Origin of the sequence: Haloprofundus halophilus (assembly GCF_003439925.1) — an archaeon.
Classification (GTDB): domain Archaea; phylum Halobacteriota; class Halobacteria; order Halobacteriales; family Haloferacaceae; genus Haloprofundus; species Haloprofundus halophilus.
Map to the genome: position 1 here is coordinate 553,469 of NZ_QQRR01000002.1, position 56,538 is coordinate 610,006.

The window sequence follows — 56,538 nt, forward strand, 5'->3', positions numbered from 1 at the left end:
ACGTCGGGGCGAAGTTCCGACGGCGGCCCGCTCGCTCACTTCGTTCGCTCGCGGTAGAACAGTTGGGCTCCCTCGAAACCCTCAATTGGTAACAGAAACGCCGTGATGGATACAGAGGGTGTATTCAGTACCCGGTACGAGTTGGGACCAAAATTTATTCGAGAACAGTACATGTAGCGAATCGGAATCAAGTAGAACACCAAATGAGCTCGAAATTCGAACCTGCTGATGAACCCTACGACACCGGAGATGTCGTTCATATTCATGCGCCAGACCCCGAGTACGAGCACCGTTTCGGATGCGAAGTAATCGAGATACACTGCGATAGTAAACCGACTGCAACGGTCGAAGACCACTCATACACTCTGTATGCGTACGGTGTCGAGTGCGAGCTAGATTCGAAATACCCTCACAAGCACCTAATCCCGTCACCACGCGGATACCCAAACATCAACGACCTACTCGGTGAAACACCAATTAACGGGGAGGAGTTTTTTGGGAAGTTCAGACGCCCCGATCTTCAGCTAATAAACAAGTACCTCACGTTAGTGGACGTTGAATCAGACCCGACGTTGGATTGGTTAAACGAAATCAGGAAGGGTGACGTGGACCGAATTAATTCCGTATTCGCTGAACTGTATCTTCTGTACTACCTGCGGGAAGTGTATGGTACGGAGCAGGTATCGATGAACGCGGCGCTTTCTGACGGCAGTGACTCGAAGGATTTTGACCTTCGGCTCACCACTGACGATCAGGATATCTGGATTGAGGTCACGAAACCCGATCATGCCTCGGTATTAGAAGGAGGGTTTGGAATGGGAACAAGGACAACGAACTCGATTGATAGGAAACTCAAAAACAAGTTCGGGCCCGCCCGTGACGCGGTTAACGACGACGCGGTCTTGGTGCTCGCGGTTTATCAGGAGGAGCAGATAACACAAAGTCTCGAAATCAAAAGGTGGTTTGAGGAGGATTACTACGATGTCGGCGATTTCTCAGACGGGTGGATAACGTTCACGTATATTGGCGACCCGGATTTCGAGTACCACGCATTCACTGAGAACGGTGCGTGTTGCAACGACGTAGTAAAGGCGTTAACCGAGGTTGAGGAACCTCGATAATACTTCCTATCAATCCTTCACGGACCCCTCTGATATTTGGTTTGGTCGGTGTGATGGATATGCGCCTTCTGTTCAGCACGACCGTCGAAACCTATCGTTGGGGGTTTTGACAAAAGACCAAACAGCACCGCTCCGCCGCTTCAGAACTCTTCGGTCGCTTCCAGTCCCGACCCCGTAATCCGGAACGTCACGCTCTCCCCGGCGGCTTTCGCTCGGTGTTTCTCCAGCGTCGCCCGGCGGTTGCCGCCGCGGAAGCGGTCGAGTCGGACGACGACGCCGGTCCAGTGTTCGAGCGTGTTGCCGCCGAGCGCCCGCGTCCGGTCGGTGTCGGGGTCGGTGAACACCTGGTTCGTCAGCACGACGGCGATGTCGTGTTTTCGTGCCAGAGAGAGCAGATGCGTCACCTGTCGGGCGACGCGACGGAGCGATTCGCCGCTCTCTCCGCCCTCGATAGTACGTTCGAGGCGGTAGAACCCGGTGGCGCTGTCGAGGACGACGAGGTCGGCTCTGTCGGCGAACTCCTCGGCGTCGCGGACGGCCTCCTCCTGTTCGGCGAAGTCGTACGCCTCGGTGACGATGACGCGGGAGGCGACGTCCTCGAACGCCTGCTCGTCGTCCGTTCGGGCCTCGACTAACTGGCGAAACCGGTCGATGGAGAGCCCCTCGGTGTCGATGTAGACGACGGTGCCGCCGGCGGCGGCGACGTCGACGGCCGCCGACAGGGCGACGTTCGTCTTCCCCGCCGCCGGTGCGCCGTACACCTGCGTCACGGTCCCGCGTTCGAGACCGCCCCCGAGCAGGTCGTCGAGCGGCGCACACCCCGTCGAGAGTGTTTCGGTCACACTCGGCGTTGGCGCGGTCCCCGGAAAAAGACCCCGGTCCGGCCCCGAGACACGCGATATACGGTGTCCGACGAGGCGACCGACTGGGGCGAACCGCGTTCTCCAGAGCGCCTCGGTGCAGATCCGGAACTGCACTTTTTACTCCCTCGCGGTCCAACGAGACCCGTGATAGTCGTCGCGACGGAGGATTTCGAGCTGTACCACGAGGCGGTCTCCGCGCTGCGCGAGCGCGGCGTGACGTTCACCACGGTCCGACCGGGCGAGGAACTCCCGGGCGCCGCGAACGTCCTCGTCACAGCGTCGGATGACGCCGTCGGCGAGCTCCCGGCCGAGGTGACCCACATTCGGACGACCGCCGACGACGTCCGGAAAGCCGTCGAAGAGGCGCTCGCCGTCCTCCGCGGCGGCGACCGACGGACGGTCATCGGCGTCGACCCCGGCACGCGGCCCGGAATCGCCGTCCTCTCCGGCGGGATGGTCGTCGCGGCGTTTCAGGTCCCGCTCTCGGAGGCGGTGGAGGCGATTCGCCGCGAGGCCGACGACGCCGTCGACCCGCTCGTCCGCGTCGGCGACGGGGCGCGCCTCCAGAGCGCCCAGATCGTCAACGACCTCGAAGACGTGCCGGTGGAACTCGTCGACGAGACGGGGACGACGCCGTACCTCGGGTCGGGCGCTCGCGGCATGGGCGACGTGCTCGCGGCGGTCAACATCGCCCATCTGGAGGGCGAACGCGTCGACTCCCGAGAGATAGAGCCGACGGCCGGCGAACTGCAGATCATCAAGGACCGCTCGCGCGAACAGTCGCCCGAGAACCGGAGCATCGACGAGTCGCTGGCGCGCCGCGTCGCGGCCGGCGAACTGAGCGTCGAGGAGGCGTTAGAGGAGCATCGAACCGGCGGAACCGACGACGCCGAATCGGTCGCCGACGACGAGAACTGACTACTCCTCGGACCGTTCGGACACCGCGTTCTCCGCGCGCCGCATCACCTCTCGAACGGCCAAATCCGTCTCTCGCGCCACCGCCAGCGCGTCGTCGAACTCGGTGCTCCGGTCGTAGACGACGCCGTCGGCGTCGCTTGCGACTTTCACGCTCACCTCGTACGCCTCGCCGCCGATCTCGAGCGTCGCCGTCTCGAATGCTCTGGAAGCGACCCAGCGGTGACCCGCGCCGTGTTCGCGCACGCCGAGCGTCCCCGTCTCTTCAGCCAATTTACGGGCGACGCGCTCGGCGTCGGCGGGACGAACGATGACCTTCACCAGATGTCCGGGACGCGACTTCTTCATCGTCGCCGGGAGGATGGAAACGTCGCGTGCGCCCGCGTCGGCGAGCGTCTCCTGCAGACCGCCCAGAACTTCGGGCGGCGCGTCGTCGAGATTCGTCTCCAAGACGGTGATCTCCTCGCGCGTGAGTCGGCCGCCGCCGTCGCCGACGAGCGCGCGGAGTACGTTCGGGTGCTCCGGGAAGTCGTATCCGCCCGCCCCGTAGCCCGACGCTCGAACCCGAATCGGCGGCAAGTGGTCGACGCCCTCGGCGTAGTGGGCGAGAATCGCCGCCCCCGTCGGCGTCAGCAGTTCGGCCTCGACGGGGCCGCCCTTCAGCGACCAGTCGGCGCGCTCGGCGATTTCGACCACGGCGGGCGTCGGCACGGGGTAGACACCGTGGCTCATCGACGCCTCGCCGCCGCCGGTCGAAAGCGGCGTCGTGACCGCCCGTTCGACGCCCAAATCGTGTATCAACAGACACGCGCCGACGATGTCGGCGATGGCGTCGTCGGCGCCGACCTCGTGGAAGTGCGTCTCGCCGAGGTCGGTGTCGTGAACCGCTGCCTCCGCCTCGCCGAGGATGCGGAAGACCGCCAACGCGTCGGCTTCCACGTCGCTCGGGAGGTCCATCGACTCCACGATGTCGACGACTTCGGTGTACTTTCGGTGCGGTCCCGAGCCCTCGGCGTGGGTGTGTTCGTGGTCGTGGTGATGTCCGTCGCTGTGGTCGTGTTCGTGGTCGTGGTGATGTCCGTCGCTGTGGTCGTGTTCGTGGTCGTGGTGATGTCCGCCGTGTCCGTCATCGTGTTCGTGGTGATGGTGGTCGTCGTGGTGGTGGTGGTGGTCGCCGTCGTGGTGAGGACCCTCAGTCGCGTGGGAATCGCCATCGCCCCGGTCTGCGTCCCCGTTCTCGCTGTCGCCGACGAGCAACACGTCGACCGTGGTCGAACTGATGCCGTTTTTCACCGTCTCCCCGATTTCGTACCGAACGTCCAGCGCCGCCTCAACCGGCGACAGCGCCGCGGGATCTGCGCCAGCGGCTACCAACGCGGCGAGAATCATGTCGCCGCTGGCACCCATCCGGCCGTCGAACGCGAGTGTGTCCATGCAGAGTGAGCCTCTCGGAGAGAGAAAAACCTCCCGTCGTCCGGCGGCTCGCTCGCCGCCTCCGAGTCGACAGACGACCTGTTCAGGCGGTAGCGATTTGTACGACGACGTAGTACCGTGACACACAATGACATTGGTACGTTCGGTTCGGCTGAGTACGGCCGAAACCCCCGGGAGCAAAGAACTTATCCCGTGTGACCGCCGAATTGCACGTATCCCCGCGAGTACATTATGAACGAAGTCCAACTCGAAGTGGCGAAAGCGTACCCGAACGACTCGGGGCGCGGCATCGCCCGTCTCGACCCGGACACGCTTCTCCACCTGAAGCTCTCACCGGGCGACATCATCGAAATCGAAGGAGGTGAGACGACCGCCGCGAAGGTCTGGCGCGCCGACCGCCAGGACTGGAACACCGACACCGTCCGCATCGACGGTTTCACCCGACAGAACGCCGATGTCGGTATCGGCGAACGCGTGACGATCCGGAAAGCCGAAGCCAAGAAGGCGAACAAACTGGTACTCGCACCGCCCGAAGAGGCGAGCGTCCAGTTCGGTTCCGACGCCGCCGGGATGGTCAAACGCCAGATTCTGAAACGGCCGGTCGTCGAACGCGACATCGTCCCCGTGATGTCGAGTACGAACCACCCGTTCATGCGTTCGCCCGGACAGGCGATCCCGCTCATCGCCGTCGAGACCGACCCGTCTGGCGTCTGTCTCATCACCGAGGACACCGAGGTCGAACTCCGCGAGGAGCCGATTTCGGGCTTCGAGCGCGCCCAGGGCGGCATCACCTACGAGGATATCGGCGGCCTCCAGGGCGAGATTCAGCGCGTCCGCGAGATGGTCGAACTGCCGATGAAGCACCCGCAGATCTTCAAGAAACTCGGCATCGAACCGCCGCAAGGGGTGCTCCTGCACGGTCCGCCGGGGACGGGGAAGACCCTGCTAGCGAAGGCAGTCGCCAACGAGACCTCCGCGAGTTTCTTCTCTATCGCCGGTCCCGAGATTATCTCGAAGTACTACGGCGAAAGCGAACAACAGCTCCGCGAGATCTTCGAGGACGCCAAAGAGGAGTCGCCGGCCATCATCTTCATCGACGAACTCGACTCCATCGCGCCCAAACGCGAGGACGTCACCGGCGAAGTCGAACGCCGCGTCGTCGCCCAACTGCTGACGATGATGGACGGCCTCGAAGCGCGGGGTCAGGTCATCGTCATCGCGGCGACGAACCGCGTCGACTCCGTCGACCCGGCGCTTCGCCGCCCCGGCCGGTTCGACCGCGAAATCGAAATCGGCGTGCCGGACGAAGTCGGCCGCAAGGAGATACTCCAGATTCACACGCGCGGCATGCCGCTGTCCGACGACGTGAACCTCGACCACCTCGCCGACGAGACCCACGGCTTCGTCGGCGCGGACATCGAGAGCCTCACGAAGGAGGCGGCGATGAAAGCCCTCCGCAGATACCTCCCCGAGATCGACCTCGACGAGGAGGACATCCCGCCGAGTCTCATCGACCGGATGATCGTCAAGCGCCAGGACTTCGGCGGCGCGCTCGGCGAAGTCGAACCGAGTGCGATGCGCGAGGTGCTCGTCGAACTGCCCAAGATATCGTGGGACGACGTCGGCGGCCTCTCCGACGCCAAGCAGTCGGTCAAGGAGTCCGTCGAGTGGCCGCTGACGACGCCCGAGAAGTTCGACCGGATGGGCATCGAAGCGCCGAAAGGCGTGCTGCTGTACGGCCCGCCCGGGACCGGAAAGACGCTGATGGCGAAAGCGGTCGCCAACGAGACGAACGCGAACTTCATCTCGGTGCGCGGCCCGCAGCTGCTGTCGAAGTGGGTCGGCGAGTCCGAGAAAGCCATCCGCCAGACCTTCCGCAAGGCGCGGCAGGTGAACCCGACGGTCATCTTCTTCGACGAGCTCGACAGCCTCGCGCCCAGCAGAGGGCAGGAGATGGGCAACAACGTCTCCGAGCGCGTCGTCAACCAGCTCCTGACGGAGCTCGACGGCCTCGAAGAGATGGGCGACGTGATGGTCATCGGCGCGACGAACCGGCCGGACATGATCGACCCGGCGCTCATCCGCTCGGGGCGGTTCGACCGCCTCGTGCTCATCGGCGAACCGGACGAGGAGGGCCGCGAGCAGATTCTGAAGATTCACACGCAGAACAGCCCGCTCGCGCCCGACGTGAGCCTCCGCGAGATCGCCGAGATAACCGACGGCTACGTCGGCTCCGACCTCGAGAGCATCGCCCGCGAGGCGGCTATCGAGGCGCTCCGCGAGGACGACGACGCCGACGAGATCGAGATGCGGCACTTCCGCAAGGCGATGGAGAACGTTCGCCCGACCATCACCGACGACCTGATGGACTACTACGAGCAGATGCAGGACCAGTTCAAGGGCGGCGGCCGCGGCGACCAGTTCGCCGAACGCGGCGGCGGTCGTATCGGCTTCCAATGAACCTTTTGCCGAGGGTGCGCGCCTACGGCGCGCGCCCGTAGCGCAAAAGGTTCACCAAAAGCACTCGTCGCTCATTTCGCTCGTTTCACTCGCTCCATTCTCTCCTCGGCCCGCTCGCTCACTGCGTTCGCTCGCGGTACAACAGCTTGTAACAGCGCTAACGCCGCTACTCTTCGACGATCTCGACGTGCTCGCGGAGCCACGTCACCGCCGCGTCGACGGCCCCGGGGTCCTGGCTCGTGACTTTGATTCGGTTGTACTCCTCGCCGCGAGAGGGGTAGCTGCCGACGGCGACGTCGTACTGGTCGCGGACCTGCGCGAGCTGTGAGGTCACCGCGCCCTCGGGGGCGGGTGTCCGGAGCGTCTCGGAGGTGACGTCGCCGCCGAACTCGTCGGCGACGCGGTCGAACATCGCGCGCATCTCGTCCGGGATACCGGGGAGGACGTAGACGTTCTCCATCACGCAGCCCGGCGAGAGCCCGGCGGGGTTGAGAAGCGGTCGCGCGCCGTCGGGAATCGACGCCTGCGCGTCGGCGTCTATCCGGAGGTCGTAGTTCTCGGCGAGTTCCGGATTCGCCTCGCGGAACGCGGCGACGGTCTCTAAGATATCCTCTCTCGCCTCCTCGTCGACGACGAGCGAGACACCGAACGCCTCGGCGACGCCGTCCATCGTCAAATCGTCGTGGGTGCCGCCGAGGCCGCCGGTTACGACGACGGCGTCGTAGTCGTCGCTCCACCTCCTGACGGCGTCGGCGATGACCGACTCAACGTCGGGGACGGTGAGAATGCGCGTCACCGTCGCGCCTCGCTCGGTCAACTGCCGCGCTAACCACGTCGCGTTCGTGTTCTCCGTATCTCCGGCCAGCAGTTCGTCGCCGACCGTGAGAATCGCCACGTCCATGTCCGTACTGTGGGCTACGGCCGATTAAGCGTTGGTCCGGCGGCAGGCGGGGTAGTGCAGTCGCGGGGCGGTGCTGTACGGTGCGCATGTGTTCACTGTACCGCGAGTGAGCGAAGCGAACGAGCGGACCGACGACCGAGCGGAGGCCAAAGGCCGAAGCGAGGAAGGAGTGTTTTTGATGAACCTTTTGCCGAGTGAGGGCGGCGCAGCCGCCCGAACGCAGTGTAAAAGGTTCTAGTAGATGAGCGCGTCGTCGTTTTCGATCATGTAGAGCGTGCGCGCGGCGATGTTGACCGTGTGGTCGCCGACGCGTTCGAGGTCGCGGACCGTGAGCAGGAGCCGAGAGACGTCCTGCATCCGACTCTCGATGTTTCCGCTGTCGGTGGTGTCGGCTTCGATGAGGTCGCGGACGACGATTTCGCTCGCGGCCTCGCACATCGCGTCGAGGTCGTCGTCTCGGTCGGCGATGTCGTAACAGGCGTCGGGGTCGTCGCGGTCGTACGCGTCCATCGCCGCGCTGAGCATCTCCAGCGTGAGGTCGCCGATCCGTTGGATGTCGACGTCCGGGAACACGTCGCGCTCGGCGCTCTTGGCGTAGCCGCCGAGGTTCGTCGCCAGGTCGGCGATGCGTTCGAGGTCGGTGATGATTTTGAACGACGCCGCGATGAAGCGGAGGTCGCCCGCGACCGGCTGTTGGAGGGCGATGAGGTCGATACACTGCTGTTCGAGGTCGAGGTACATCCGGTTTATCTCGGCGTCGCCCTCGATGATCTCCTCGGCGAGCTGTTCGTCCTTCTGTTCGAGCGCGTCCATTCCCATCCGCAGGCGTTCGCTGACCACTTCGCTCATGTAGAGAACGTCCTCGCGGAGAGATTCGAGTTGAGATTGGTATTCGTTTCGCGGCATACCTCCGACATGCGTCGGTCGGTGTAATGTATGTTGTGCCTGAGTCGGTCACCGCGGCCCGTTTGTTTCGACCGTGGGCGGTTCTGCGGGGACCGAGCGGTGGGTGGACGAGCGATGAGTGGACGAGCGGTGAGTGTTCGGACCCTCGTACCGCGAGCGAACGAGCGGCGCGAGTGAGCGAGCGGCCCTTTTTGGCCGAGCTTTTTGCAAGGCGCGGTGTGTGAGCGAAGCGAGACCAGAGGTCTCGCAGGCCGTGCGGGCGACTCGTAGGTCGCCCGCAGACGGAGCGAACACACCCGACGCAGTACAAAGGTCGAGGTTTAGTAGATGAGCGCGTCGTCGCTTTCGACCATGTAGAGCGTGCGGGCGGCGATGTTGACCGCGTGGTCGCCGACGCGCTCGATGTCGCGGACCGTGAGCAGGAATCGGTTCACTTCGCCGAACAGCGACCCGCTTCGGTCGTCGGGGGCGGATTCGACGAGGTCGCGGACGACGAGTTCGCCGACGCGTTCGCAGAGGCCGTCGAGTTCGTCGTCGCGGTCGGCGACCGCGTAGCAGGCGTCGGCGTCGGCGCCTGCGTACGCCGCCAGTGCGTCCTCGACCATCTCCGCGGCGATGTCTCCGAGGTCCTGGAGATTCACCTCCGGGAACAGTTCGCGCTCCCGCGAGAGGTGGTACCCGCAGATGTTCGTCACCAGGTCGGCGATGCGTTCGAGGTCGGTGATGATCTTGAACGAAGCGACGACGAGACGGAGATCGCCCGCGACGGGTTGCTGGAGCGCGAGGAGGTCGACACAGCGGCTCTCGAGTCGGAGATACCACTCGTTGATCTCGTGGTCACGCTCCGCGAGCGACCGCGCTCTCTCGGAGTCGCGGGCTTCGAGCGCCGAAAGCGCCTTTCGAAGGCGGGAGACGACGGCCTCACCCATGGTGAGCACCTCGTCGCGCAGGTCGTCGAGTTCGCGCTGGAACTGCTCGCGCGGCACGGTCGGTTACCCGAACTTGCCGGTGATGTAATCTTCGACGCGCTGGCTGTCCGGGTTCTCGAATATCCGCTGAGTGTCGCCGAACTCGACGAGTTCGCCGCCGGTGAGGAACACCGCGGTCTTGTCGGAGATGCGCGCCGCCTGCTGCATGTTGTGTGTGACGATGACGACGGTGTAGTCCTCCGCGAGGTCGGCGATGAGGTCTTCGACCTGCGAGGTGGCGACCGGGTCGAGCGCCGAGGCCGGCTCGTCCATCAGGATGACGTCGGGGTCGACGGCGATGGCGCGGGCGATGCAGAGTCGCTGCTGTTGACCGCCCGAGAGGTCGAGACCGGACTCGTCGAGGCGGTCCTTCACCTCGTCCCACAGCGCCGCCGACTTGAGGGCGTTCTCGACCTTCTCGTCCAAGTTCTCGGTCTTGCCCTGTATCTTGAGGCCGTAAGCGACGTTCTCGTAGATGCTCTTCGGGAACGGGTTCGGCGACTGGAACACCATCCCGATACGGCGGCGAAGCGCGACGGGGTCGACGTCGTCGTCGTAGACGTTCTTGCCCTCGAACCGTAGCTCGCCGTCGATACGACAGGATTCGATGAGGTCGTTCATCCGGTTGATACACCGGAGGAACGTCGACTTCCCGCAGCCGGACGGACCGATCATCGCGGTCACCTGTCGCTTCGGGATTTCGATGTCGATGCCCTGTAGCGCCTGCGTGTCGCCGTAGAACACGTCGAGGTCCTTGGACGAGACGACCGTCTCGGCGCGCTGGGAACGGTTCTGCTCGGTGCTGTCGACTACCCCCGAACCGGGACGCGGCGACGTTTGCGATTCGACGCTACTGCCGCTCTCGGTGTCTTGTTCGGACGTAGTCATAGTATCCTTACTCATTGTTCACGACCTCCGCTCATATTTGTTGCGGATAAGTATCGCTGCGGCGTTCATAGACAACATGACGACGAGAAGCGTGACGACGCCCGCCGCCATCACGCCGTACTGGAACTCCTGGGACGGCTGACCGACCCAGGCGTAGATCTGACGCGGCATCGCGCTGAAGATGTCGAAGAAGCCGCCCGGTGGTTGGAACACCGACGCGGCGGCACCGATCATCAGAAGCGGTGCCGTCTCCCCGATGGCGCGACCGAACGCGAGGATACTCCCCGTGAGGATGCCCGGCAGCGCCTCGGGAAGGACGACCCGACGAATCGTCTGCCAGCGGGTCGCACCCATCCCGTAGGACGCCTGTCTGAGCGACCCCGGAACCGCTCGGATCGCCTCCTGCGCCGAGATGATGATGATGGGCAGGATGAGCAGTCCGACGGTCATCCCGCCGACGACGACGATACCGCTGGCGAAGTTGAGCCAGTTGACGAACAGCGCCAACCCCAGCAACCCGTAGACGACCGACGGGACGCCCGCGAGGTTCGCGATGTTTATCTCGATGAACTTCACGACGACGCCGAGTGGGCCGTCGCTCGGCGCGTACTCTTCGAGGTACAGCGCCGCGCCGACGCCGATGGGGAACGACGAAACGGCGACGACGACCATCATCATCACCGACCCGATGAGCGCCGGATAGATGCCCGCCTCCTCGGGGAACCGCGAGTTCGCGCTGGTGAGGAACTGGAGATCGAGCCACGCTTCCGGCCCGGCGAATCCGAGCATCTCGACCAGTACCGCACCGAGGAGTATCCCGGCGATGGCGACCAGCGGGAACGCGAGGCCGACGGGACGGTGGTCCCGACGGCGGACGACGCCCTCGACGTACAGCGCCGTCGGCACCCCCGCGAACGTGAAGAGGATGACCCACACCGGCGGTGTGATTCCGGTCGAGGGGTCGATGAACACGCCGGCGGTGACCGTCGCCAGTAGCGCGCCCCCGGCGACGAGGCCGGCGCGCTGGTCGTTTCGCCGCCGGGCGACGATCAGCCCACCGACGACCGCTCCGCCGAGACCGAACGTGAGCAGGTAGATGAGCCACGCTTGCGGAACGGTCGGGAAGGTGGCGACGAACTCGAACGTCACCGGCGCGAGTACGAAGAGCGCGACGACGGCGACGACCGCCTCTTCGAGGAACGACGCTCTCGTTCGGGCCCGCCTGTGACCGAGAAGGACACCCCCGGTGACGACGGCGGCGACGACGAACGCCAGCCACTCGACAATGCTGAGCACGTCGATGAACAGCAGCAACACGCCGCTACCGAGTAGCGAGCCGAACAGCGGGACGCCGAGCGCGGTCAGCGCGACGGTCGCCTCGCCGTCGCCGCGCCGCCTGAAGTAGCCGAGCAACGCCGTCGACGGGAGGACGAACGTCAGGAAGAACACGAGGAACCACCCCGGGTTCGCGGTGAACGGCCGAATCGCGTCCTTCGTCACGTAGACGAGCAGTCCGGCGACCATCACGATGCCGAACAGCGTCGCCGACAGACAGGCCGCCGCGAACACTTTCCCCGGGAGACGGCTGATTCGTTCGGCGTCGCCGAACCAGTCGCCGGTCGCTCCCTCGGTCTCGGCCGCCATCAGCGGCACCCCTCCATCGACGCGCCGGCGGTTCGGCGACTCATTGGTACTCCTCCCGGTACCGCGACGCGACGAACGTACTGGCGAGATTCATTGCGAACGTGATAGTGAACAGCGTGATTCCGATGGCGAACATCGCCTTGTAGGCGGTCGACCCGCCCGCGATGTCCGTCGTCACGAGCTGGACCATCGCGGCGGTCATCACCTCGAGCGACTCGAACGGGCTCGGGACGAGCCGAGGGCGCATCCCGGCGGCGACGACGACGATCATCGTCTCGCCGATGGCCCGCGAGAGCGCGAGGATGAACGACGAGAAGATGCCGGACGCCGCCGCCGGAATGACGACACCGGTCGACACCTCCAGTTTCGTCGCGCCCATCCCGTACCCGGCCTGCCGGAGCGAGTCGGGGACGGCGCTCATCGCGTCCTCGCTCAGACTCGACACCATCGGGACGATCATGATGCCGATCATGATGGAGGCGCTGAGCGCGTTGAACGTGCTCAGTGGGAGTCCGAGCCACTCGAGCGCGGGCGTGAGATAAACCAGGGCGAAGTACCCGTAGACGACCGTCGGGATTCCGGCCAGGATTTCGAGGGCCGGCTTGATCACCGACCGCGTCTTGGTGCTGGCGTACTCGCTCAGATACGTCGCCGACGCGACGCCGACCGGGATGGCGATGAGCGCCGAGAGCGCGGTCACGAACAGGGTTCCGGCGACGAGCGGGAGAACGCCGAACTCCTGCTGTATCGTCGGACTCCACGACGTACCGAGGAAGAAGTTCAGCGGTGATACGGCGAGGAAGAAGTCCACGGCGTCGAACAGGAGCGTCGCGACGATGGCGGCCGTGACCGCCACCGACAGTGCGGCACAACCGAACAACAGCCACTTGATGCTCTGCTCCCGCGCAGAGCGGATCCCCGAACGACCGACGAAGTCGGGTGTGTTACTTTCCTGGCTCATCTTGTGGTGACTGTGTCGTGCATCTTGAAAAGCGGCATGATTCGTTTTCGGTCGTGTGTACGTGTCTATCCGCTGAAATCGGGGTCTCTCCGACCCGACTTACTCGCCGCTGTACTGTTCGAGCTTGCTCAGGTTCTCGTCGCGTAGCTCCGCGCTGGAGGGAACGTACCCAATCCGACTGACGAGGTCCGTCTCGGCCTGTTCGAGGTAGTACTCCGTGAACGCGTAGACCTGTTCTTTCTCCTCGAGCGAGGACTGCGCCGCGTAGATGAACAGGGGCCGCGCCATCGGGTAGTCGCCGCTCTTGGCGTTCTCGATGCTCGGCTCCGTGCAACTGCCGTCCTCACTCTCCTTTATCTTGACCGCCTTGACGTTGTCCCGGTTCTCCTCGTAGTAGGCGTATCCGAAGAAGCCCATCGCGTACTCCGAGCCCTGGATACCCTGGATGATGCGGTTGTCGTTCTCGGTGGGTTCGTAGTCGTCGCGTATCGTGTCAGCGTCTTGGATGACGTTGTCGATGAACCAGTCGAACGTCCCGGACGACGAGGCCGGCCCGTAGAGCTCGAACTCCTCGTCGGGCCAGTCGGAGTTGATATCGCTCCACTTCTGCGCGCCGTCCGGACGCCAGATCTGCGAGAGCTGCTCGAAACTCAGGCAGTCGACCCAGTCGGCGTCGTTGTTGACGGCGACCGTCAGCGCGTCGCTGGCGACCTGGAACTCGACGGGCTCGACGCCGTTGTCGCCGCAGCTCTGGACTTCGGTCTCCTTTATCGGACGCGACGCGCCGTTGATGTCGGCGTTTCCGGGGCAGAAGTGGTTCTCGAAGCCGCCACCGCTGCCGGTCGAGTCGACCGAGACGTTCACGTCGTGTTCCTTCATGAACTCCTCGGCCATCGCCTCGGAGACCGGATAAACCGTACTGCTACCTTTGATGATGACCTCGCCGGAGAGGTCACCGGAGCCGCCGCCCCCGGAGCCGTCTCCGGAGCTCCCGTTCCCGTTGGAACCGCCAGAACTTGCACCGGGATTTGTGGTACAGCCGGCGACGCCGACTACCCCCGCCGTTCCTGCGCCGACGAGGAACTTACGCCGTGATACGCCGCCCCTCTCGCCCGACGTCTGTTGCGTCATCAATCGTTCATGGCCGAGTGAGACATAAGTACCCTGCTATGACAGCTATATAGCGTTATGTACGTGAATCACTATCCACCGCAATCGGTGTACGAGGCGCACCCACGCGTCGTCGGTTCAAACGGATACCGCCGACAATCCCTGCTTAAATCCTTCTTTTCTCCGTTAATCGAAAACAGTACTTCGGGAACGTCTCGTAACGGACGCTTTCCGGAGGAGGCCGGAAAGAGACCGGTCCGACACCGGTCGTCGAAGATAGGTATCTCGCTGTATCTTGCCACTACAATATATAGATGAGGGACAGATTTATTATGGCGATGCCCCACCTTCTCTCATGGTCGAGACGCGAAAGGTGCAGGTGACGGGCGGGTCGACGTACACGGTATCGATTCCGAAAGAGTGGGCGACCGAAAACGGTGTCAGTGCCGGAAGCGAAGTCGAGTTCTACCCGGAGGGGGACTCGCTGTTCTTGACGCCACGGACCGAGGAGGAACGGACCGAGGGCACGCTCGACATCTCGAAGTTGGAGGGCCAGGAACTCGTCCGCGCGGTGATGACGATGTACGTCAGCGGCTTCGACGTCATCGCCCTCGAGAGCGGCCGCATCACGAACGACCAGCGGCGGACCGTCCGGGAAGCGACGCAGGGGCTCGTCGGCCTCGAAGTGTTAGAGGAGACCCGCGACCGCATCGTCATCCGCGACCTGCTGGACTCCTCGGAGCTGTCGATTCACAACGCCGTCACCCGGATGCGACTCATCGCGCTGTCGATGCTCGAAGACGCGGTGAGCGCGCTCGCCGAACTCGACATGGATATGGCGCAAGACGTCATCCAACGCGACGACGACGTCGACCGCCTCTACATGGTCGTCTCGCGCATCTTCCGCGCGACGCTTCGGACGCCGAAAGCCGCCGAAGAACTGGGGCTCCCGCGGGAGGTCTGTTTCGACTACCACTCCTCCGCCCGGCAGCTCGAACGCATCGCCGACCACGCGACGAAGATCGCGCATCTGACGCTCAACATCGAGGAACCGGTTCAGGACGACGTGCTCGACGCGCTCTGGGAACTGCACGAGGACGCGACCACCGTCGTCGACGCGGGGATGGACGCCCTCTTCTCGGACGACAGCGTCGAAGCGACCGAAGTCGCCAACGAGGCCCGCGAGTCCGTTCAAGAGATCGACGAGCACGCGCGCACTATCGACGAACTGCTCCGCGACCTCGACCCCGTCCGCGCGCAGATGCTCGGTCTCATCGTCGACTCGCTCTCGCGCAGCGCCGACTACGGCGGCAACATCGCCGAGACGGCGCTGCAGAAGGCCGCGCCCACGCCGTAACGCCACCTTTTGACGCCCACCTTTTACGCTGCGCGGACGGCTTCGCCGTCCGCTCGGTAAAAGCTGGACCAAAAGCGCTCGTCGTTCACTCCAGCCGCTTCGCGGCTTCCGTTCTCTCCTCGGCCCACTCGCTCGGGCTACGCCCTCGCTCGTGGTAGAACTGCTCGTCTACAGTAGCCGAAGTTGGTTATCGCCGACTCATCGTTCCGCGAGCGAACGGAGTTCTCGTGAGCCGAAGGCGAACGAGAGCTCGGGAGAGCTTCGCTCTCCCGGCGTGAGCGAGCGGGCCGACGACTGAGCGGAACGAAGTGGAGCGAAGGAGGAGTGCTTTTGGTCCAGCTTTTACCGAGGGCTGCCGGAGGCAGCCCGCAGCGTAAAAGGTGGGCGTTCTATTCCTCGTCGACGAGCACGGCGTTGACCTGTCCGGTCTGGCCCGGACGGGAGGTCACGCGTGCGCGACCGGCGGAGGTGTCGATGATTGCGCCTTTCGTGATGATGTTTCGGCGCGCGTAGTTGACGTTCGAGGGGTTGTCGACGACGTTCTCGATGTCGGCTTGGCCGACCTCGCCGCCCTGGGCGACCTGCGCGACGTTCGTCGCCAGCGCGCGGGTCTTCGTGTTGCTGCCCCGGGAGTCGATGGTCCGGAATCGGGGTTCGCCGACGGTGGTCTCGGCCGGTTCACGACCGAGCTGGTAGCGCTTCTTGTTGCTGGACGGTCGGAGGCGACCGCCGGTTCGCTTCCGCTGGGAGCGTCCTTGGTCCTTCATACCCCGAAGAACTGCCAGCAACTACTTGAATCGCTCGAACTTGCATCGCCGGACTCAGACGACGCACGCGCCGGTTCGCGCGGAGCACTCTCGAACGCGCCGCGAGTAGCAAACTTTAGTGACCGCCGCCGCCGTGGTCTCGCTCATGAGTCTGCAGACCGCGACGGCCGTCCCGTTTCGCCAGCGCGGGAGCGAACGCCTCGGCGAGGGCGAGTTCGTCGTCGTGCTGTCGCTGGACCGCGGGTGGTTCTCGCCGGACCAGGCGAAACGCCTCGTCGACGTGGCGGTCGGCCGCGGCCTGCTCGACCGCGACGAGGGCAGCGGCGACCTCGTCCCCGCGTTCGACCCCGACGACGTGGAAATCCCGCGCGAGTTCGTTCCCGACGAGTCCATCCTCCGCGAGCAGTCGACGTTCGAGCGCATCCTCGACGCGATGGTCGCCGCCGGCGTCGACAAGCAGCGCGCGGTCGCGACGGCCAACGAGCGCCAGCACCGCCTCGGCGTGACGCTCGAGACCGCAGCGGTACTCACCGCCCGCAGCGAGGGCGTCGACGTCGACGACGTCGCCGGCGCCGTCCGGGCCGACCTGACCGAAACCGAAGCCGAGTAACCCGAGACGCGCCTTCTCCCCGCATGGCCGACGACCGACCCATCGACGGGAAGCGCATCGCACAGCTACTGGCCTCCGAACTCGAAGGCGGCGGCTCCTCCGCGCGACTTCGCGTCGTCGACGCCGACCCGGACGTCGAAGCGACGGTCGACGGCGCGTTCGCCTACGCCGTCGACGCCGTTGACACTGAGTCGTACGCTGCCGACGCGGACGCCGACAGCGCCGACGAGAACCGGCTCCGACTCGCCGAGGTGTACGTCCAGTCCGACCGCGCACGCGTGGAGTTCCTCGTCGAACCGACGACGGCGGCCGAAGCCGCCGAAACGGAGCACCTCCGCGTCCGGCCGAAGGCGGTTCGACCCCCGCGAACGCTCACGTTCGTCGAAGACGGCGCGCAGGTCAAGTGGATTCTCCCGGTGTTCGAGGCGGTTCTCGCCCGCGACGACTGAGGCCGACCACGACACTCGCTGACAAATCGAACCGTCACGATTGTATTTACTCAACAATGAGTAAGTCTTTTCAAAGGCAGTCGTCTGCTTCTATTCGATGAGTAAGATTTCCTCCGAAAACCCCGCAGGAGTGTTGAACCGATGATGTGGCAAGACCTCATCTTCTTGGCTGGCAGCGTCTTTTCGCTCATCGTCCTCGTGCCGACGCTGCGCGACTCGATGGCGAACGTCCCGCTCGGGACGACGCTCCCCTCCGCCACTATCGGCATCGTCTACGGAACCACGTTCTTCACGCTCGGCATGACGCTCTCGGCGGTCGGGTCGCTTCTGACCGGCGTCATGTGGAGTCTCATCGCCCTGTTGCGCTCGCCGCACCCGTACAGCGACCAGTTCGATATCGGTTCCGAGTCGCCGTCGCCGCGTTCGGCCCCGCAGAACGCCGACTGAGGCGCTCACCGACCGAGACGGACCGCGAAGCGCTCGAAACGCTCGAAACGCTCGAACCCTCCGAATCCTCCGAACCCCCGCAACGCCGCGCAACTCTCGCCGCCGTCGCTGCGACTGGCTGCCACTCCGCCCGACCGTCGACGAGCGACCGCGTGGCTTTTTATCGGATGAAGCACCCAGTCGGGGGTATGACCCTCGACCCCGTCCACGTCGACGGCATCGCGGCGCTCGCCCGCGAACTCGCGGAGAACGTCGACGACGGCGACCACACGGACCTCGCGCGGACGGTGTGGGACGAGTGGTTGGACCCGCTGCGGTACGACGGCCGGACGGTCGTCGAACCGCTCGGCGAGCAGTCGCTGCGCGCCGCCGACGTCGACGACGTCGCCCTCACCGACCGGCCGTTCGAGACGGTTCACGGCCTCGACTCGGGAACGATCAACCCGACCACGTTCGAGAACGGGTTGGTTCTCGACATGGCGCACGCCGCGATGGCGAGCGTCCCCTCGGACCTCGACCTGCATCGCTCGCGCAGCATCGTCCTCACGACGCACACGAACGACCGCTACGCGAAACTCGGCACCGAGTGGCAGACCCACGACGAGGCGTACAGTCGCCTCCGGGTGCTCCAAGCGCCCAACGTGAACCGGTACGCAGAGGGCGTCGTCCACGCGCTGTCGCTGTACCTCGCCGAGAGCGAGCACGCGCTCCGGCACGCCGACGACGTCTCCGACCTCCTGATTCTCGACGGTCCCATCTACCCGAAGGAGCTGTTCAACTGGCGGGACCGGGACGCCGAACTCCGCGAACTCGCCGAGGAGGCGAAACCGCGCCACATCGTGGAGAACTACGTTCGACTCGTCGAGCGGTTCGTCGAGCGCGACGTGCCGCTGGTCGGCTTCGTCAAGAACCCGATCTCGAAGCTCGTCACTCGGACGCTGCAGACGAAAGGCGTCGACGCGCCCTGGGCCGACGATACGGCGCTGTTCTCCCGGCTGTTAGAGCGGCGAACCCGGCCGGACGCCGCCGGAGAGACGACGCGCCTGACCGACGACCTCACGTTCACCTCGTGGTTCGTCTCCCGCGGCGGGTCGGACCGGACGCTCGCAGCCGACGGCGACGCTCTCGGCGTCGAAAGGAAACTCGATCCGGAACTGTACGAGGTGACGTTCTTCGTCCTCTACGACCCGCGACACGGCGTGCTCTACAAAGTCGAAGCGCCGTACGCGTTCACCCGCGACGCCGAACGCCGCGCGAGACTCGCGCGACAGATTCTCCACGACGTCGCCGGGGCCCGCGGCCCGCCGCCCGCGGTCACGAAGGCCGACGAGCTCGCCCGAATCAGCGCCCACGAGAAGGCGTCGCTCCGGCGGAAGTTGGCCGAAGACGTCGGCACCGAGTACGTCCGCACCTACGACGGTATCCGCTGGGGAGGGCTGTTCTGAGGGCGGGTGGTGTACTCACCGACGACCGGGCTCTGCCTTCTCGACTGCTATCGTCACGTCGCCTTCGGCGACGCCGACGCGCGCGAACTGCGTCCGGATGTGTTCCTTCGCCGCCGCCAGCGCCTGGTCTCGCGTGTCGAATCCGCGGGGCATCGGCGACTCGAAGGCGACGCGAATCGTCTCGCCGTCGATCTCGGTCGGCGAACCGCCGCTTTCGACCTCGTAGAACTCGTCGCAGACCCAGACGTACGGCGCGTCCTCGTCGGGCGCGCCCTTGAACGACGGCGCGGTCTCGCCGCGCTCGAAAACCGTGCCGGTGAGCGCCGTCCCGCCGCCCGAACCGCGAACCAGAAGCATACCCGACGTACGTGCGCGAGCGTAAAAAGCGGTAGTCCGAACGCTTCCACCGAGTCGTCCGCCGGAGGGAAAGGTCCATCAAGGGGGCCGTCGTGTCCCGAGATATGTCTAACCTCGGTGACTTCACCGACTTCGACCCCGACGACGACGGCGACTCGTCCGCCGAGTCGCGGACCGACGCCGCCGACGCGGGCGCCTCCGACGCCGACGCCGGCGGACTCGACGACGGGAGCGGCGGTTCCGTGTCGGACGGGACCGACTCCGCCGAGGAGTCGTTCGACCGCCTCGACGTCGAACCGGCCACTGCTGACCGCGGTATCGGCGCGCTCTCGGTGTCGCAGGGGCTCTGCGTCGCCGAAGACGAGCGCGACACCGCCCTCCGCGCGTTCGTCACGACCGGCAACCGCGACACCGTCCGCCTCGGTAAGTACCTGCTCGTCCCCTACCCGGACGACGAGACGCTGTTCTGCCGAATCACCGGGCTGGAGTACGCACAGGAGTTCCAGGCCGACGACGCGACGGAGATTCACGCCCGCCGCGCGATGCGCCGGACCGAGTTCCCCGAACGCGACTACAAGTTCGTCGCGGCGCTCGACCCCGTCGCGGTCCTCTACGAAGATAGCGAGGGGCGAAGCTCCTCGGACCATTCGAGCGGGCGGAGCCCGCGGGAAGACGGCGGCGAACTGAAACGCCGGATGACCGACCGCGTGCCCAAACCCGGCGCGACGGTGACGGAGGCGACCGACGCCGACGAGATAAAGACGGGACTGAAGATTCCGGGCGACGGCGTCTTCTTGGGCCACCTCTCGGTCGGCGGCGAGAAGGTCCGCACCGCCGCCGACCCGCCGACCATCGACTACCGGGTGAAGGACGATTACAGCGAGGGCGACCCGCTCGTCTTCCGGCACACGCTCGTCGCCGGCGGGACGGGGTCGGGGAAGACCCACGCCTCGAAGAACGTGCTTCGACAGTACCTCGCCGAAGAGCGAACCTACGAGATGGGCGACGGCCGGACGGCCCGGCCCGCGGTCGTTCAGTTCGACCCGCAGGACGAGTACGCGCAGATGCACGACAACAACCCGGAATTGGATAGCGAGTTCGCCCGCCGCCTCGAACGCGAGGGCGTCGCCTACGGCGGCCACGACGACACGCTCGCGTTCGTCCCGCAGGTCGGCGACGCCTCCTACCCCGGCGAGGGCCACCGCGCCGAACGCGTCCGCTTCACCATCCCGTTCTCGATGGTGCGGCGCTGGCCGTGGCTCGTCGCGGGCGCGGCGCTCAACGACAACCAGTACAACGCGCTCACGCTGTTACTCGACCGCTACTTCCGGCAGAACCCGTCCGGGACGTACAAGGGGTTCCAGTCGTTCCTCGACGACCCGGCGCTGCGCGATGAGCTCGACGAGTCGGGCCACGTCCACGAAGCGACGTTCGACGCGGTCAAGCGGAAGACGCGGACCAAAGCGGCCAACGACGTGTTCGACGGCGACGCCAAACCCATCACCGAGTTGGTCCACCAGCTCGTCAGACCCGGCGGGCTCACGGTCGTGCCGACGTACCACGTCTCCAACAGCCGCGCGGCGGAGATGGTCGTCCTCGCGGTGTCGAGTCTGCTCATCGACGAGAAGCTCTCGAACGACCCCGAGTACGACCGCATCGACGAGACGCCGGTCGTGCTGGGGATGGACGAGGCGCACAACTTCCTCGCCGACGCCGACAGCGTGCAGGCCAGAAACGTCATCGGAAAGTTCACCGAGGCGGCCAAACAGGGCCGAAAGGAGCGTCTCGGGCTGTTCCTCATCACGCAGGACCCCCAGGACGTCGCCGACTCGGTGTTCAAGCAGATAAACACGAAACTCGTGTTGAACCTCGGCGACGAGGACGCCATCAAGTCGGTGAACATCCCGCCGAACCTCGAAAGCAAGGTGCCGTACATGGAGAAGGGCCAGATGGTCGTCTACTCGCCGGACAACTCCGAGCCCGTCGAACTCATCGGGCTGTCGAAGTGCCTGACGCGGCACGGGCGCTGACCGGCTTTCTTCGCCCCGGTTCCGTCTCGCTGCCTCCCGAGGCTCGTCCGTCCGGAGTTCGTCCAGCTACTCCGGGAGTACTTCGACGGCGCTCTGCGCCCACCGGAACGTATTTTACTCGGAGCGGAACCTATATCGAGGTATGACAAAACGCATCCTCGTTCCGGTCGACGGGTCGCCGCAGTCGACGGCGGCGCTCTCGTTCGTCGCCGAGGAGTGGCCCGACGCGGAGGTAACGATACTCCACGTCATCAACCCGGCGGGCGCGGGAGGCAACCCGAGCGCCGGGATTCCGAGCGGCGCCGAGGAGTGGTACGAGAGCGAGAAGGAGCGGTCGGCGTCGCTCTTGGCGGACGCGGCGTCGATCGTCGAGCAGTCGGTGCGGACGCGCACGGATGTCGGACGCCCGACGCGAGCGATCCTCGACGCCGTCGAGGACGGAGAGTTCGACCACGTGGTGATGGGGAGCCACGGTCGAACCGGCGTCTCGCGGATACTGCTCGGGAGCGTCACCGAGGCCGTCGTCCGCGAGTCGCCGGTGCCAGTGACCGTCGTCAGATAGCCGGCGACGACGGCCGTCCCCGACGAACGTGTCACGCAGATACCGGAATATCCGAGGGACACCGTCCGGTTTAGTGGGCTCTCGCTCCGACCTTGGAACGATGGAGTTCAGAGAAGTCATCGAGACGCGCCGCTCCGTGCACGAGTACACCGACGAAGACATCGACGACGAGACGCTCGAAGCGATATTCGAGCAGGCTCGCTACGCCCCCTCGGGGTACAACCTCCAGCCGTGGGAGTTCCTCGTTCTCCGCGACGAGGCGTCGAAGGCGAAGCTACAGGAGGTCGCCGGCGGGCAGGAACACGTCGGCGACGCGGCCGCGAGCGTCGTCGTCCTCGGGTCGAAAGACCCCGAGGCGCACGCCGACCGAGTACTCGACGACTGGTTGGAGAAAGGCTACCTGCCGAACGAGGACGTCCGCGACGCGGTTCGCGCGAACGTCGAAGGAATGGCCGAGATGCCCGAGTCCGAGCGCCGCGTCTGGACGACGCGGAGCACGTCGCTCGTGGCGATGTCGCTGATGTACGCGGCGTGGAACCACGGCGTCGCCTCCTGTCCGCTCGAAGGGTTCGACGCCGACGCGCTCGTCGAGACGTTCGACATCGACGACGAGTACGAACCCGTGATGCTGGTGACGCTCGGCTACGCGCCCGACGACGCCGACGACGTCGAGAACGAGCGGAAACTGCGTCGGTCGGTCGACGAGATCGTCCACTACGAGACGTTCTCGCCGTAGACGAGCGGTGGTTCGCCCCGTCTTCGTGGCCCTCTGGCGGCGTACCGGACGCCCGCGCCGGAAAGATTCATTCGGAGCGCAACTGTACACCGACCCGTGAAGCCGAGCCACCCCGTTTTCGTGCTGATGGCGCTGACGGTCGGGTTCGTGGTCGGGGGCCTGTTCTTCGGCGCCTTCGGTGCTGCCGTCGGCGGCGTCGCTGCCGCGGTCACCTGGGTTCTCACTGCGGAAGAAGTGACCGAGACGGTAGACGCCGGCCACGGGAAGCCGTGAGTCGCAACGGCTCCGAAACCTGCGGCTCCGGTCACGGAGATGGGAGGTCCACGAAAACGGGGCCGACCGTTCGCTCCGACGCTTCAGGCGCCGGGGATGCCCAGTGCGGTGAGTTCGACGATTCCGAAGATACCGAGCGCGTACAGCACCGCGACGGAAGCCACCCACGCGACGACGCCGATGGCGGCCGCGCTGCCCCAGCCGCCGGGGTAACGCCAGTTGATGACGCCGACCCACGCGAGTAGCGTCAGTACGGGCCCGATTATGGGGAGCCAGCCGAGGAAAAAGCTGACGAGTCCCCAGACGAGCGCGCCGATAGCCGCCGTCACGACGGCGTAGGCGAAACTCGCCTGCTTGTCGATGAGCAGTCTCACCCCGAGGTAGAGACCGAGCCCCCCGACGAGCAGGTTGACGAGCACGATGAGAACGCTGTCGACGAGCGCCATCTCACTTCACCCTCCACTCTGCGGTGAGTTCGACCGTCTCCTTGTTCCCCCGAAGCGCCGAGGACCGCTCGACCACCGACACTTCGGTGTCGAACGACTCCGGCGGGTGAACGGTCACCTCTTTGTTCCCGACGGTCAGTCGGACCTCTTCGCCCGATTCGAACCCGTCGGCCAGTTTCCGCAGATAGGCCGCGAACTCTGGCCCTGTTCGCTCCTGCTTACTCTCTGTTTTGTCGGCCATAGGTGTCTCTCCGTACAACGCAAAAGGAGATAAAAGTCGGGCGACTGTCAATTTCTGACGAAACTCTTCCGTCCGAACACGTTCCTCAGAAGATGTTCGCCTGCCGGTAGACGCTGATACCGTTCTGGGTGATTTCGTACGGTTTCGTCTCTCGGGAGTGGTTGGCGTCGCGTATCTTCTGAATCTCGATAGCCAGTCGCGTCTCGCGGAAGTTCGACGGGCGGACGTACTGCAGGACGAACACCGCGTCGGTGAGATACTCGACGATACCGTGTTTGGAGGTGTAGGGGCTGTCCTCCTTCGCCTCGGAGGTGAGCATCGTCGTCACGCCGACTTCCTTGAGCGAGCGAGCGAAGTCGAACACCTCGCTTCGGCGCTTCGAGGGGTGGTCGTACATCATCTCCAGAAGCGACACCGAGTCGAGAACGAGTCTGTCCGCGCCGAACTCCTCGACGAGTTCGGGCAGGTCGTTGCGAATGCTCGCCAAACTGTTCGCCATCTCGACGGGGTCGAGTTCGACGACCGCCAGTCGGTCCTCCTCGACGTAACGTCGGAACGGCCACCCCTTCTCTTCGGCCGTCGACAACACCGCCTCACGACTCTGTTCGAGCGTGATGAACACCGCGCGCCCGTCGTCGCGCAGCGCCTCGTCGAGGAACTGGAGGCCGAACGTCGTCTTCCCGGTCCCGGCGCTGCCGATAGCGACCATGAGCGACCGCTTCGGGACGCCGCCGAGAATCATCTCGTCGAGGCCGTCGATGCCGATTCTGACCCGCTCGATACTGGAGTCGAGCGCCTCTTCGTCGAACTCCTCGCCACCGAAGGCGTCGTTGCCGCCGCCGAAGCCGAACTCCTCGTCGCGCGGGTCGTCGTCGAACCCGCCGAAGCCGAAGTCGTCGCCGTCGGCGCTATCGAACCCTCCTCCGAAACCGAGGTCCTCGTCGCCTCCCGAGGAACCACCGAAACCGGACTCTCCGCCTCCGAAGCCTCCGAAACCGAAGGTTTCACCGTCGGGCGTCTCGGAGGCGGCCGGCCGGTCGGAGTCCTCGCCGCTCTCCGTCTCGACGCCCGCGCCCTCGTCGTCTTCGTCGCGTCCTCCGTCCTCGTCGCGTCCTCCATCTTCGTCGCGTCTCTCGTCCTCGTCGCGTCTCACGTCTTCGTCACGTCCCCCCTCTCCGTCACCTCCGTCCTCGTCACGTTCCCCCTCTCCGTCGCGGAGCGCCTGCTCGAACCAGTCGTCGTCGTCCTCGCTCATCGTCTCTCCGTCGCGCGTGGACCACGGTCGGGTCCGGCGCGGCGACTCCCCCCTGGCGGTCGACTACTCATCGTCCGTCTCTCGGATGCCGCCGCTATCAATGTTGCCCGTACGGTGCGCTTTTGACGGCCGCGGGCGAAGCCGTTCCATGAACGTCGGCATCGTCGCTCAGAAGGGAAACACCAGAGCGACCACGCTCGCTGAAGAACTTCGAGAGCAACTCTCGGCCGTAGACGCCTCCGTGACCCTCGACGAAGCGACCGGCCGGTTGCTCGGCCTCGACGGTCGCCCGGTCGAGGCGCTCGGCGACTGCGACCTCATCGTCAGCATCGGCGGCGACGGAACGTTCCTCTTCGCGGCCAGCGGCGCCGACGGCACGCCGATTCTCGGCGTCAACCTCGGCGAGGTCGGCTTTCTGAACGCCGTCGGCCCCGACGACGCCGTCGACGCGGTGCTCGCGGAGGTCGCCGCCGTCCGCGAGGGCGACCAGCGCGTCCGCGTCGTCCCCCGACTCGTCGCCGTCGGCGACGGCTGGCGAAGCGACCCGGCGACGAACGAGATCGTCGTTCAGGGCGGCCGTCGAGGCCGCGGCGGCGGCGTCGACCTCGAAGTGAGAATCGACGGTTCGCTGTACACCAGCGGTCACGCCGACGGACTCCTCGTGTCGACGCCGACGGGGAGCACGGCGTACAACCTGAGCGAGCGCGGCCCGCTCGTCCACCCGAGCGTCGGCGGCCTCGTCGTCAATGAGATGTGTCCCGACGAGGGGATGCCGCCGCTTCTCGTCGCCCCCGACGCCACGGTGACCGTGACGGTGACCGCCGTCGGCCGACGGGACGAGACCGACGAACGTCCCGCGAGTGACGACGAGACGGCCGACGACGCCGTCGTCGTCAGCGACGGTAAACACTCCTACCCCGTCTCGCCGCCGACGGAAGTCGAGATTCGCCGGGCGGAGACGCCGCTCCGAATCGCCGGTCCGTCCTCGGACTTCTTCGAGGCGCTCAATAAACTGGACTGAGTCGACGCAACTGCCGCCGCGCGCTCGGTCGATGCTCCGACGAAAAGGCAGGACGGACCGCTGCGGGCACGCGATTCGTAGGTGACCAGGTCACCGATCCCCGTGCAACGGTCCGCCCTGTGCTGCATCTACGCGTTCGGACTGGATAACGACTTTTACACGGGTGACGGACAGTCACCGAAGCGACGCTGTCCTATCGGGTCGGGGAAGTGGCGACCGCTCTCAGTTCCGGCCCCACTCGGCCGTCCGGCGCGGACGGTCCGAGACGGCCATCACGTCGAGCGGCTCGTCGCGGACGTCCAGCGCCGTCAGCGCCGCTTTCGCGCTCGCCGCCGTCGAGAAGTACGGCACTTCCTCGGAGACGCAGGTCTCCAGTAGGTCGCGGTCGTCGGAGACGACGAGGTCGACGTCGCCCTTGCGAAGCGCCGCGGTCACGTCGTCGAACTCGCCGACGTCGTAGACGGTCGAGAGCTCTTCGCGGAGCTCTTCGGCCTCCTCGCTCTCCGGCGCGGGGAACGAGTCGCCGAGGAACGAGACGACAGCCGTCCCGCCCTCGGGAATCGGCGACCCGGCCGCAGACTGCGCCTTCCCGTACGCCTTGCCGAACGAGCGGGCGGTTCCCATCACCTCGCCCGTCGACTTCATCTCCGGGCCGAGGCGGGGGTCGCTGCCCGGGAGGCGGTCGAACGGCAGGACGACCTCCTTGACGCTCGCGTGCTCGGGAATCTGTTCTTCCACACTGAGTTCAGCGAGCGACGCACCCGCCATCACCTTCGCCGCGAGTTTGGCGATGGGGACGCCCGCGGCCTTCGAGACGAACGGTACCGTCCGCGAGGAGCGCGGGTTCGCTTCGAGGACGTACACTTCGCCGTCCTTCACCGCCAACTGGACGTTCAGCAGACCGACCGTCTCCAGCGCGCGGGCGATGTCTTCGGTGACCTCGCGGACGCGCCCCATCGTCTCGGCGTCGAGCGACTGCGGCGGGATGACGCAGGCGGAGTCGCCGGAGTGGACCCCCGCGGACTCGACGTGCTCCATCACGCCGCCGATTATCACGTCCTCGCCGTCCGAAACGGCGTCGACGTCGAGTTCGACCGCGCCGTCGAGGAACTCGTCGACGAGGATGGGTTTGTCGGGGCTGACGCGGACGGCTTCCTGGATGTAGGCCTCCAGTTCGTCGTCGTCGTCGACGACGCGCATCGCGCGGCCGCCGAGGACGTAGCTCGGGCGGACGAGCACGGGGTAGCCGATGTCGCCCGCGAGTTCCAGCGCTTCTTCTTCGGTCGTCGCCGTCCCGCCGCGCGGTTGGGCGACGCCCATCTCCTCCATCAGCGCGTTGAACCGGTCGCGGTCCTCCGCGAGGTCCATCGCCTCGACGGTGGTGCCGAGAATCTCGCAGTCGAGGCCTCTCCGCGCGAGTTCCGCCTCCAGCGGTTCGCCGACGTTCACCGAGGTCTGCCCGCCGAACTGCACCATCACGCCGTCGGCGCCCGTCGCCTCGACGACGTCGGCGACCTCCTCGGCGGTTATCGGCTCGAAGAACAGGCCGTCGGAGGTGTCGTAATCGGTGGAGACCGTCTCGGGGTTGTTGTTGACGACGTGGGCGTCTATCCCCTGCTCGCGGAGCGCGCGGACCGCGTGCACCGCGCAGTAGTCGAACTCGACGCCCTGCCCGATGCGGATGGGGCCGCCGCCGACGACGACGACGCTCGTCGCGTCGCGGTCGACGCGGACCTCGTCGAGGGGGTCGCCGTTGAGGAACTCGGGCTGCCGCGCCGAGTAGTAGTACGGCGTCGACGCCTCGAACTCGCCGGCGCAGGTGTCGACCTGCTTGAACGAGCGGTCGGGGACGCTCATCTCGACCTCCTCGACGCCGACGCCCGCCGTCGCGGCGACGTCTACGTTCGTCAGTCCCGCCGAGGCGGCCGCGGAGAAGTCGCCCTCCGCGGCGGCGACGGTCGACTCAACGACGCGGCCGTAGCGCTCGACGTACCACGACTCGATGCCCGTCAGTTCCGCGACGTCGGCGACGCTGTAGCCGCGCTCGAACGCCTCGAACATGGCGTACGGACGGTCCGGCGACGGCTTTTCGAGGTACTCCGTTTCGAGTTCCTCGTCCGCCACGTCGGCCCAGTCGACGGCGGGTTCGTACTCCGAGGAGCGAAGCGCCTTCAGAAGTGACTCCTCGAACGTCCGGCCGATAGCCATCGCCTCGCCGGTCGACTTCATCGCCGTCCCGAGCGTGAAGTCGACGTCCTCGAACTTGTCCTTGGGCCAGCGCGGCACCTTCGTGACGATGTAGTCGATCGCCGGCTCGAACGCGGCTGTCGTCTCGCCGGTGATCTCGTTCTCTATCTCGTGGAGACGCTTGCCGAGGGCGACTTTCGCCGTCACGCGGGCGATGGGGTAACCCGTCGCCTTCGACGCCAGCGCCGAGGAGCGCGAGACGCGCGGGTTCACTTCCACCACGCGGTACTCGCCGCCGGGGGTGCCGTCGTCGTGCCAGGCGAACTGGATGTTACAACCGCCCTGAATCCCGAGTTCGCGAATGACTTCGAGCGCGGCGTCGCGCATCTCCTGGTGTCCCTCGTCGGGTATCACCTGCGAGGGCGTCACGACGACTGACTCGCCGGTGTGGATGCCCATCGGGTCGAGGTTCTCCATGTTGCAGATGATGATACAGGAGTCGTCGGCGTCGCGCATCACCTCGTACTCCAGTTCGACCCAGCCCGCGATGGACTCGGTGATGAGCACCTCGCTGTTGCGCGAGAGGCGAAGCCCCTTGCGGACGCGTTCGATTAGTTCCTCCATCTCGTCGACGACGCCCGACCCCGACCCGCCGAGGGTGTACGTCGTGCGCGCGATGACGGGCAGGCCGCCGACCTCGTCGACGGCGGCGTCGACGCGTTCTTCGAGGTCCGCTTCGGTGATGTTCGCCACTTTCTCGCCCTCGTCGAGCGAGATAGTCGTCGATTTCGGCATCGGTTGGCCGATTTTCTCCATCCGCTGGCGGAACAGGTCGCGGTCCTCCGTCGCGTAGATGGTGTCCAGCGGCGTTCCCATGATTTCGACGTCGTACTCCTCCAGGACGCCCTCCTCGGCGAGTTCGGCGGTGACGTTTAGTCCCGTTTGCCCGCCGAGTCCGGCGATGACGCCGTCGGGCCGTTCCTTCTCGATTATCTCCGAGATGGCCTCGGTCGTGATCGGTTCGATGTAGACGCGGTCGGCCATCTCCAGGTCGGTCATGATGGTCGCCGGATTCGAGTTGACGAGGACGACTCGCGCCCCTTCCTCTCGAAGCGCCCGGCACGCTTGCGCGCCAGAGTAGTCGAACTCCGCCGCCTGTCCGATCTGGATGGGGCCGCTGCCGATGAGCAGGATGGTCCGGTCGTCGGACGTCGCCTGCTGGTCTGTCGAGGGTTCCTCGTCGGTCATCGTTCCAGGGAAGTTCGTACATCGTAATAAGCCCGGCGAAACAGTGCGATATGCGTAACCTCTTTTCGAATTTCGCAGCACCGGCGCGACGGCCGACCGTCAGCTGGGGCACAGTTTCGGAATCGCAGGAGTTACCACCGACCGAGTATGTCGTTCGGACGGAAGCCACCGCCTCACGCGGCCTGAGACGCGGCAGAAGCGGCGTGTGGGGGCACGTCGCTTCGGCTTCCACTTTCGAAACGCGACGAAAGAAGCCACTCTTCGGTACTGTGTCCGGTCGGATAACTATTGACGTCCGGTTCTTACTCGGCGCGTCTCGACCCGGCTACGCGTCGAACCGGGCGTTCACTGCGCGTACACGTCGTCCGACGAGAAATCCCGTTCGGCGCGGTACTGCTCGACGAACTCGCTCACGTCGAACTGCAGCATCTCCGTCTCGAACTGCGAGAGCGCGGCGTCGTCCTCAGCGTGGCTGACCGCGTGTTCCATCAGTTCGACGACGAGTTCGACGATTATCTCGTGGAGGCGGCGCGAGTCGAAGTCGGTGACCCACACCATCGCGTAGCCCACCTGCTGGTCCTCGCTCACGTCCTCGCCGACGACGCGGCGGGGGAACTCTTCGAGGACGATACCCATCAGGTGCGGCGTGCCGAACTCCGGCATCTCCTCGCTGGTCGTCTCGACGGCCTCGCGCAGCACCTCGACGAGGAACTCGGGGAGAAACCGCTCGGGGGGGTGGGAGTCGGTGACGACGGCGTGCGTCTCGCCGCACGCGCAGTCGAACTCGCGCAGCCCCAAGTCGAGGTCTCTGACGCGCTTTGTCTCGCCGCAGGGGAGTTCGAGTTCGTCGCCCCCGCCTCCGGGGACGCGCGGTTGTGCCATACCTCCGATTGCAGTCTCGAAGGGTTAAAAAGCGCGTTTGTTTACTCCTCGTCGTCGTCTTTTTCGCCTTCTTCTTCGTCCTCTTCCCCGTCGTCCTCTTCTTCCTCTGATTCGGCGTCCTCTTCCTCGTCGTCCTCGTCGTCGCTCGCTTCCGACTCCGCGCCTTCGAGGTCGCTCTCGCTCTCGCTCGCCGCGGCGACGCCGCCGGGGGCGACGTCGTCGGTCGACTCCTCGAACTCGCTCAGTTCGGCGTCCTCCTCGCCTCCCGCTTCGGATTCGACGCCCTCTATCTCGAGTTCCACCTCGATGGAGACGCCGTCGACTTCCAGTTCGGCCTCGGCGCTGCGGGTTTCGCCCACCTCGATCTCGAGCTCCTGCCGGTCGACTTCCACTTCCACTTCGACGTCTACGTCGACGTCTGGTCGGTCTGCCATGGGAGGTGTTACGTTCGAGAGGGGCAAATAGCTCGGTGGTCATCGCACCGTTGTCGGTGATACCCTCCGCCTACCGACTCGAACCAGCCACAAGCGACTTACCTCGATACGCCGCAGTACAGGGTATGATAAGCGTCGTCGGCGGCGGCATCGCCGGACTCGCCTGCGCGTATCGCCTCCAACAGCACGGTCACGACGTGCGCGTCTTCGAGGCCAGCGACCAGGTCGGCGGTCTCGCGGCCGTCTACGAGACGAGGGGCGACCCGATAGAGAAGTTCTACCACCACCTCTCGAAGTCCGAGGAGACCATCGTCGAACTCGCCGAGGAGCTCGGCGTCGGCGACGAACTGGAGTGGCTCATCGGCAAGAACGGCTACTACTTCAACGGCGCGGTGTACCCGATGGACACCCCCTGGGAGATTCTCGCCTTCCCGCATCTGAGCGTCTACGACAAGTTCCGCCTCACGATGCTCACCCAGGAGATCGACGTACGCGGGGGCCGACCGAAGTTCGACACCTATGAGAACCTCGAAGACTTCGAACACGTCCCGCTGAAGGAGTTCATCGTCGACCACACGACCCAGGGCGTCTACGACAACTTCTTCGAACCGCTGCTCGACGCGAAGTTCGGCAGTCGGAAAGACGACGTGAGCGCGGCCTGGCTGCTCGGCCGCGTCAAGTTCCGCGGCGAGCGCGACCTGCTGCGCGGCGAGATTCTCGGCTACTTCCAGGGCGGGTTCGCCCCCTTCGTCGACGCGCTCGTCGACGCCGTCGGCCGCGAGAACATCGTCACGAACGCCCGCGTGACGGAACTGGAGACGGGCGACGACGGCGTGGAGTCGATAACCGTCGAGGGGGACGGAGCGGTCGAGGGAGACGGAGCGGTCGAGGGGGACGCCGAGTCGTCGGACGTCGCTGAGGCGGCGGAAGCGACGGACGGCGGTGTCGCGAGTGCGGCCGCCGAGTCGGCCGTCACGGACGCGACGACGTACGAGACCGACGCCGTCGTCTGCGCGACGATGCCGAACGTCTTGGAGGGGCTCACCGGCTACCAGTGCGACATCGACTTCCAGGGGGCGGTCTGTGCCGTCGTGACGATGGACGAGCAACTCACCGACACCTACTGGCTCAACGTCGCCCACGACGCGCCGTTCGGCGCGCTCATCGAGCACACGAACTTCGTCCCGCCGGAGCGCTACGGCGGCGACCATCTGCTGTACATCGCCAGCTACATCCAGGATTACGAGGAGGAGCTCTGGCAGATGTCCGACGAGGAGGTCGAGGAGACGTGGCTCTCGGAGTTGGAGACGATGTTCCCGAACTTCCACCGCCGCCTCGTCAGCGAGTTCCGTCTCGCGCGCAACCCCCGCGCCGCGCCCGTCTACGAGCGCGGCTACCGCGACATGGTCGTCCCCTACGACCTGAGCGACGACATCGGCGAGGGCGTCTACTACGCGGGGATGGCCAGCGCCGCGCAGTACCCCGAACGGAGCCTCAACGGCGGCATCGTCGCGGGCTACGAGTGCGCCGACCGAATCGACGAGAAGGGGCGGGTCGACTGAGTCGCTAACGTCTCCGCGCCTCTATCACTCGTTCGCGGCGTCCCACTCGCTGCGGAGCAACCCGTACTGAACCGTATCGACGTACTCGCCGTCGGTGTAGAAAGCCATTCGCGTTCGACCTTCTTCGACGAATCCGAGCGACTCCAGCAGTCCCCGAGAGGCGTCGTTGCTCTCGTATGCGCACGCGCCGACCGCCGGGTGCGCGTAGGTTCGGAAGGTGTAGTCGATAGCCAGCGACACTGCCTCCGTCCCGTAGCCGTCGCCGTGGCGCTCGGGAACCAACCAGTACGTCAGTTCCGGGCGACGCCAGTTAGCGTCCTCGACGGTGACGACACCGATGGGCGTGACGCGGGCATCGTCGGCGTCGCCGGGAGCGGCGGTCCCGTCGTCGAGACAGGCGACGAATCGGTCTGCCGCGTCGTCGGTCCAGCTTTCGAGTTCCGCTTGGCTCTTCAGCGGATTCCCCATCGGATACCGAATCTCGGGGTTGGCGTGCGCTCGCTGGAGAAATGGGATATCTTCCGTCTCGAACGTTCGCAGAGTGACTCGTTCATCGCGAACGACGACTGCGCCGGGCATACGTGACCGACTGTGAATAGCAGAATACGTCTTCCGATCAATAGTTTCACACTCGAACTGCCAGAGACCGGCGTTGGGGCGGTGTTCCGTGCCGTCAGCCGACGACCCTGAACACCATGACCCCACGGTTCTCGTAGGCGAGTTCGTACCGCCCCGAGTCGACGAGTTCCTGTCGCATCTCCGCGGACTGGATGCTCTCCATCCCGCGCACCGAGTACTCGCCCTTCGGGACGTAGAGGTAGTCGGGCGTCGTCCCGGACTCGGTGAGATACTTGGTGATACAGGCTTCGCTCCGGCACGTCGAGAGGCGGTTGAACAGGCCGAGTTGGTGTTGGTACTGCGCCTGCCCGCGCCACTCCACCCCCCACGGCCCGACGAGAATCGTCCGGTCGGTGTACAGCGGGAACCACTCGGCGGCGTCGCCGACGACGACGAAGGTGGCGTCGGGTTCGGTGTTTGCGTCGGCCCACTCCATCGCCTCGACGTCGGAGCCGTTGATGAACGCCGGTTGCGAGGTGCTCCCGGCGTGCGAGTCGAGGTGTCCGCCCGCGTAGAACACCGAGACGCTCATCCCGAGAATCGCCACGACGAATATCGCCGCCAGTTCGGCCCGCCGCCGACGCTGCGACGTGATCGACAGTCGCCGGTACGCCAGCCGAAGCACGTCGAAGATGACGACGGCGGCCATAAGCGGCCCGAGGGTGAAGACGAACCGCGGCTTCGAGACGAAGATGATACAGAGCGCGAACCACCCCGGGAGGAAGAACGAGCGCCGCCAGGCGAGGTAGACGCCCGAGAAGATGTACAGCACGAAGAACGCCGAGATGATGATCATCCCGAACGACTGGAGGTTGAACAGCCCCGGACGGATGGAGAACAGCACCGCCGGCGGGTTGAACGACGCCGACCCGGGGACGAACGTCGGGACTAACTCGAACAGCTGCTTGCCGATGCCGCCGTGGGTCCCCGCCGCGCCGGCGAAGATGCCGACGCCGTGGTTCGAGATCACCGTCAGCCACCAGGGCGACGCGAGCACGAGACCGCCGATAGCGACGGCGGCCCCTTCGAGCAGTCCCGTGAGGCTTCGGTCGAAGTAGACGAACAGCCAGATGTACGACAGGCCGAAGAAGGCCGTGTACACCGGGTGGGTCAGTATCGTCAGTGCGAACAGCAGCACCGACGGCCAGAGCCACCGTCGGTCTCGCGTCGCAAACAGTTTGACCCCGGTGTAGAGGCCGGTGTAGAGCCACACCGCGCCGAGCGACCGGACGAAGCCGCCGCCGGAGATGTGCCACTGCAGAATCGGCGGCCCGACGGCGACGAAGATGGCCGCCAGTCCGGCCTGCCGCTCCGAGCCGAGCAGTTCGCGCGCCAGAAGGTAGAACGGCACGAGGTAGACGACCGTCAGAAAGCCGGGCAGATAGCGGCTTATCGTCAGGTACGAGAGTCCGAACGCGTCGTGCAACACTGCGGCGACGTAGAACGCCAGCGGTGGGTAGGCGAAGGGAATCCCCTCCGGCGTGTAGTGCGGGATGATCGCCGGCAGCGCGTACCCCTCGCGGATAATCTGCTCGGCCATGTACAGGAAGAGGCCGGCGCCGAACGCGGGGTACGGGTGCGTGACGACGTAGGCGGTGTACGTCGCCAGCGCGACGATTATCGCGGGTGCGAGCCACGCGAACTCGCCGGCGATGGCTTCGAGGCGGCCGAATCTCGACACCTGTCGTCGCCGTACACCGTCCGTGTTCGTCAGCTTTCGTGGGTCCATCATCGTCGGTTACTTCCTCCGGAGGCGCGCGGGTGTTCGAAACCGAGCCGAAACGGCGGTTGGTGCGGACCGAAGCGGCGGTTGGCGCTGATCGAAACGGTCGTTGACGCGGACCGAGACGACCCACCCGGTGCCGACGGACACGGGCGTTATTAGTCCGCCGTTCGTCTTCGGCGTGTCGCCCCCGTCGGCGATCTGTCGTCTGCCGCCGGACGTCACCGCCGAGCGAACGGCGGGTGCGAGTGTCGGCCGAGAGGCTACTGTGGACGCCATCTCAGGATCCAACCCAAAGCGACCGGGAGCGTTCGAGACGGTAGCGCCTCCTCGACCGCGCCCGGCCGAAACGAACCGCAGACCGACGAGCGCGGACGGCGACAGAGGGAGTCCGCCGACGGTACGCGACGGAACGTTTTCCCGTCGGTCGAAGACGTGCACTCATTCACTCCCCGTTTCGTCCTTCACCGTAATAATCGACGCTATCGTTGCCGCGAGTTTTCCCCCGTTTTACTCGGCCTTCGAACGACACCCGCCTCGGGAAACGTGTAGTTGAGACGCGAGCGGTCCCCGCCGAACTCCGCCGGAGACGCCGTCGGTGGTCGCGCCGCCGTAGGAACTCCCTACGCACGACAGACGCCGGAACTCGGCGGTCAGTCAGGGTCGCCCGTACCCCGAAGAGAGCGACTGACGGCGTCTGACGCGCTCGCCTCGGGCGCTGCGGCATCGCTCCGTCTTCGTCGCGCCGCCCGGGTAATCCGGTCGGAGCTTCGGCGAAAACTTGTCCCGGAAACGACTCGTTGAGCGCATTCACTCGTGTCTGAGTGCATCTATCGGGTCGACCGTCGACGCGCTCCAGGCGGGATAGAGACCGGCGAACACCCCGACGAGCGGTCCGACCACGACGGAGACGACGAACCAGAGCGGACGGATCCGCAGCGGGAGGTCGATGAGTACCGTCGCGGCGTACCCGCCGCTGATGCCTACCAGTGCACCGAAGACGGAGCCGAACAGCCCGAGCAGTATCGCCTCCAGGAGGAACAACTGCATGATGTCGCGGCGCTTGGCGCCGACCGCTTTCATGATGCCGATCTCGCGCGTCCGCTCGGTGACGCTGACGAGCATGATGTTGGCGATACCGATGGCACCGACGATGAGCGAGATGACCGCGATACCGGTGATGTACGCGGTGAACGTGCTACTGACCTGCTGAATCTGGTCGACGAGTTGGTCGTACGTCGTCACCTCGAACTGGTAGCCCTCGGCTTTGAGAACCCGAGCGTCGGACTGCTCTGTCAGGTACGAGATGATCCGACCCTGGACCGCCTCTATCTCCTGAATGCTGCCGGCGCTCACGAGTACCTGCGAGTACACACGCTGCTGTTGGTCCGTGTTGGGACTGATGACCGCTCGCTCGTAGAACGGGTTCGTGGGCGCGTAGATGCTCGGTTGCGCACCGCCGGTGAGCGCGCCCGCCCCCTCCTGAGAGCCCTCGGCGATACCGACGACGGTGGCGTTTATCGGCTGTCCGTTCGCCGCTCGGGTGAGCGTGATGTTCTCACCGACGGTGACGTTCTCGGCGAACATCCGGACCGCAGGCCGATTCAACACCACCTCCCGCTGCCCCGACTGGTACGGTCGTCCCTCGACGATCCGTTGACCTTTCAGCTCGAAGTACTGCGGCCGCGATACCGTCACCCACTGCCTCCCCACCGAGTCGTTTCTGTACCGCACCTGTGCGGTCGCGATCCCACCGACGGGGACGGCGGCTGCGACGCCCTCTATCTGGCGGATCTGCTGGACGTCGTACTGGGTGAACACCGACTGTCCGCCCTGCCCGAGCTGCGGGATGTCGCTCTGCGTCTGCGAGGACGCCGAGACGTACATCACGTCCTGGTTGTCCCCGGCGATGGTGTTGACGATATCTGCCTGCAGACTCGCCCCGAGGGTGACGAACGCGATGACGGCGGCGACGCCGATGATGACGCCGAGCGTCGTCAGCGTCGAACGGAGTTTGTGGCCGACGATGCTCCGCCAACTCATCCGGAGGCTCTCTAGGAGGTCCACGCTTCTCCCTCGGTAGCTCCCTCACCGGGATTCTGGACCGGCTTCGTCTCGTCCACTGACGGAATCCGTCGCTTCTCGCCGAGTTCCTCGATGCGTTCTATCTCGCCGTCGAGAACGTGGACGATTCGCTCGGCGTGCTCGGCGATGTCCCGCTCGTGGGTCACCATCAGAATCGTGTTGCCGCGCTGGTACAGTTCCTCGAACAGCCGCATTATCTGCCGACTCGTCTCGCTGTCGAGACTCCCGGTCGGTTCGTCCGCGAGGATGATGGCCGGGTCGTTGACGAGCGCGCGGGCGATGGCGACGCGCTGGCGCTGCCCGCCCGAGAGCTCCGTCGGCTTGTGGTTGACTCGGTCAGCCAGTCCGACGTCGGCCAGGAGCGACTCGGCTCGCTTCGTCCGCTCCTCCCGCGATACGTCGCGAAACGACAGCGGCATGGCGACGTTCTCCAGCGCCGTCAACCGCGGCATCAAGTTGAACGTCTGAAAGACGAATCCGATCTTCTCGCCGCGGACGTTCGCCCGCTCGGAGTCGGACAGTTTCGTCACGTTTGTCCCGTCGATTCGAATCTCGCCTGCCGTGGGCGTGTCTAAACAGCCGATGAGGTTGAGAAGCGTACTCTTGCCGGAGCCGCTCGGGCCCATGATGCTCGTGTACGACCCTCGCGGCACCTTCAGGGAGACGTCGTCGAGTACCGGCACCGGCTCACCGAGTTCGTAGACTTTGTATACCCCCGACAGTGACACGACGGTGTCTTCGGTCGGTCCTCCACCGTCGGTGTATGCGTCCATGTGCGCTAAGACGAGCGTCGGGCACAAAAGATGTAGTGGCCGTCGCAGGTCGATATCGGGGCCGTTCGCCGGTTAACGCCTCACTGTCGGAGACGTCCCGGGACGAGACCACCCCTTCGACGTCGGCGTCCGCTCGCTGGAGGCGTCCGCTCGACCGTCGGCGTCCGTTCGACCGCGGTGAGGCTACGCGCGAGCGTCTTCGTCGTCGTCGAGGTCCTGCATCCCCGGCGCGGCGCCGACGTCGACGTCTTCGGGTTCCTCTCGGCCGCCGACGCGGAGTTCGCCGTCGTCGCCTTCGACGTACACGTCGTCGGCGAACCCGCCCTGGGCGTGCGGGTGTTCGGGGTCGTCGAGCTTCTCCGGCGTCGACGGCGCGTCCGGAATCTCGCGCGTTCGGAACTCGCCCAGCGGGTCGGCGATGGTGATGTCGTGCCGCCGGAAGAACTCCTCGTAGCGCTCGTAGTGGGCTTCGAGTTCGTCGGTCGGAATCTCCATCATCTCCGTCCAGCCGTGGTTGTAGAAGTCGAAGTTCGCCTGGACGTGCGTGATTTCGCGCGCCTCCGCCTCGGGAAAGCCCGCGTCGAGCGCGGCGACGTACGTGTCGAACGTGCAATCGAAGAACGCCTCCATGTGCGGTTCGCGCTCCTCGCGGCGGCCCTCCTCGGCCTTCTTGCCGAAGATGTTCACGTGGAGGTCGACGAGCTTTCTGGTGGCGATGTCGCCGACGACCGGCATGGTGAGCGCCTGCTTGGCGGCGAAGTGGCGGACGTTCTGACGGAGTTTCATAGCCGGTCTTTGGGACCCGACTGACTTCAACGCCACGCGTATTCCGTGGCCGCGACTCCGGCGCGTCACGCGTCTCACCCTCGTTTCGCGGCGTTCGGGGCTGGAATCTCCATAAGTGGATAGCAACCCACATTAACCCCCGTTACGAACCTCTCTCACATGACCGAATCGTACGTGATTATCGGCGACGGTATCGCGGGTAGTTCCGCGGCGGAGACGCTCCGCGAGGAGGCACCGGACGCCGAAGTCACCGTTATCACGGACGAGGGTGAAGCCCTCTACAATCGGATTCTCATCAAAGAGTTCGCCAAAGGCAAACTGCCGGAGGCACCCATTTCGATTCACGACGAGTCGTGGTACGACGAACGCGACATCGACCTGCGTCTCAACACGCACGTCAAGAGGATCGACCCCGACGCCCACGAGATCACGACGCACGAAGACGAGACGCTGGCGTACGACAAACTGCTCGTCGCTACCGGCGGCACGCCGACGCAGTTGCCCGTCGACAACTCCGACGCCGAGGGCGTCCACCACTTCTGGACGTTTCAGGACGCCCGGCGCATCCGCGAGAGCGCCGACTCGGGCGAGAACGCCGTCATCGTCGGTGCCGGCCTCCTCGGCATCGACCTCGCGGCCATCTGCGGGGCGCAGGGCGTCTCCGCGAAGTACCTGATGCGCGGGAACGCCTGGTGGCGCTACGCGCTCTCGGAGGAGGGCGCCGAAATCATGCACGAGGCAATGCGCGACGTAGGCGTCGAACCCGTCTTCGACAGCGGCGTCGACCACTTCGAGGTCGACGACGACGGCCGCGTCACCGGTGCGGTCGACCCCAACGGCGACCACTACGACTGCGACTGGGCGGGCGTCGCCATCGGGCTGAACTTCAACACCGAAATCCTCCAAGGAACGGGCGTCAAACAGGACGACGGCGTCGTCGTCGACCAGTACATGCAGTCGAGCGTCGACGACATCTACGCGGCGGGCGACCTGACGCGCTTCTACGACACCATCCTCGGCGAGTACGCCCAGAACGGGTCGTGGGGCAGCGCGCGCGAACAGGGCTCCATCGCGGGCCACAACATGGTCCACGGCGAGGAGAAGGAGTTCCGCTGGGTCTCGTCGTACTCCATCACTCACTTCGACTTCCCGTTCCTCTCGTTCGGCCACCCGACCATCGGCGACGAGGAAGCGGAGCGCAAGTACTCCGACACCGAGTGGCGGCGCATCGCGTTCAAAGACGGCAAAGTCGTCGGCGGCGTCCTCATCGGCGACCTCTCCGCGCAGAGCGCGCTGAAGAAGTTGATGCGCGAAGAGCGCGTCGTCGCCGACCAGGCCGACGTCCTCCTCGAGAAGAAGATCGACCTCGACGACCTCGCAGCGACCCAAGAGCAGTAACCCGGCTCTCTTCGCCGTTTCTCTCTATCTTTCGCAATCGTTAGCGCTGCCAAAAGATTCATACTCTACCGTGACAGTAGTTGTCACATGGCACAGTCGACGAATGCGACGGTCGCCGCGACGCGAACGGACACCGTTCCGTCCGGGGCGCGCGTCCGTCACTTCGACGAGTTAGACGAGAGCGCACAGCAACTCGTCCTCGCGGCCGCGAACGGGCAGCTGACGAACACCGCCTCCGCCTCCGACCTCCGGAGCGGAGACATCGTCGTTTTCACCGACTACTACCGGGTCCACTGAGCGACCGCTGCCGGACGGACCGAAGCCGTTTTCGGCCGACGACGACGAGAGGGTGGTATGCAAGGCGGCGGCTCAAACGATATGACCCTCGCGTTCGAGTTGGAGGCGCTGAAACGGCTCGCCGACCCGAACACGGTGTTCAACGACGCTCGACAGTGGACCAAATACGTCGGCGTCGTCAGCGAGAAACCGACGTACGTGGTGACGAACTTCACGCGCAAAGAGCGCATCCGACAGGACTTCTTCTCGGGACCGCGCGGCGTCGAGGAGAGCCTCGAAAACGTCAAGCGCCAGTTCGACACCGACCGGCACGTGTTCGTCGGGACCACGGAGGAGGACCGCGAACTCGCCGAGGCGACCGACTGGGAGTATCTCCCGCTCGAACAGGCCGCGGAGGCGGCGGGGTGGGACCTCGCGGGCGACGCGCCCGAGGAAGACCCCTTCGACGGGGAGACGCGCGACGACTGGCCCTGAGCCGTCTCACGTCAAAATGCGGATCGGGTGCGCTACTGCGCGACCGGTCCCGCGACGCCCAGTTGTTCGAGCAGTTCCAGATCATCCGACTCGAGCCATCGCTCGACGATTTTCCCGTCGTCGACGCGGAAGAAACCCATGTTGGTCCCCGAAACCCGATTCCCGGTGGGTTCGATCCCGCCGAACCGTCCCTCGTGGGTTCCCTCGAAGACGAACCGAACGGCGACGGTGTCCCCTTCCGCGATCAGCTCTTCTATCGTCACGGTCGCGTCCGGAAACGCCTCGTGAGCGACTTCGACGTGGCGTCGGAACCCCTCGAAGCCGCGCGCCTCCTCGGCGGTGAGCGTCTCGTCCGACAGCGGGTCGTGGTTGACGACGTTCTCGGCGATTAGCTCGTCGAGGAGGCCGGTTCGTTCTTGGTTGAACGCCTCCTCGTAGTACCTTCGAACGAGCGCCTTGTTTTCCTCTGATGTCGACATCTCTCTCACCACAGGAACGTACGCGTCACAGCGCTATAAGCTAGCAGAGAACACGGCAATCGGAAGGATAGTGCGGTTTCGTGCACCTACTGACACCGGAACGTCCGAACTTCGTAATTCCGGGTCGCAGGTTCTGCTCGACGACTCTACACCGCGGCGGCTCGCGCTCTACGGCGAGACGGCCGAGACGTCCGTCTCTTTCCGTCACTTCCCCCGCACGTCCGCCGAGTGACGTTATCGAAAGCACTAATCGCGAACGGTCCCTGGATACCGATAATGAGTCACCAGTTGCCTGACGTGCAGGCAAGTCAGCCCGACGTCACCGTCGGACTCAGTCAGGTCGGCGTCACGGGCGTCGAGAAACTCGTGAAACTCGCCCGAGACGGGAAGCGGCCCATCGTCCTGATGGCCGAGTTCGAGGTGTTCGTCGACCTCCCGGCGACGCGCAAGGGCGCGGACATGAGCCGGAACATGGAGGTCATCGACGAGACGCTCGAAGCCGCCGTCGAGGAGCCGAGCTACCGCGTCGAGGACGTCTGCGGCGACGCCGCCGAGCGCCTGCTGGAGAAACACGACTACACCTCGACGGCCGACGTTCGGATGACCGCCGAACTCGTCACCCGCGAGCGGACGCCCGCCAGCGACAAACAGACGCAGGGCACCGCGACCATTATCGCCAGCGCCGTCGCCACCGAGGAGGGCACCCGCGAGGAGATCGGCGCGCGCGTCACCGGTATGACGGTCTGTCCCTGCTCGCAGGGGATGTCGGCCTCTCGCGCCCGCGAGGAGCTCGCCGACCTCGGCGTCGACGACGAGACGGTCGAGCAGTTCCTGGACGCGGTCCCGCAACCGGGCCACTCCCAGCGCGGCCACGCCACGTTCACCGTGACGAGCGAGGGCTCGCCCGACGTGGACCTCATGGACATCATCGACGTCGCCCGCGACTCGATGAGCGCGCGCATCTACAACCTCGCGAAGCGTCCCGACGAGGATTACATGACCTTCCACGCGCACGCGAACGCGAAGTTCGTCGAGGACTGCGTCCGCTCGATGGCCGAGGACGCCGTCGGCCGGTTCGACCAACTGCCGGACGACGCGGTCATCCACATGAAGCAGTCGAACGACGAGTCCATCCACCAGCACAACGCCCACGCAGAGCGGGAAGTGACGATGGAGCAGTTGCGGAGCGAACTCGACCGCTGAGACGGAAACGAGATTCGAAAACGGTCAGAACGAGAGCGGGTCCGCCGCCTCCCAGCGCGGGTCGAACACGGCGCGGACGTCGGCGGCGAACTCGGGGTCCTTCAGGTCTATCATCGCCAGCGCCTCGCCCGGGTCCAGCGGATTCGGCACCTCGATGCACACCTCCACGTCGTCGATGAGGTTGAACGTCCCCGTCACGTTCTCGCTCGTCCGCACCTCGAACTGCGGGTGTTCCGACAGCCCCTCCGTGTAGCGCTCGCCGACGCTCGGCGGAAGCGTCGCCACCAGCTCCGGCGTCATCAGCAGCGAGACGGAGACGCCGCGGTCCAACGCCGCGGCCAGTTCGTCGACGACGGCTTCGCTCACCGTCCCGAGGTCGAACTGCGGCGAGGGCGTCGCCGCCACCATCACGACGTGGTTGTCGGCCGTCGCCAGTCGCTCGACGAGCAGGTCCATCGTCTCGCCCGGGCCGACGGCGGCCGTCCAGAACTGCCCCTCGACGGGTTCGCCCGCGTCGAGTTCGTCGACCAACTCGTCGACGATGCCCTCGTACTGTTGAGCCTTCTCCTCGAGTTCGCGGCGCTTGTCTTCGAGCAGCCGGTCCAGCGCGGCGTCCGGTTCGACGCCCACGTACTTCTTGGGTCGACTCGCCGCCTGACTCCGGACGAGACTGTACTGTTCGAGGCTGTTGAGCACGTCGTAGATGCGGCCCATCGGTACGTCGCTAGCCCGTGACAACTCCTTAGCCGTTGTCGGACCCGTCCGAAGGAGCGCTCGGTACGAACGCGCCTCGTACTCGGACAGTCCAAGGTCTCGGAGACTCGCCATGCGGGTGAATCTCACGCCCGGGTTATAAACACACCGGAAGTTTACACGGGACCGGCGTCGCGGTCAGTTGTTCCCGCCGAGGCTGCGAGTCGCCGCCGACACCTGCGCCATCAGTTCGTCGGGCGTCGACGCCGACAGCGCCGTCTCGCCGACGAGTACGGCCGCCGTGCCGCGTTCGAGGTCGCGGTCGGCGACGAGAGCGCCGGCGTCCGGGACGACGACTTTCTCGTGGTCGGCGACGCGGAGCGCCGCGCGGTGGAGGTCGCTCCCGGGGTCGTCGGCGACGGCGACGACGAGGGGGTCACCGACGAGCCGCGCGGCCACCGCGCCGTAGTCGGCCGCTTGCACGCCGATCCGGTCGGCGGCTCCGGCGAACGCCTCGACTGTCTCGCGGGCGACCTCCCGGTAGCGGTCGTCGTCGGCCAAAACCGCGAGGTCGCAGAGCGCCCCGGCCATCTCGACGTTGTCGTCCAGCGGCCGGAACGGCCGGTCGAGGAGACCCGGCCCCTCCTTCGGCCCGTCGAGGAACGACCCGTCGTCGTGGAGCTCGGCTATCGCCCTGTCGGCGACGCGTTCGGCGACGTCGAGGCCCGCTCCGAGCACCTGCTGTGCGCGGGTGAACGCGGCGACGACGCGGGCGTGGTCGCCGAGCAGGAGTCGTTCCCCCACGTCGTCGCCCGCGCGGTAGTGCGTCACCGCCCCGTCGTCGTCGACGAGGTCGGTTTCGAGGAAGTCGAGGATGCGCTCGGCGTACCCTCTCGCGCTCTCGTCGTCGGTGTAGCCAGCGTAGGTGAGCATCGCCTCGGCGGCCAGCGCGTTGCCGCCCGCGAACGCGGTGAGGTCGACGCGCGGCTGGGTGGTCTCGCCTCGCTCGTCGGCCGACAGCGCGTAGTAGTCGCGCCCGGCCGCCGGGCCGACGCTCCCGCCGACGGCGACGCCGGTCCAGAGGTCGTCGGTGAGAAAGTCGATGGTCCGCTTCGCGGGGCGACGGTAGGCGTCGTCGCCGGTGTAGAGGTAGGCGTTGGCGAACGCGCGGACGAGCGCCGCGTTCGTGTCCAGCAGTTTCTCGTGGTGGACGCCGCTCCAGTCGCGGCCGCTCGCGTAGCGGAAGAACCCCCCGGCAACGTCGTCGAACAGGTGGTCGCGGACCGCGTCGAGGGTCCGAAGCGCCTGACCCCGCTCGCGCTTCAGCGCGAACTCGACGGTGCGCGGGAGCGGGAACTTCGCGTCGTCGCCCCACCCGGCGTGGACCTCGTCGTACTTCTCGCCGAGCTGTCCCGCGATGTACGCCTCGACGGCCGGCGAGAGTTCGCCGACCGGCGTGGGGTCGTCGGCGAGCGCACGCGGGACGCGCCCGGCGTCGCCGCCGCGGTCGGCCCACGTCTCGCGGACGCTGTCGAGCACCTGTCGCATCCCGTCGGGGCCGAGATAGCCCGCCCCCGAGATGATCGCCCCGGAGGGCGTCGCGAACACCGTCGAGGGGAACCCGCCCGCGTTGTACCGTTCGCGGACGCGCGGCTGGCGGTCGACGTCGACGCGGACCGGAACGAAGTCGTCGTTGACGTTCGCGGCGATACGCGGTTCGGCGTACGTCTCGACGTCCATCTCGTGACAGCCGGCGCACCACGTCGCCGACAGCGACAGCAACAGCGGTTGCTCGGCTTCGGCCGCCTCGGCGAACGCGGCCGGTCCCCACTCGCGCCACTCGACGCGGGTCTCGTCGTCCATACACGCCCTCGGTGAGCGTCGGGGGTAAGCGCTTCGAGGTCGTCGAGGCTACGTGTTCGCGCGCTGCAACTGCGCCGCGGTCCGGATCCGAACGTCGACGGGTTTCTTGACGAACTCGCCGGTCGAACGGGCGACGACGTGGTCGACGCCGCGCTGTGCGGCGACGTCGAGCAGGCGCTGGTCGAGTTCGCCGTCGACGACGACCGCGTACGGCACCAGGTCGGCGTCGACGAGCGCGTCGAACGCCGTCGACTGCTCGCCTTCCGTCAGCAGGTCCAGGTCGGCGTCGAGCAGTCGAACGAGACCGCTCGACTCGTCGATGACCTCGACGACGTGTTCTCTGAGGCTCTTCGGTTCCGGCGGGAGCGACGACTGCGAGGCGTCTGCGCTCGCCTCCGCCCCGTCTCCGGCGTCGCTGTCGAGCTCCGTGTCGACGCTGCCGGCACCGCCCTCTTCGCCGTTGGTCGTCTCGTCGCGCCTCGGTTCGGTGCCGTCGGCGGGGTCCTCGGCGGTCGGTTCGTCGGCCGTCTCCCCTACAGCGGGGGAGGGAGTCGCCGGAGCGTCAGTCGCTTCCGGCGACTCCGTTCGAGGGTCCGACGGCGGCTCCGGGGCGGGCGTCGAACTGCCGTCGGTCGCCGCGACGGTCGACCGAACGTCGTTGTCGCCGGCGACGGCGTCGTACGGAACCTTGTCGCGCAGCGCCGACATCACCTCGTGGCGCGCGAGGTCCTCGACGGAGCGGCCCGGCGGCGCGAAGGCGACGTAGTCGACGTTGCCGACCTGCGCCAGTTCGCGGAGGATGAGTTCGCCGCCGCGGTCACCGTCGAGAAAGGCGGTGACGGTCCGGTTTTCGGTCAGTTCGGCGACGCTGTCGGGGACGTTCGTCCCCTCGACCGCGACGCCGTTTTTGATGCCGTATCGGAGCAGCGTCAGGATGTCCGCGCGCCCCTCGACGACCACGATGGCGTCGGAGTCGGCGACGCGCGGACCCGCGGGCAAGCCGTGGTACTCCGTGATATCCTCGACGCGGACGCTCTCGCGCACCTCTTCGAGAATCTCGCGGCTCGTCATCACGCTGTCGTCGAACGCCTCCGAGAGCAGTTCCTTCGCCCGGTCGACGACCTCGCGCCGCTTGGCGCTCCGCACGTCTTCGATGTCGACGACCTCCGCGTGCGCCTGACACGGGCCGACGCGCGTGATACTCTCTAGCGCGGCCGCGAGAATCGCCGTCTCTACCTTGTCGAGACTGCTGGCGATGGTTATCCGCCCGAACGACTGCCCGTTCTCGCTGTCGATTTCGACGTCTATCCGTCCGATCTTCGAACCTTGCTGGAGGTCGCGGAGGTCCAGGTCGTCGCCGAGGAGGCCTTCGGTCTGCCCGAAGACCGCTCCGACCACGTCGCTTCGTTCGACCACCCCGTCGGCGGTTACCGAAGCGTGAATGAGATATTTCGCAGTGTCTTCCATAATTGAATCACCGGTGATTGATGTTGATGTGAAACGTGGACGGTCCGTCCATCCACACCCCCGTATATAAGTTTCGCAGGAGGGATATACCTGTCGCACTCCCCGCCTCGCTCGGACTCCACTCGGTGGAAGCCGACCGTAGAGGCATTTCGACGATATTAAGAAAAATTCTCTTCAAAGACGTAAATCGAAGCCAGTTTAGTAGAATTTATCACCGAGTAGCCGTTTATCGTCATACGTGACCCGACAGAAAGCCGATTACCTCTGGGTGGTGGTGTTCGCAGTGCTCGTCGTCTTCGCCGTGCCGTGGTTCCTCTGGGGGGACAGCCGCGTCGTCGCCGGGTTGCCGCTGTGGCTCTGGTGGCACGTCGGTTGGATGGGCGTCGCGAGCGTCGCGTTCTACGCGTTCACCCGCGGCGCGTGGGACCGCGGCATGGGGGTGACCCGTGGTTAGTTCGCTCGCGGTCCAACTGGGCGTCATCGGCGCGTACCTCGTCGTCGCACTCGCGGTCGGACTGGTCGCGTACCGACTCACCGACCGCGCGGCGGAGGACTACTACCTCGCCAGTCGCTCGCTCGGCACCGTCGTCCTCCTCTTTACGACGTTCGCGACGCTGCTCTCGGCCTTCACGTTCTTCGGCGGCCCGAACCTCGCGTACGCGGCGGGCCCCGAGTGGATTCTCGTGATGGGGTTGATGGACGGCATCCTCTTCGCCATCCTCTGGTACGTGCTGGGCTACAAGCAGTGGCTCGTCGGACGCGCCCGCGGCTACGTGACGCTCGGAGAGATGCTCGGCGACCGCTTCGGGTCGACCGGACTCCGGGCGCTGGTCGCCGGCATCAGCCTCTTCTGGCTGTTCCCATACATCATGCTCCAGCAGATGGGCGCGGGCGAGGCCATCGTCGGCCTCACGGGGGGCGCGATACCGTACTGGGCGGGCGCGGCGCTCATCACCGTCTTCATGGTAGTGTACGTCGCCGCCGCCGGGCTCCGCGGCGTCGCGTGGACCGACACGGTGCAGGGCATCTTCATGCTCGGCATCGTCTGGGTCGCCGTCGGCTGGGTGCTCGTCGCCGTCGACGGCCCGGCGACCGCCTACGCCGGGTTCGACGCGGACGAACTCGCGCTCGGCGGTGGCCTCTACACGCCGCAGTACATCGTCTCGACGGCGGTCACCATCGCCTTCGGCGTGGCGATGTTCCCGCAGATCAACCAGCGGTTCTTCGTCGCCAAATCCGGCCGCGTGCTGAAGCGGTCGTTCGCGCTGTGGCCGATTCTGGTCGTGCTCCTCTTCGTGCCGGCGTTCATGCTCGGCACCTGGGCGGCGGGGCTCGGCGTCGAGGTGCCCGAGGGCGCGAACGTCATCCCCGTGCTGCTCAACCAGTACACGCCCGTCTGGTTCGCCGCGCTCGTCGTCGCGGGCGCGATGGCGGCGATGATGTCCTCCTCGGATTCGATGCTGCTCTCGGGGTCGTCGTACCTCACGCGCGACCTCTACCGACCGCTCGTCGACCCGGACGCCAGCGAGGCGAAGGAGGGGTGGGTCGCCCGCGTCGGCGTCGCCGTCTTCGCCGTCGGCACGTTCGTCGCCAGTCTGTTCCGGCCGGGGTCGCTCATCGACGTCGGCGACCTCGCGTTCAGCGGGTTCGCCCAACTCGCGCTTCCCGTGCTGGTTTCTCTGTACTGGGCGAAGACGACCCGAGACGGGATGTACGCCGGCGTTCTCGGGAGTCAGGCGTTCTACGTGCTCCACTCGCTCGGTCCGCTCCCGGCGACATACTTCGGGTGGGACGCCGCGCTGTACGGGATGGTTCTGGGTCTCGCGCTCACTGTCGGCGTCTCCGCGGTCACCTCGCCAGCACCCGACGAGAAGCGGGCGACGTTCACCGACGGACTGAGCGCGGACTGAGCGAGTCCTCTCCCCGTTCGGCCTCGAACGCCTCCGAAGCATACAATTTCTGCCGCTCCTAAGCCGAGGTATGAACGACCCCGGGCTCCAGTCACTCGTGGACCAGTCGACGCTCCGAAGCCGCATTGGCCGCGGTGACCTCCCCGACTGGGCCGTCTCGCACTACGAGACGTTCCGGAAGACGATGCTCGACGACCGGGACGACGAGCCGTTCCCGTGTTACTTCGGCATCGAGTCCGAGCGACAGGGCGACGCTCTCTACACGTTCGTCCCCTCGACGACGCATCCCGACGCCCTCCTCCGGTTCCGGGATACGCTGCTCGAGTACGTCGAGGAGTTCGAGGGATTCTCCGAGCGCGCCTCGCTCGTCGCGTTCTTCAAACCGCCCGGAGAAGAGCTCACCGAGGCGGAGTACCACGAACAGCTCTGGCACGTTCTGCAGTTTCTGCACGTCCACGACCCCGAGCCGTGGCCCGAGGCGATTCCGACCGACCCCGACGACCCCCACTGGGAGTTCTCCTTCGGCGGCGAACCGATGTTCCCGACGACGCGTGCCCCCTTTTACGAGAGGCGGATGAGTCGCTACTGCCCGCTCGGCCTCGAAATCACCTTCCAACCCCGGAAGGTATTCGCGGGCATCACCGCCGACACCGAGGCCGGCCAACAGGCCCGCGAAGTCATCAAACGGCGTATCGAGGCGTACGACGGTGTCTGCCCGCACGCCGACATCGGCGACTGGGGCGTCGACGGCGACCGCGAGTGGCACCAGTACATGCTCTCGGCGGACCCCGATCAAGCGCCTGACGAGTGCCCGATGACCGTCAGTCGCACCCACCCGAAGGTCGACCCCGAACTGCTGAAACCGAGGGTGAAAGCGTGACGCCGGCGGCCGAGTTCTCGCTGCCCGAAGACGCGGTTTTGCTCCTCGTCGACCTTCAGACGGGGTTCGACGACCCGGCGTGGGGCGATCGAAACAACCCCGACGCCGAGTCGTACGCGGCGGACCTGCTCTCGGCGTGGCGCGAACGCGGAATGCCCGTCGTCCACGTCCGCCACCGGTCGAAGGAGGACGACTCGCCGCTTCGCCCGGACCGACCCGGGTTCGCGTACCAGGCCGAGACCGCACCCGGAGCGGGAGAACAGACGTTCGAGAAGACGGTCAACAGCGCGTTCGTCGGCACCGACTTGGAGAACTGGCTCCGCGAGCGCGAGTACGACACCATCGTCGTCGTCGGCCTCACGACCGACCACTGCGTCTCGACGACGACACGGATGGCCGAGAACCTCGGCTTCTCGCCCGTCCTCGTCTCGGACGCGACGGCGACGTTCGACCGCGAAGGCCCGGACGGCGAGTACTACGACGCCGAGGAGATGCACCGAACCGCGCTGGCGCACCTTCACGGCGAGTTCGCCCGAATCGTCGACACCGACGAACTGCTGGCCTCGCTCGACTGAGAACTCCGGCCGCCTCCCGAACCGCATCCGTTTAACCGCCGTCCGTCCAACTGAGAGCCATGCAGACGCACATCGTGCCGGTCGGCTTCGACTACGACCGGCTCATCGCGCCCCTCATCCGGGACCAGTTAGACGTCGACCGGGTGATTCTCCTCGAGGGCGCGGTCGGCAGCGAGGCCAACGTCGAGTACTCGCGACGGCTCTCGGGGAAACTCGAAAAGGACTTCCAGAACCTGCTCGGCGCGACGACCGAACGCCTCGTTCTCGCGGACGTCTACGACTACGACGCCGCCTTCGAGCAGGCGTACGACCTCATCAACGCCGAACTGGACCGCGGAATCGACGGCGGCGACGGCGGCGACGCAGTCACCGCCGACGGACCCGACAACTCCGCCGGCTCCGACCCCGGCGAGGTGTGGGTGAACGTCAGCGCGATGCCGCGTCCCGTCTCCTTCGCGTTCGCCACCGCCGCCCACTCCATCATGGTCGAGCGGCAGGACGACAGAGAGCGCATCCACACCTACTACACCGCCCCCGAGAAGTATCTGGAGACGGAGTTGGCGGAGGAGCTCCGCGCCAACCGGGAACTGCTCTCGGACCTGCTCGCGGACGGAGGCGTCGACGAGGACCGTCTCCGCGAGCGCCTCGACGCCGCGTCGGAACTGCTGTCGGAGTTCGACGAGCGCGGAACGACTATCGGCGCGAAGCGCATCGGCGAGCGCCACATCGTCGAACTGCCGGTGGCGTCGTTCTCGAACGTCAAGCCGTTCGAGGAGCTCATCCTCTTCACGCTCGGCGAACACGGCGTCTTCGAGTCCGTCTCCGAACTCGCCGAGACGCTGGCGGGCGAACTCGACGAGGAGTACACCGACAGTTTCCGCTCGAAAGTCATCTACAACGTCGACCGCCTCGGCCCCGGCGGGAAGGGGTACATCGAGCGCGACGAGCGCGGGAAATCCCACCGGACGCGGCTCTCGCGCATCGGCGAACTGTGGGTTCGCGCTCACACCGGCGAGGAGTCCGGCGCCGAACCGTAGCTACGGCTCCTCGACCGTCCCGAACCCGCGTGCCGGTTCGACGCCGTCGAGCGGACTCGTCGGAGCCGCCGCCGGCACCTCCGGGTCGTTGTACTCGCCGGGGGCGACGTCGTTCGGGCCGTCCGGGTAGAACAGCGAGGCGAGTTGCTGAATCTGCGGGCGGCCGACATCCAACTCGAACTGGCCGCCGCCGTACAACGAGATGTCGCGCTCCTCGGCGTATTCGATGGTTTCGAGCAAGGATTCGAGGGTGCCGAACCGCGAGGGCTTGACGTTGAGCCACCGCGGTTCGAACGGGAGCGACTCGACGCTCTCGACGCCGGTTATCGGCGCGTCCCACGAGAGCCGACCCGTCTCTCTTCCGAGCATCGCCTCCGTCTCGCCGGTGACGGCCGGGTCCTCGACGACGGCGTCGGGAAAGCCCGAGAAGACGCGCTCGTACAGGTCGGGGTCGGCGTCCTGGTCGACGGTCGTCCCGCTGTAGTACCCCTTCAGGTCGAGGATTCGCACCGCGTCGGTCTCGGCGAGGTCGGAGACGAGTTCGTCGCCCCAGTCGCTCGTCGGGTCGAGTTTGAACTCCGAGTCGGGATAGGCCGCGAGCAGTTCGTCGACCCGTCGGCTGCTCGGCCCCGCCTCGCCGTCGAGGCGCGTACTCACGACGAACCGGACCGGGTCGTACTCCCGGTCCAGCGCCTCGCCGAGCGTCGTCCCCGCTTGTTTGAGCGCGAGGTCCAACGCGGCGCTCTCGACGGCCCACCGCCGGTAGTGGTCGCCCGTCTCGCGTTCGGGAGGCTTCGTCGGGAAGAGGTCGACGTCGTCGAGCATCGCCGAGAACTCCGAGAGCGTGTACTCGCCCGTGAAATCGAACGGCGGTGCGTCCGCGAGCGCGTCGTGGTCTTCGGCGTCGTACGTCACGTCCTCGCCGCGTCCCGTCTCGCCGTCGCCGAGCAGCGCGAACACGGTGGTCGCGCGGGTGAACCCGCTGGACGTCGCCCGTTCGCGCCGGGACCGGGAGGTGTCGGAGACGATGAGCGGGAGGTCCGCGAGTCGGTCGTAGAGCGTCATGGCGACAGTTGGGTCGCCGCTCGGTTAACTCTGTGGCGCGCTATCGTCGGCTACCGACCGCCCAGCGCGCCGACCTCGAACTTCTTGATTCGGGTCGACAGCGCGAGGAACGTCGCGGTGAGCGTCAGCGTCACCGCGCCCGCCGCGGCGAGCTGGAGCGCCGTCACGTCGCCGTAGACGGCGGTGAAGTCTGCGAACGGGAGATTCGTATGATGGGGGTCGCCGACGACGGGGACGAAGTAATCCACGACGTCGTTGAAGCCGTACCAGAGCGCGGCGACGGCGACGGCACCGACCGGAAAGTCCGAGTATCGGTGGACGAGAAACGCCTGGACGACCATCGCGAGGTGGCTGAAGAACAGAAAGAGGTACATCGGAACCGCGGTGTACGCGAGGAAGCCGTCGGCGAAGACGACGAGCGTGAACGGCGTCCAGAATCCGAGCTTCCAGCAGCCGAAGAAGGCGAGCGCGTTCAGATACTCGTTGGTGCGGCCGACTTTCCACAGCGCGAGCGACAGCGCGATGAACAGCGTCGCCACCGGGCTGTCGGGGACGAACGGCCACATCACGACCGGCGTCTCCGCGAACTGGAAACGGTAGTACCAGAACCCGAACGCCGTTCCGACGAGGTTGACGGCGACGACGAGCCACGCGAGGTTCAGACCGAAGTTCTCCAACCACCGGGGGAGGGGGGCGAGCCAGCGCGGAAGCCCCTCCGACGACGGGAGTCCGTCGCCGCCGAACAGTTCGCGGGCGTCGCGCGCGAGAGACATGTCCGTGGGTTAGATGGAGTCGTCAAAGGCGTAGCGGTCTCCCGCCGGGCCGACGGGAACTCCTTCGCTCGTTCTCACCGCCGCAAACCACCTCGTCCTGGACCGCCAACTGAGAAGTAGATTCACGAATGCGTGAACTCCGCAATCTGAAAGGATTCCATCCGGACGACCTCACCCGGCGCCAACGACTCGTTCTCGGCTACGGAGTCGGCCTCGTCTCGGTCATAGTCGTGTTTACGCTCCTGTACTACTGGGGGATGCGGACGCTCGAAGGTCGCCCGCGTTCCATCTTTCAGGCGCTCAACACAGTCATCGAGACGATGACGACGACCGGCTACGGCGCGGACTCCCCGTGGGAAACCCCGGCGATGAACGTCTTCGTCGCCGCGATGCAGGTCACCGGCGTCGTCATCGGCTTCGTCACGCTGCGGGTGCTCGTCATCCCGCTGTTCGAGCGAGCGCCGCTGAACCTCGACGACCGACTCTCGGTCAAGAGGGACCACGTGGTCGTCGCCGAGTACCAGCGCGACACCGAGGTACTGTTGGACGAACTCGAAGAACTCGACGTCGACTACGTGCTCGTCGAGTCAGATCAGGAGGAAGCGAAACGGCTCTCCGACGACGGCTACCAGGCGATACACGGCGACCCCGAGGACCGCGAAGACCTCGAACGCGCCACCATCGAGGAGGCGTCGATGCTCATCACCGACGCCGGAAACCGCACCGCCAGCATCGTCTTGACTGCGCTCGAGGCGAACGAGGACCTCCGGGTGATAAGCTTCACCGACTCGACGCGTCGCAAGGCCGCGTTCGCCGAGATCGGCGTCGACCGCAGCGTCGCGCCGCACGCGCTCATCGGCCGACGGCTGGCCGAGAAGGCGACGACGCCCGTCACCGTCGACAGCGGCGTCGGCGACACGTCGGTGACGATTCGGGAGGTGCTCGTCCGCCGCGGCAGTTCGCTTCACGGCGTCCGGATACGCGACTCGCCGCTCGCCACCCATCCGGACCTCACGCTGGTCGCGGGATGGTTCGACGGCGAACTGCGCGTCTCACCGTCGGCCGACGCTCGACTGACCGCTAACACCGTGCTCGTCGTCGCCGGCCCCGAGGGGACGCTCGACGAGGTGGCGAGCGAAGTCGCCGGCATCCGAACGCCGCAGGACTCCGCACGCGAGCGGGTCGTGGTCGCGGGACTCGGCGAGGGCGGTACCGCCGCCGTCGAGGCGCTGCCCGAGCAGGTCTCGGTGACGACCGTCGACGAATCGCCGGACGCCGACCCCGACGTCGTCGGCGACGTGACCGAACCGCAGACGCTCCGCGAAGCCGACGTCGACGACGCCTCGGCGCTCATCGTCACCGTGAACGACGACGCCGACGCGCTCCTGACCACCGCGATGGCTCGCGCGCTGGCCCCGGACGTCGAGATACTCGTTCGGGTGACGGACACCGAGAAGACGGGGCCGGCGTTCAGGGCCGGAGCCGACTACGTGCTCTCGATTCAACAGCTCTGCGCCAGGCTCGTGGCGGCGGAGGTCCACGGCGAACGGGTGATGGACCCCGTCGGCCAGATTCGGCTCGTCCGGGCGGACGCGTCGGCGTTCGCGGGCGAGTCGCTGCGGGACGCCCGCCGCGACGCGGACCGGGAGTGGACGGTGGTGGCCGTCGCTCGCAACGGCGGCGTTCACACCGCCGAAGAGACGGTCGTCGAGTCGGGCGACGAGATGTTCGTCGCCGGGAGCGACGAGGCCATACAGGAGTTCGAGCGAACGGTCGACACGGGGTGACGCGGTCGGCGGTCGACGCGACCCTACGGCGCGCTCGCGGCGCTTTTCGCCGGAAGGACACCGATAAGTGAGCCCACTCCTACGTCCGCGTATGGCCGAGGAGACAGACCTCAACGAACTCAAGCGCGGCACCGACCTCGTCAAGCGAGGCTTCGCACAGATGCAGAAAGGCGGCGTCATCATGGACGTCGTCACGCGCGAACAGGCCCGTATCGCCGAGGACGCCGGTGCCGTCGCCGTGATGGCGCTCGAAGCGGTCCCGGCCGACATCCGAAAGCGCGGCGGCGTCGCGCGGATGCCCGACCCGGCGAACGTCACCGAGATAATCGACGAGGTCTCCATCCCGGTGATGGGGAAGGCCCGCATCGGCCACCACACCGAGGCGCAGATTCTCGAGGCGCTCGGCGTCGACATGATAGACGAGTCCGAGGTGCTGACGCCCGCCGACGACGAGTACCACATCGACAAGCGCGAGTTCACCTCGCCGTTCGTCTGCGGCGCACGCAACCTCGGGGAGGCGCTCCGCCGCATCGACGAGGGCGCGGCGATGATTCGAACGAAGGGCGAGGCCGGCACTGGCGACGTCAACCAGGCCGTCCAGCACCAGCGCACCATCAAGGGCTCCATCCGCGAACTCGTCGGCAAGAACTTCGAGGAGCGCGAGAAGTGGGCCCGCGAGCACGAAGCGCCCGCGGACCTCGTCCACGAGACCGCGGAGATGGGGCGCCTTCCCGTCGTCAACTTCGCCGCCGGCGGCATCGCCACCCCCGCGGACGCGGCGCTGATGATGCACCACGGCTGCGACGGTATCTTCGTCGGGTCCGGTATCTTCGGCGCGGAGAACCCCGAAGCGATGGGCGAAGCCATCGTCGAGGCTGTCAACAACTGGGACGACCCGGAACGCCTCGCCGACATCTCGACCGACGTCGGCCGCGGGATGAAGGGCCAGTCGAACAGCGAGATGGCCGACGAGGAGAAACTGCAGGGTCGCGGCGTCTGAGCGTCAATCTGAGGATATCGGCGAAGACAGCGCCGGCGACGCTCAGTCGTCGCCGAGGCTCACGGTCACGGGGCCGTCGAACGACAGCAGCACTTCTTGGGTCGCGTCGCCGAACAGCGCTTTCCCCGTCGGCGAGCGTCGCCGCCCCGCCAGAAAGAGGTGGTCGCAGTCGAGTTCGTCGGCGATGCCGAGGATTCGGTCCGCGCGGCGGCCGACCGCACCGACCGTCTCGTACTCGATGGCGATACCGTCGAGCGCCTCGCTCGCGACGTTCTCGGCGAGGGCCTCGGCGTCACTACGGGCGTCGCTGAGCGAGTACGCCGACCCCGGCGCACCGGCGTCGACGGTCGACTGGCGCGTGTCGTCGTACGCCGACTGGGCGGTGACCGCCAGCAGCACGAGTTCGGCGTCGACGCCGGCGGCGAGTTCACCGGCCTCGCGGACGAGTCGTTTCGAGCGCTCGGAGTCGGTGACGGCGACGAGTGCACGTTTCATTAATCGTGAATTACGGGAGCTGCACAAAAACGTTCCGGCGGGAGAGACGGTTCCGCGCCTCGCTCCGTGACCCGCGAGCCCCGACCCACGCGACCCCGTCAGAGCACCGTCGCGCCGCGACCGATTTCGGTCTGGTACGCCCGGGCGTCGACGCCCGCATCGCCGAACGACTCGACCATCGCGGCGGCGACGCGCCTGCGTTCGTCGCGGCGACAGACGGCGAGAACCGACGGGCCCGCGCCGCTGACGGTGACCCCCGTCGCGCCCGCTCGGAGCGCGGCGTCGCGCACGTCGTCGTAGCCGGTAATGAGCGCCGCGCGGGCGGGTGTGACGACCGGGTCGTCCATCCCGCGGCCGACGAGTTCGGGGTCGCTCCGGCACATCCCGACGGCGAGCGTCGACGCGTTGCCGACCGTCGAGACGAGTTCGTCGAGCGTCGTCGACTCGGGGAGGACGCCGCGGGCGTCGCGCGTCGAGACGGCGATGTCGGGGAGGCAGGCGACCAGCGGGACGTCGGCGTCGACGCTCGTCACGCCGTCGTCGGTGGCGACGGTGAAGCCGCCGAGCAGCGCGGGCGCGACGTTGTCGGCGTGGGCCTCGCCGGAGACGACCGCCTCGCCCTTCGCGGCGACGGAGACGAGCTCCTCGCGGCTGCGACCGCGGTCGTACAGTTCGTT

General features: G+C 66.2%; 54 protein-coding genes and 1 pseudogene (1 of these 55 running past the window's edge). 25 read left to right on the forward strand and 30 right to left on the reverse strand.

Annotation, left to right across the window (positions count from 1 at the left end):
- Positions 1-203: 203 nt before the first annotated feature.
- Entirely contained in the window at positions 204-1,121 is a 918-nt protein-coding gene (locus tag DV709_RS17800) for a hypothetical protein (protein ID WP_157972733.1), read from the forward strand.
- A gap of 140 nt (positions 1,122-1,261) precedes the next feature.
- On the opposite strand, the gene radB is transcribed toward DV709_RS17800, so the two are convergent.
- A complete protein-coding gene (gene radB / locus DV709_RS12450) occupies positions 1,262-1,963 on the reverse strand; it encodes a DNA repair and recombination protein RadB (RefSeq protein WP_117594748.1) in 702 nt (233 codons plus the stop codon).
- Positions 1,964-2,128: 165 nt separating this feature from the next.
- On the opposite strand from radB, the gene DV709_RS12455 reads away from it, so the two are divergent.
- Positions 2,129-2,902 carry a hypothetical protein gene (locus tag DV709_RS12455; RefSeq protein WP_117594749.1) on the forward strand — a complete coding sequence of 258 codons (774 nt, stop codon included), beginning with the start codon at positions 2,129-2,131 and terminating at the stop codon, positions 2,900-2,902.
- On the opposite strand, the gene larC is transcribed toward DV709_RS12455, so the two are convergent.
- Positions 2,903-4,333, reverse strand: coding sequence for a nickel pincer cofactor biosynthesis protein LarC (larC, locus tag DV709_RS12460; protein WP_117594750.1), 1,431 nt, complete (start codon positions 4,331-4,333; stop codon positions 2,903-2,905).
- A 231-nt stretch (positions 4,334-4,564) separates the two neighbouring features.
- Here larC and DV709_RS12465 point away from each other — a divergent pair, with 231 nt between their 5' ends.
- Entirely contained in the window at positions 4,565-6,793 is a 2,229-nt protein-coding gene (locus DV709_RS12465) for a CDC48 family AAA ATPase (protein ID WP_117594751.1), read from the forward strand.
- Between the two features lie 166 nt (positions 6,794-6,959).
- Here the strand turns inward: DV709_RS12465 and DV709_RS12470 are convergent, their stop codons facing one another.
- The 7 genes from DV709_RS12470 to DV709_RS12500 all read right to left on the reverse strand — a co-directional run bounded on the left by DV709_RS12470 (position 6,960) and on the right by DV709_RS12500 (position 14,192).
- The gene (locus tag DV709_RS12470; RefSeq protein WP_117594752.1) at positions 6,960-7,694 is read right to left on the reverse strand and encodes a competence/damage-inducible protein A; all 735 of its coding nucleotides are present in this window, start codon (positions 7,692-7,694) and stop codon (positions 6,960-6,962) included.
- A gap of 234 nt (positions 7,695-7,928) precedes the next feature.
- On the reverse strand, positions 7,929-8,600 hold the full coding sequence (gene phoU / locus DV709_RS12475) for a phosphate signaling complex protein PhoU (RefSeq protein ID WP_117594753.1): 672 nt from the start codon (positions 8,598-8,600) through the stop codon (positions 7,929-7,931).
- 320 nt (positions 8,601-8,920) lie between these two features.
- Positions 8,921-9,586, reverse strand: a complete 666-nt coding sequence (gene phoU / locus DV709_RS12480) for a phosphate signaling complex protein PhoU (protein ID WP_117594754.1) — start codon at positions 9,584-9,586, stop codon at positions 8,921-8,923.
- A 6-nt stretch (positions 9,587-9,592) separates the two neighbouring features.
- On the reverse strand, positions 9,593-10,471 hold the full coding sequence (pstB, locus tag DV709_RS12485; protein WP_117594755.1) for a phosphate ABC transporter ATP-binding protein PstB: 879 nt from the start codon (positions 10,469-10,471) through the stop codon (positions 9,593-9,595).
- A 3-nt stretch (positions 10,472-10,474) separates the two neighbouring features.
- The gene (gene pstA, locus DV709_RS12490; protein ID WP_117594756.1) at positions 10,475-12,100 is read right to left on the reverse strand and encodes a phosphate ABC transporter permease PstA; all 1,626 of its coding nucleotides are present in this window, start codon (positions 12,098-12,100) and stop codon (positions 10,475-10,477) included.
- Positions 12,101-12,140: 40 nt separating this feature from the next.
- Complete coding sequence (pstC, locus tag DV709_RS12495) at positions 12,141-13,061, reverse strand: phosphate ABC transporter permease subunit PstC (RefSeq protein ID WP_117594757.1); 921 nt, start codon at positions 13,059-13,061, stop codon at positions 12,141-12,143.
- Between the two features lie 99 nt (positions 13,062-13,160).
- Positions 13,161-14,192, reverse strand: coding sequence for a PstS family phosphate ABC transporter substrate-binding protein (locus DV709_RS12500; protein WP_117594758.1), 1,032 nt, complete (start codon positions 14,190-14,192; stop codon positions 13,161-13,163).
- Between the two features lie 334 nt (positions 14,193-14,526).
- On the opposite strand from DV709_RS12500, the gene DV709_RS12505 reads away from it, so the two are divergent.
- Positions 14,527-15,528: a phosphate signaling complex PhoU family protein gene (locus DV709_RS12505; protein WP_117594759.1), complete on the forward strand. Its 1,002-nt coding sequence runs from the start codon at positions 14,527-14,529 to the stop codon at positions 15,526-15,528.
- A 389-nt stretch (positions 15,529-15,917) separates the two neighbouring features.
- On the opposite strand, the gene DV709_RS12510 is transcribed toward DV709_RS12505, so the two are convergent.
- Positions 15,918-16,295: a 30S ribosomal protein S8e gene (locus DV709_RS12510; RefSeq protein ID WP_117594760.1), complete on the reverse strand. Its 378-nt coding sequence runs from the start codon at positions 16,293-16,295 to the stop codon at positions 15,918-15,920.
- A gap of 145 nt (positions 16,296-16,440) precedes the next feature.
- Here DV709_RS12510 and DV709_RS12515 point away from each other — a divergent pair, with 145 nt between their 5' ends.
- The 4 genes from DV709_RS12515 (at position 16,441) to DV709_RS12530 (ending at position 19,246) form a co-directional block, all read left to right on the forward strand.
- Positions 16,441-16,905, forward strand: coding sequence for a DUF2240 family protein (locus DV709_RS12515; RefSeq protein ID WP_117595310.1), 465 nt, complete (start codon positions 16,441-16,443; stop codon positions 16,903-16,905).
- Between the two features lie 23 nt (positions 16,906-16,928).
- Complete coding sequence (locus tag DV709_RS12520) at positions 16,929-17,354, forward strand: hypothetical protein (RefSeq protein ID WP_117594761.1); 426 nt, start codon at positions 16,929-16,931, stop codon at positions 17,352-17,354.
- 141 nt (positions 17,355-17,495) lie between these two features.
- Positions 17,496-17,801: a hypothetical protein gene (locus DV709_RS12525; protein WP_198665718.1), complete on the forward strand. Its 306-nt coding sequence runs from the start codon at positions 17,496-17,498 to the stop codon at positions 17,799-17,801.
- A gap of 188 nt (positions 17,802-17,989) precedes the next feature.
- Positions 17,990-19,246 (forward strand): DNA double-strand break repair nuclease NurA, encoded by a 1,257-nt coding sequence (locus DV709_RS12530; RefSeq protein ID WP_117594762.1) that lies wholly within the window; start codon positions 17,990-17,992, stop codon positions 19,244-19,246.
- A 15-nt stretch (positions 19,247-19,261) separates the two neighbouring features.
- Here the strand turns inward: DV709_RS12530 and DV709_RS12535 are convergent, their stop codons facing one another.
- Complete coding sequence (locus DV709_RS12535; RefSeq protein WP_117594763.1) at positions 19,262-19,603, reverse strand: DUF7113 family protein; 342 nt, start codon at positions 19,601-19,603, stop codon at positions 19,262-19,264.
- Between the two features lie 104 nt (positions 19,604-19,707).
- Here DV709_RS12535 and DV709_RS12540 point away from each other — a divergent pair, with 104 nt between their 5' ends.
- The 4 genes from DV709_RS12540 (at position 19,708) to DV709_RS17805 (ending at position 23,204) form a co-directional block, all read left to right on the forward strand.
- Positions 19,708-21,633 carry an ATP-binding protein gene (locus DV709_RS12540; RefSeq protein ID WP_117594764.1) on the forward strand — a complete coding sequence of 642 codons (1,926 nt, stop codon included), beginning with the start codon at positions 19,708-19,710 and terminating at the stop codon, positions 21,631-21,633.
- A 142-nt stretch (positions 21,634-21,775) separates the two neighbouring features.
- Entirely contained in the window at positions 21,776-22,195 is a 420-nt protein-coding gene (locus DV709_RS12545; RefSeq protein WP_117594765.1) for a universal stress protein, read from the forward strand.
- A 100-nt stretch (positions 22,196-22,295) separates the two neighbouring features.
- A complete protein-coding gene (locus tag DV709_RS12550) occupies positions 22,296-22,931 on the forward strand; it encodes a nitroreductase family protein (protein WP_117594766.1) in 636 nt (211 codons plus the stop codon).
- A gap of 96 nt (positions 22,932-23,027) precedes the next feature.
- Positions 23,028-23,204: a hypothetical protein gene (locus DV709_RS17805; protein WP_157972734.1), complete on the forward strand. Its 177-nt coding sequence runs from the start codon at positions 23,028-23,030 to the stop codon at positions 23,202-23,204.
- Positions 23,205-23,287: 83 nt separating this feature from the next.
- Here the strand turns inward: DV709_RS17805 and DV709_RS12555 are convergent, their stop codons facing one another.
- The 3 genes from DV709_RS12555 to DV709_RS12565 form a co-directional block, all read right to left on the reverse strand.
- Complete coding sequence (locus DV709_RS12555) at positions 23,288-23,650, reverse strand: hypothetical protein (protein ID WP_117594767.1); 363 nt, start codon at positions 23,648-23,650, stop codon at positions 23,288-23,290.
- A 1-nt stretch (position 23,651) separates the two neighbouring features.
- Complete coding sequence (locus DV709_RS12560) at positions 23,652-23,891, reverse strand: amphi-Trp domain-containing protein (RefSeq protein ID WP_117594768.1); 240 nt, start codon at positions 23,889-23,891, stop codon at positions 23,652-23,654.
- An 85-nt stretch (positions 23,892-23,976) separates the two neighbouring features.
- Positions 23,977-25,146, reverse strand: a complete 1,170-nt coding sequence (locus DV709_RS12565) for a KaiC domain-containing protein (protein WP_117594769.1) — start codon at positions 25,144-25,146, stop codon at positions 23,977-23,979.
- Between the two features lie 148 nt (positions 25,147-25,294).
- Between DV709_RS12565 and DV709_RS12570 the strand changes: the two genes are divergently transcribed.
- Positions 25,295-26,167, forward strand: a complete 873-nt coding sequence (locus tag DV709_RS12570) for an NAD(+)/NADH kinase (protein WP_117594770.1) — start codon at positions 25,295-25,297, stop codon at positions 26,165-26,167.
- 222 nt (positions 26,168-26,389) lie between these two features.
- Here the strand turns inward: DV709_RS12570 and carB are convergent, their stop codons facing one another.
- The 3 genes from carB to DV709_RS12585 all read right to left on the reverse strand — a co-directional run bounded on the left by carB (position 26,390) and on the right by DV709_RS12585 (position 30,918).
- A complete protein-coding gene (carB, locus tag DV709_RS12575; protein ID WP_117594771.1) occupies positions 26,390-29,602 on the reverse strand; it encodes a carbamoyl-phosphate synthase large subunit in 3,213 nt (1,070 codons plus the stop codon).
- A 345-nt stretch (positions 29,603-29,947) separates the two neighbouring features.
- The gene (locus DV709_RS12580) at positions 29,948-30,484 is read right to left on the reverse strand and encodes a DUF5815 family protein (protein ID WP_117594772.1); all 537 of its coding nucleotides are present in this window, start codon (positions 30,482-30,484) and stop codon (positions 29,948-29,950) included.
- Positions 30,485-30,525: 41 nt separating this feature from the next.
- Complete coding sequence (locus tag DV709_RS12585) at positions 30,526-30,918, reverse strand: hypothetical protein (protein ID WP_117594773.1); 393 nt, start codon at positions 30,916-30,918, stop codon at positions 30,526-30,528.
- A 125-nt stretch (positions 30,919-31,043) separates the two neighbouring features.
- Here DV709_RS12585 and DV709_RS12590 point away from each other — a divergent pair, with 125 nt between their 5' ends.
- On the forward strand, positions 31,044-32,480 hold the full coding sequence (locus tag DV709_RS12590) for an NAD(P)/FAD-dependent oxidoreductase (RefSeq protein WP_117594774.1): 1,437 nt from the start codon (positions 31,044-31,046) through the stop codon (positions 32,478-32,480).
- A 24-nt stretch (positions 32,481-32,504) separates the two neighbouring features.
- Here DV709_RS12590 and DV709_RS12595 read toward each other — a convergent pair whose 3' ends face one another.
- The 5 genes from DV709_RS12595 to DV709_RS12620 form a co-directional block, all read right to left on the reverse strand.
- Positions 32,505-33,059: a GNAT family N-acetyltransferase gene (locus DV709_RS12595; RefSeq protein WP_117594775.1), complete on the reverse strand. Its 555-nt coding sequence runs from the start codon at positions 33,057-33,059 to the stop codon at positions 32,505-32,507.
- A 94-nt stretch (positions 33,060-33,153) separates the two neighbouring features.
- Positions 33,154-34,830, reverse strand: coding sequence for a hypothetical protein (locus DV709_RS12600; protein ID WP_117594776.1), 1,677 nt, complete (start codon positions 34,828-34,830; stop codon positions 33,154-33,156).
- A gap of 801 nt (positions 34,831-35,631) precedes the next feature.
- Positions 35,632-36,888 carry an ABC transporter permease gene (locus DV709_RS12610; protein WP_117594778.1) on the reverse strand — a complete coding sequence of 419 codons (1,257 nt, stop codon included), beginning with the start codon at positions 36,886-36,888 and terminating at the stop codon, positions 35,632-35,634.
- Positions 36,876-37,679 (reverse strand): ABC transporter ATP-binding protein, encoded by an 804-nt coding sequence (locus tag DV709_RS12615; protein ID WP_117594779.1) that lies wholly within the window; start codon positions 37,677-37,679, stop codon positions 36,876-36,878. Before DV709_RS12615 ends, DV709_RS12610 begins: the two co-directional genes overlap by 13 nt.
- A gap of 183 nt (positions 37,680-37,862) precedes the next feature.
- Entirely contained in the window at positions 37,863-38,465 is a 603-nt protein-coding gene (locus DV709_RS12620) for a DUF6149 family protein (RefSeq protein WP_117594780.1), read from the reverse strand.
- Positions 38,466-38,624: 159 nt separating this feature from the next.
- On the opposite strand from DV709_RS12620, the gene DV709_RS12625 reads away from it, so the two are divergent.
- From DV709_RS12625 to DV709_RS12635, 3 genes are all read left to right on the forward strand, one after another.
- Complete coding sequence (locus tag DV709_RS12625; protein WP_117594781.1) at positions 38,625-39,863, forward strand: NAD(P)/FAD-dependent oxidoreductase; 1,239 nt, start codon at positions 38,625-38,627, stop codon at positions 39,861-39,863.
- 87 nt (positions 39,864-39,950) lie between these two features.
- Positions 39,951-40,160, forward strand: coding sequence for a hypothetical protein (locus DV709_RS12630; RefSeq protein WP_117594782.1), 210 nt, complete (start codon positions 39,951-39,953; stop codon positions 40,158-40,160).
- A 57-nt stretch (positions 40,161-40,217) separates the two neighbouring features.
- Positions 40,218-40,634, forward strand: coding sequence for a DUF7124 domain-containing protein (locus DV709_RS12635; RefSeq protein ID WP_117594783.1), 417 nt, complete (start codon positions 40,218-40,220; stop codon positions 40,632-40,634).
- Positions 40,635-40,666: 32 nt separating this feature from the next.
- Here the strand turns inward: DV709_RS12635 and DV709_RS12640 are convergent, their stop codons facing one another.
- Entirely contained in the window at positions 40,667-41,113 is a 447-nt protein-coding gene (locus DV709_RS12640) for an ester cyclase (protein WP_117594784.1), read from the reverse strand.
- 276 nt (positions 41,114-41,389) lie between these two features.
- On the opposite strand from DV709_RS12640, the gene mptA reads away from it, so the two are divergent.
- Positions 41,390-42,316: a GTP cyclohydrolase MptA gene (mptA, locus tag DV709_RS12645; protein WP_117594785.1), complete on the forward strand. Its 927-nt coding sequence runs from the start codon at positions 41,390-41,392 to the stop codon at positions 42,314-42,316.
- Positions 42,317-42,340: 24 nt separating this feature from the next.
- Here mptA and DV709_RS12650 read toward each other — a convergent pair whose 3' ends face one another.
- The 3 genes and pseudogenes from DV709_RS12650 to dnaG form a co-directional block, all read right to left on the reverse strand.
- Positions 42,341-43,144, reverse strand: a complete 804-nt coding sequence (locus DV709_RS12650) for a TrmB family transcriptional regulator (RefSeq protein WP_117594786.1) — start codon at positions 43,142-43,144, stop codon at positions 42,341-42,343.
- 63 nt (positions 43,145-43,207) lie between these two features.
- Positions 43,208-44,875: pseudogene (locus DV709_RS12655) on the reverse strand (DUF255 domain-containing protein); the annotation flags it as partial.
- Between the two features lie 45 nt (positions 44,876-44,920).
- Positions 44,921-46,339, reverse strand: a complete 1,419-nt coding sequence (dnaG, locus tag DV709_RS12660; protein WP_117594788.1) for a DNA primase DnaG — start codon at positions 46,337-46,339, stop codon at positions 44,921-44,923.
- Between the two features lie 238 nt (positions 46,340-46,577).
- On the opposite strand from dnaG, the gene DV709_RS12665 reads away from it, so the two are divergent.
- The 5 genes from DV709_RS12665 (at position 46,578) to DV709_RS12685 (ending at position 50,741) form a co-directional block, all read left to right on the forward strand.
- On the forward strand, positions 46,578-46,793 hold the full coding sequence (locus DV709_RS12665; protein WP_117594789.1) for a DUF3311 domain-containing protein: 216 nt from the start codon (positions 46,578-46,580) through the stop codon (positions 46,791-46,793).
- Positions 46,786-48,249 (forward strand): sodium:solute symporter family protein, encoded by a 1,464-nt coding sequence (locus DV709_RS12670; RefSeq protein ID WP_117594790.1) that lies wholly within the window; start codon positions 46,786-46,788, stop codon positions 48,247-48,249. The genes DV709_RS12665 and DV709_RS12670 overlap by 8 nt, the downstream gene beginning before the upstream one ends.
- A 70-nt stretch (positions 48,250-48,319) precedes the next feature.
- Entirely contained in the window at positions 48,320-49,129 is an 810-nt protein-coding gene (locus tag DV709_RS12675) for a YqcI/YcgG family protein (RefSeq protein ID WP_117594791.1), read from the forward strand.
- Entirely contained in the window at positions 49,126-49,704 is a 579-nt protein-coding gene (locus tag DV709_RS12680; RefSeq protein WP_198665719.1) for a cysteine hydrolase family protein, read from the forward strand. Before DV709_RS12675 ends, DV709_RS12680 begins: the two co-directional genes overlap by 4 nt.
- A 59-nt stretch (positions 49,705-49,763) precedes the next feature.
- The gene (locus DV709_RS12685; RefSeq protein WP_117594792.1) at positions 49,764-50,741 is read left to right on the forward strand and encodes an HFX_2341 family transcriptional regulator; all 978 of its coding nucleotides are present in this window, start codon (positions 49,764-49,766) and stop codon (positions 50,739-50,741) included.
- On the opposite strand, the gene DV709_RS12690 is transcribed toward DV709_RS12685, so the two are convergent.
- Together DV709_RS12690 and DV709_RS12695 are read right to left on the reverse strand one after the other, a co-directional pair.
- Entirely contained in the window at positions 50,742-51,806 is a 1,065-nt protein-coding gene (locus tag DV709_RS12690; protein ID WP_117594793.1) for a hypothetical protein, read from the reverse strand.
- Positions 51,807-51,856: 50 nt separating this feature from the next.
- Positions 51,857-52,579: a DUF1405 domain-containing protein gene (locus DV709_RS12695; protein WP_117594794.1), complete on the reverse strand. Its 723-nt coding sequence runs from the start codon at positions 52,577-52,579 to the stop codon at positions 51,857-51,859.
- Between the two features lie 128 nt (positions 52,580-52,707).
- On the opposite strand from DV709_RS12695, the gene DV709_RS12700 reads away from it, so the two are divergent.
- Together DV709_RS12700 and pdxS are read left to right on the forward strand one after the other, a co-directional pair.
- Positions 52,708-54,366, forward strand: coding sequence for a potassium channel family protein (locus tag DV709_RS12700; protein WP_117594795.1), 1,659 nt, complete (start codon positions 52,708-52,710; stop codon positions 54,364-54,366).
- Between the two features lie 91 nt (positions 54,367-54,457).
- The gene (gene pdxS, locus DV709_RS12705) at positions 54,458-55,366 is read left to right on the forward strand and encodes a pyridoxal 5'-phosphate synthase lyase subunit PdxS (RefSeq protein WP_117594796.1); all 909 of its coding nucleotides are present in this window, start codon (positions 54,458-54,460) and stop codon (positions 55,364-55,366) included.
- 42 nt (positions 55,367-55,408) lie between these two features.
- Here the strand turns inward: pdxS and DV709_RS12710 are convergent, their stop codons facing one another.
- Together DV709_RS12710 and DV709_RS12715 are read right to left on the reverse strand one after the other, a co-directional pair.
- Positions 55,409-55,861 (reverse strand): universal stress protein, encoded by a 453-nt coding sequence (locus DV709_RS12710; RefSeq protein ID WP_117594797.1) that lies wholly within the window; start codon positions 55,859-55,861, stop codon positions 55,409-55,411.
- Positions 55,862-55,959: 98 nt separating this feature from the next.
- Positions 55,960-56,538 carry the 3' portion of a homoserine kinase gene (locus DV709_RS12715; RefSeq protein ID WP_117594798.1) on the reverse strand. 297 nt of this gene lie beyond the right edge of the window, so 579 of the gene's 876 nt are visible here — the last part of the coding sequence; the start codon falls outside the window, past its right edge; its stop codon occupies positions 55,960-55,962.

Bases quoted from the DNA above. Each gene is read 5' to 3' on its own strand.
- DV709_RS17800 (WP_157972733.1), top strand. From the start codon at position 204: ATGAGCTCGAAATTCGAACCTGCTGATGAACCCTACGACACCGGAGAT.
- larC (WP_117594750.1), bottom strand. From the start codon at position 4,333: ATGGACACACTCGCGTTCGACGGCCGGATGGGTGCCAGCGGCGACATG.
- DV709_RS12465 (WP_117594751.1), top strand. From the start codon at position 4,565: ATGAACGAAGTCCAACTCGAAGTGGCGAAAGCGTACCCGAACGACTCG.
- DV709_RS12470 (WP_117594752.1), bottom strand. From the start codon at position 7,694: ATGGACGTGGCGATTCTCACGGTCGGCGACGAACTGCTGGCCGGAGAT.
- phoU (WP_117594753.1), bottom strand. From the start codon at position 8,600: ATGCCGCGAAACGAATACCAATCTCAACTCGAATCTCTCCGCGAGGAC.
- pstB (WP_117594755.1), bottom strand. From the start codon at position 10,471: ATGAGTAAGGATACTATGACTACGTCCGAACAAGACACCGAGAGCGGC.
- pstA (WP_117594756.1), bottom strand. From the start codon at position 12,100: ATGGCGGCCGAGACCGAGGGAGCGACCGGCGACTGGTTCGGCGACGCC.
- pstC (WP_117594757.1), bottom strand. From the start codon at position 13,061: ATGAGCCAGGAAAGTAACACACCCGACTTCGTCGGTCGTTCGGGGATC.
- DV709_RS12500 (WP_117594758.1), bottom strand. From the start codon at position 14,192: ATGACGCAACAGACGTCGGGCGAGAGGGGCGGCGTATCACGGCGTAAG.
- DV709_RS12505 (WP_117594759.1), top strand. From the start codon at position 14,527: ATGGTCGAGACGCGAAAGGTGCAGGTGACGGGCGGGTCGACGTACACG.
- DV709_RS12510 (WP_117594760.1), bottom strand. From the start codon at position 16,295: ATGAAGGACCAAGGACGCTCCCAGCGGAAGCGAACCGGCGGTCGCCTC.
- DV709_RS12515 (WP_117595310.1), top strand. From the start codon at position 16,441: ATGAGTCTGCAGACCGCGACGGCCGTCCCGTTTCGCCAGCGCGGGAGC.
- DV709_RS12520 (WP_117594761.1), top strand. From the start codon at position 16,929: ATGGCCGACGACCGACCCATCGACGGGAAGCGCATCGCACAGCTACTG.
- DV709_RS12525 (WP_198665718.1), top strand. From the start codon at position 17,496: ATGATGTGGCAAGACCTCATCTTCTTGGCTGGCAGCGTCTTTTCGCTC.
- DV709_RS12530 (WP_117594762.1), top strand. From the start codon at position 17,990: ATGACCCTCGACCCCGTCCACGTCGACGGCATCGCGGCGCTCGCCCGC.
- DV709_RS12535 (WP_117594763.1), bottom strand. From the start codon at position 19,603: ATGCTTCTGGTTCGCGGTTCGGGCGGCGGGACGGCGCTCACCGGCACG.
- DV709_RS12540 (WP_117594764.1), top strand. From the start codon at position 19,708: ATGTCTAACCTCGGTGACTTCACCGACTTCGACCCCGACGACGACGGC.
- DV709_RS12545 (WP_117594765.1), top strand. From the start codon at position 21,776: ATGACAAAACGCATCCTCGTTCCGGTCGACGGGTCGCCGCAGTCGACG.
- DV709_RS12550 (WP_117594766.1), top strand. From the start codon at position 22,296: ATGGAGTTCAGAGAAGTCATCGAGACGCGCCGCTCCGTGCACGAGTAC.
- DV709_RS12555 (WP_117594767.1), bottom strand. From the start codon at position 23,650: ATGGCGCTCGTCGACAGCGTTCTCATCGTGCTCGTCAACCTGCTCGTC.
- DV709_RS12560 (WP_117594768.1), bottom strand. From the start codon at position 23,891: ATGGCCGACAAAACAGAGAGTAAGCAGGAGCGAACAGGGCCAGAGTTC.
- DV709_RS12565 (WP_117594769.1), bottom strand. From the start codon at position 25,146: ATGAGCGAGGACGACGACGACTGGTTCGAGCAGGCGCTCCGCGACGGA.
- DV709_RS12570 (WP_117594770.1), top strand. From the start codon at position 25,295: ATGAACGTCGGCATCGTCGCTCAGAAGGGAAACACCAGAGCGACCACG.
- carB (WP_117594771.1), bottom strand. From the start codon at position 29,602: ATGACCGACGAGGAACCCTCGACAGACCAGCAGGCGACGTCCGACGAC.
- DV709_RS12580 (WP_117594772.1), bottom strand. From the start codon at position 30,484: ATGGCACAACCGCGCGTCCCCGGAGGCGGGGGCGACGAACTCGAACTC.
- DV709_RS12585 (WP_117594773.1), bottom strand. From the start codon at position 30,918: ATGGCAGACCGACCAGACGTCGACGTAGACGTCGAAGTGGAAGTGGAA.
- DV709_RS12590 (WP_117594774.1), top strand. From the start codon at position 31,044: ATGATAAGCGTCGTCGGCGGCGGCATCGCCGGACTCGCCTGCGCGTAT.
- DV709_RS12595 (WP_117594775.1), bottom strand. From the start codon at position 33,059: ATGCCCGGCGCAGTCGTCGTTCGCGATGAACGAGTCACTCTGCGAACG.
- DV709_RS12600 (WP_117594776.1), bottom strand. From the start codon at position 34,830: ATGATGGACCCACGAAAGCTGACGAACACGGACGGTGTACGGCGACGA.
- DV709_RS12615 (WP_117594779.1), bottom strand. From the start codon at position 37,679: ATGGACGCATACACCGACGGTGGAGGACCGACCGAAGACACCGTCGTG.
- DV709_RS12620 (WP_117594780.1), bottom strand. From the start codon at position 38,465: ATGAAACTCCGTCAGAACGTCCGCCACTTCGCCGCCAAGCAGGCGCTC.
- DV709_RS12625 (WP_117594781.1), top strand. From the start codon at position 38,625: ATGACCGAATCGTACGTGATTATCGGCGACGGTATCGCGGGTAGTTCC.
- DV709_RS12630 (WP_117594782.1), top strand. From the start codon at position 39,951: ATGGCACAGTCGACGAATGCGACGGTCGCCGCGACGCGAACGGACACC.
- DV709_RS12635 (WP_117594783.1), top strand. From the start codon at position 40,218: ATGCAAGGCGGCGGCTCAAACGATATGACCCTCGCGTTCGAGTTGGAG.
- DV709_RS12640 (WP_117594784.1), bottom strand. From the start codon at position 41,113: ATGTCGACATCAGAGGAAAACAAGGCGCTCGTTCGAAGGTACTACGAG.
- mptA (WP_117594785.1), top strand. From the start codon at position 41,390: ATGAGTCACCAGTTGCCTGACGTGCAGGCAAGTCAGCCCGACGTCACC.
- DV709_RS12650 (WP_117594786.1), bottom strand. From the start codon at position 43,144: ATGGCGAGTCTCCGAGACCTTGGACTGTCCGAGTACGAGGCGCGTTCG.
- dnaG (WP_117594788.1), bottom strand. From the start codon at position 46,339: ATGGAAGACACTGCGAAATATCTCATTCACGCTTCGGTAACCGCCGAC.
- DV709_RS12675 (WP_117594791.1), top strand. From the start codon at position 48,320: ATGAACGACCCCGGGCTCCAGTCACTCGTGGACCAGTCGACGCTCCGA.
- DV709_RS12685 (WP_117594792.1), top strand. From the start codon at position 49,764: ATGCAGACGCACATCGTGCCGGTCGGCTTCGACTACGACCGGCTCATC.
- DV709_RS12690 (WP_117594793.1), bottom strand. From the start codon at position 51,806: ATGACGCTCTACGACCGACTCGCGGACCTCCCGCTCATCGTCTCCGAC.
- DV709_RS12695 (WP_117594794.1), bottom strand. From the start codon at position 52,579: ATGTCTCTCGCGCGCGACGCCCGCGAACTGTTCGGCGGCGACGGACTC.
- DV709_RS12700 (WP_117594795.1), top strand. From the start codon at position 52,708: ATGCGTGAACTCCGCAATCTGAAAGGATTCCATCCGGACGACCTCACC.
- pdxS (WP_117594796.1), top strand. From the start codon at position 54,458: ATGGCCGAGGAGACAGACCTCAACGAACTCAAGCGCGGCACCGACCTC.
- DV709_RS12710 (WP_117594797.1), bottom strand. From the start codon at position 55,861: ATGAAACGTGCACTCGTCGCCGTCACCGACTCCGAGCGCTCGAAACGA.